The sequence below is a fragment of the Micromonospora sp. NPDC023869 genome (assembly GCF_055559695.1).
In genome coordinates this window covers 663821-718967 of the sequence record NZ_JBVHKD010000001.1, presented here as the reverse complement: position 1 = coordinate 718967, position 55147 = coordinate 663821, and the positions used below count along the sequence as shown (strand labels likewise).

The following is a 55147-nucleotide window of genomic DNA, read 5'->3' as shown; positions in this document are numbered from 1 at the left end:
CTGACCGCCCTGCACGGCAACCTTCGTGACCGCGTGCTGGAGCGCAGCGGCTGCGCCACGCTGACCGAACTCTTCGCGCTCAGCGACGTCCGCGCGCCGGCACCCACTGCCGCGTCCGCGCCGATCGGGTCGGCGTCCGCGCCGGTCGGGCCGCTGCGGGCCCGCGTGGTCAGCGCCTACCATGCGCTCGCCGCCGAGCCCGGTGCCTGGGTGAGCCTGCGCCGGCTGCGCCCGTTCTTCGCCGACGTGCACCGGGACGACCTGGACGACGCGCTGCGCCGGCTCATCCGCGAAGAGGGCGTCACCCTGGTCCCCGAGTCCAACCAGAAGACGCTCACCGAGGCGGACATCGCGGCGGCCCTGCGGGTCGGCGGGCAGGACAACCACCTCTTGGCGATCGGCGTGTAATGCGCGAGGCGGAGCACGCCGCGCTGGCGGCACTGCGGTTCAACTGGGCGCCGGTTCCCGACGACGTGTGGCGGCCGCTGCCCTTCCACGTCGACGGGCTGCACGAACCGGTCCTCCGGGAGGTGCTCGCCGCCGTGGGCGAGGCCGGCAGCGGCACCGGCGGCAGTCCGGTCGGCCTGGTCGTGCAGGGCCAGCGCGGGTCCGGCAAGACCCACCTGCTCGGTTGGGTACGCCAGCAGGTGCAGGACGAGGGCGGTTACTTCTTCCTGGTCAGCCTGCTGGACGCCGGTACGTTCTGGGACAGCGTGCTGGCCGCCATGACAGACGGTCTCGCCCGACCGGTGCCCGGCACTCAGGAGACCCAGCTCAAGCTGCTGCTGCGCCGCCTCTCGACGCGTGTGGGCGCACCCCGTGCGGTCCGCCGAGCTGTGATGGGCGAGACCGAGCTGACCCGGGCGGCGTTGGACGCCTTCCTCAACGGGCTCGGTGCCTTCGACCGGCACGTGGCCCGGACGTGCCAGGAGACCGCCCGAGCGTTGGCGCTGAACGCTTCCGAAGACATTCACCAGCGCGACGTCGCGGAGAACTACTTCAACTGCGGCGAGGAGGTGACGCCCGGTGAACGCGCGGCCTGGGGCATGCGCCGCGCCCCGCGTACCGCCCAGCAGATCGTGCAGGAACTCTCCTGGCTGCTGGCCCTCACCGGCCCGTCGGTGGTGGCGATCGACCAGGTCGACACGCTGATCGCCCAACTCGCGATCCAGAGCGACCCGAGCGTGGTGGGCGCCGTCGCGATGAGTCCCGAGCAGGCGCTGATGCTGGCTCGGATGGCGGACGGACTGATGTCGCTGCGCCAGACCACGCGGCGGACGCTGACGGTCCTGGCCTGCATCCCCAACTCGTGGACGATCATCAAGTCCACCGCCGCCGACACGGTCGCCGACCGGTTCCGGGAGATGCCGACGCTGCGCCGGATCGACGACGCCGACCTCGCCCGGGCGATCATCGAGAAGCGCTTCACGCTCCGCTACCAGGAGGTCGGCTTCGTGCCGCCGTACCCCTCCTGGCCGGTGTCCCCGCGTGCCTTCGCCGAGGCGGGGAACTTCACGCCCCGACAACTCCTCATCGAGATCGACCAGCACATCCGGGCCTGCCTCGCCGACGACGAGGTCCGGGAACTGGTCAGCCTCGGCGAGCCGCCCGCCGCGGAACCCCGCGCGCCCCGGCCCGCCCCGGTCACCGCCTCCCCCGGGGAGACGGACCACTACGACGCCCGGTTCGCCGAACTGAGGGCCGCCGCCGACATCGCCGCCCCGCTGGCGCGTACGTCCGAGGACGCCGCGATGCCGCCGCTGCTCGCCGCCGGGCTGACCGCGTGGATCCTGGAACGGGGTGATGCCGGAGAGGCGTTCAGCGTCGACCCGCCCCCGAGCACCAACCCGCCGCTGCACGCCCGACTCCGGCTGACGCTCGACGAACGCACCGAGGACCAGGTGCACTGGTGCTTCCGGGCGATCAGCGACGAGCACCACGGCAACGCCGCGCTGGCCCGACTCCGCAAGGCGTGCGTCTCTGCCGCTCTCAGCGGCGGCCTGCCCAAACGCAAGCTGTTCCTGCTGCGCAACCGCGGATGGTCGACGAGCGCGGGCACCCGGAAGGCCACCACCGCCCTCACCGAGGCCGGTGGGCAGACCATCGGCATCGACGACGAGGACCTGCGCACCCTCTCGGCGCTACAGGTCATGCTCGGTGAGGCCACCATGGAGCTACAGGGATGGCTGGCCGACCGCCGACCCACCCGGGACCTCAAGTTCCTGCAACACGCGCTCGCCGACGTGGACACCTGGACCACGGACGGCTCCGACGGTTCGGAGGGCTCGGACGGTTCGCCGACCTCGCCGCCCGCCACCAGCGCCCAACCGACGGACAGTGCTCAGCGGGCCGCCGCCGGGTCGTCGGGGGAGCCGGCTTTCACCATCGGGTACGGGTACGACGACGACACGCCCGCGCCGCTGGAGCTCGAAGCACTCCGCAAACACACGACGATCTTCGCCGGCTCGGGCTCGGGCAAGACCGTGCTCATCCGCCGCATCGTCGAGGAGTGCGCCCTCCAGGGCGTCTCCGCCATCGTCCTCGACCCCAACAACGACCTGGCCCGCCTCGGCGAAGGGTGGCCCACCCCACCGGCGCAGTGGCGGCCCGGCGACGAGGCCAAAGCGCAGGACTACCTCGCCCACACCGACGTCGTCGTCTGGACGCCACGGCGTACCTCGGGCCGACCGCTGAGTTTCCAACCGCTGCCCGACTTCACCAGCGTGCGCGACGACCCGGACGAGTTCGGCGAGGCGGTGGAGGCGGCCGTCGCGTCCCTCGCGCCCCGCGCCCTGGTCACCGGCCGGGCCACCAAGGCACACCTGGGCCTGGCCGTGCTGCGTAAGGCCGTCGAACACTACGGCCGACGCGGCGGCTCCCGCCTCAAGGGCCTCATCGACACCCTGACCGACCTGCCGGACGGCCTCATCGACCTCGACGACGCCGACAAGATCGGTCTCGGCCTCGCCCAGACGCTGACCGCCGCCATGGTCAACGATCCGCTCTTCGGCGGCGAGGGCACCCCGATGGACCCCGGCGTCCTGCTCACCCCCGAGCCCGGCAAACGGGCCCGGATCTCCGTGGTCAGCCTCGTCGGCCTGCCCTCCGACGACGTACGCCAGAGCTTCGTCAACCAACTCCAGATGGCGCTCTTCGCCTGGATCAAGCGGAACCCGGCCGGGGACCGGCCACTGCTAGGCCTGCTCATCATGGACGAGGCACAGACGTTCGCACCGTCCGGCGCGATGACCGCCTGCACCCAGAGCACGCTGGCCCTGGTGGCCCAGGCGCGGAAGTACGGACTGGGGCTGATCTTCGCGACCCAGGCACCGAAGGGCCTGCACAACCGCATCCCCGGCAACGCCGCGACGCAACTGTACGGACTGATGAACAGCCCGATCCAGATCGAGGCGGCCCGCGAGATGGCCCGCGCCAAGGGCGGGGACGTACCCGACATCTCCCGGCTCACCGTCGGCGAGTTCTACCTCGCCGCCGAAGGCGCTGCACCGCGCAAGATCAGGACCCCGCTCGCGCTGAGCCACCACCCGCGCAGCCCGCTCACCGTCGAGGAGGTGCTGACCCGCGCACGCGGCACCGACCGCACCCCGCCCGAGCACGACGAGTAGGTCCACCCCGCCACCTCGCCGGTGTCGGTGCTGCTCGCTAGGGTGCCGGCGTGGATGACGATCGTCGTACGTTGCCGGCCGCGTTGGCCGAAGCCCATGCCGGAGAGTTCGACTACCGCGACGGAGCCGGCGTCGACTTCGAGCCGTACCCGCAGTTCCTGGACCGGGACGAGACCGCCGACTGGTGGCGGTCCTGGACCGGCAACAGTGAGCTGGACGGATCCGAGTTCCGCGTCTTCGGGCAGGACGGCACCGGCGGCCTCGCCGCATTCTGGCTGGTACGCGCCGATGAGCCGGTCGAACGTCAGCCGGTGGTGTTCCTCGGCTCCGAGGGCGAGACCGGGGTCGTGGCGCAGGACCTGGGGAGCTACCTGTGGCTGCTGGCGGACGGCTACGGTCCCTGGGAGGCGGCGCAGCACCCGGAGCACGAGCACGAGCCGCAGCCGGACCCGCGTCTCACCGAGATCGCGCAGCGCTTCGCACCTGATCGTCGCCGGTCGGCGAGCGACGTGGTCGCGGCGGCGCGGAAGGAGTTCCCCGACTTCGACACGCAGATCGACGCCCTCTGCCGATAGCGCGTGTGACCAGGCCATCGTCCGCTTGATCATGCGAGTAGCTGGAAAAGTAGAACATGCGGTTCTACACTTGTGTCCATGGAGCGCATCGGCGTGCGGGAACTGAACCAGAACACGAGCCAGGTGCTGGCTCGGGTGAGCGGCGGCGAGACCGTCGAGATCACCGACCGTGGACACCCGATCGCCCGACTTGTTCCTGTGAGTGACGACAGGTCGATGTTGGCCAAGCTGGTGGCAGCGGGACGGGCGGTCGCCCCGACCGGTGGCGGTCCGGTTCCGCTTCCGCCGAGGCTCGGCGACGAGAATGCAGATGTGGCCGCCAGCCTCGCCGCGATGCGAGACGAGGAGCGCTGGTGATCTACCTCGACTCCGCCGCTGTCGTCAAGCTGGTGCGCCAGGAGACATGCAGCTCCGACCTGGTCTCCTGGCTCAACAGCCATGACGATGCGCCGCTGGTCTCATCCGCTCTCGTCGAGGTGGAAGTGCCCAGAGCGCTACGCCGGTCAGCTCCGCAAGCCCTGATCGGAGTGCCAGCGGCCATCGGCCGGCTCTTCCGGTTGGAAATCGACAGCACGATCCGCGCGACTGCGGCCGCATTCACCGAATCGACGCTGCGCAGCCTCGACGCCATCCATCTCGCCACGGCCCAGGTCCTGACCAACGAGTCTGGAACGGCACTCATCGCCTTTGTCACCTACGACCGACGCCTGCTCGAATCCGCCAAGCAGGCGGGACTGCCCGTGGCGAGTCCCGGCCAGGACTGAGCTGCCGGTTCCCGGTATGCATTCGGCGATCCGCTACCGGCCCATTTGACCGGTTCAAGCGAATGTTCGCTCGGCCAGGTAGTGGCACCCCCGGCGACGCCTGCAACCTTGACGTACCATCGAGCGTACGTTCGACTGTACGTTCTGCTCGTGGGGGCCAAGATGAAGGTGCTGACAATCAGCGACGTTCGCAAGAACCTCGCCGCGGTGGTCGATGCGGTGATCGACGATGCCGAGGAGTGCGTCATCCCACGCGGCGGCGGCAAGGCTGTCGTCATCGTGTCGCTCGACGAGTGGAACGCCATGAACGAGACGCTGCATGTTCTTGGTTCCGCCTCGAACGCCCGCCGACTACTGGAGAGCATCGCCCAGGCCGATGCCGGCCTACTCGAGGAGCATTCACTCGACTCGAAGTCCTCATCTCCGAAACCCGGCAAGGAAGCCGCGTGAGCCTGCGCATCGTGTTCACTCCCAACGCGTGGGAGGACTACGACGGCTGGTTGCGCCGGGACGTGAAGATGGCCCGCCGCGTCAGCAAATTGATCCTCGACGTTCAACGTGATCCACACGGCACCGGTCTCGGCAAGCCCGAACTGCTCAAAGGCCCGCTCTCTGGATGGTCGTCCCGCCGTATCAACGACGAACACCGGCTCATCTGCCGCGTCCGTGGCGGCGACCTGGAAATCGCCGCCTGCCACGGCCACTACCTCGACAAGTAGAAGCCGCTCACCCCAGCGTCCGCCGACACGGATCGGTGGGCGCGGCGTTCCGCCTTTCCTGCCCGCGAACGAGCCCCTGTCCGCGAACGAGGGTGAACAGCATGCGAGCCGTCACCCTCATCAGGGCTCGGTGGTTCGCAGCAAAATCGAAGTGGGCCGGAGGTACCACCATGCGAACCAGTCGGTGACCATCGCCGGTGGTCCACTACCGCTGCGAACGGGCAGGCCAGCCCAATGAAGCGCGATTCCAGACGTGGTCCTAGAAGCGGTAGGCGTCGCGTCGGTGGCGGATCGAGTGGATCTCCACGACGCGCTTGGCCTCGTTGATCCGGTAGATGATTCGGTACGTGCCGCGGCGGGCGGAGTGAGGGCCGTCGAAGGGCTCGTCGAGTGGTTTGCCCGCCCGATAGGGGTTGACCGCTACCGCGTGCTGGATGGTCTCCGTCGCCGCGACCGCGACCTCCAGTGGCAGGTCCTCGTGCAGGTTGCGGCGGGCCTGCCGGGAGAACATCACCGTGTACGGGCTGGTCGCCTCGTGCGTGTCGTCCCGTCGCCCGCTTTGCGGGGGCATCAGGCTGCCCTACCGCGACGCCGTTCCAACTCGGCGCGAACCTCGTCCATCGAGAACGTGTCGCTGGCCGCGAAATCCTCCCGCGACTGGCGTAGATCCGCGAGGGCCTCGTCGTCGGAGAGCAGTTCGAGCGTCTCCCTCATCGACTCGTACTCGGCGACCGAGATCAGCATCACGTCGGCACGTCCGTTGCGGGTGATCGTGAAGTGGTCGTGTTCCCGAGCGACCCGGTCGGCAAGCTCGGCGATCCGGGCCTTGGCTTCCGTGATCGGAATGGTCTCCATAGCGACCATTCTAGTGACTGGTCAGAATTCTGGCCACGCTCTTCGCCCCGCCCCCGGAGGCAGCGAGCTGTCCGGGGCTGCGGCGTCGAGCCGCGATACGAGCACACGAGATATCGGCCGTGGCCTGCGGCTTCGCCGCACTGGCCCCTCCGTTTGGGTATCCGTCTGAGGTGGGCCGCCAGGGACTCGAACCCTGAACCTATGGATTAAAAGTCCACAGCTCTGCCATTGAGCTAGCGGCCCGCGCGCTCAGGTTACCGGACACTGCGGGGATCGGGCTCGCGGCTGTCGAGCCGCCGTCGATGGCTGCTCGGTGGCCGGGTGGTGCCGGGTTGGCAGGATCGGCTCGGACGTCGGTTCGACAGGGGGAGGCGAGCGTGCCGGAGGGCGTACGGGTCGTGGTGCTGGCCGGGGGTGTGGCGGCCACGGGGCTGGTGGCGGGGTTGTTCTTCGCGTACGCCTGCTCGGTCATGCCCGGGTTGGCGGCGACCGACGATCGGACGCTGGTCGGCACGATGCAGTCGATCAACCGGAAGATCATCAATGGCTGGTTCATCTCGGTGTTCCTGGGTGGGCCGGTGCTGGTGGCGGTGGCGGTCGTCGGGCATTTCGGTGACGGCGGGGCGGTGCTGTGGTGGTTGGTCGCCGCGCTGGTCCTGCACCTGGTGACGTTCGGTGTAACGGCGCGGTGCAACGTGCCGCTCAATGATCAGTTGGACGCCGCCGGGTCGGTCGACGGGATCACCGACCTGGCGGCGGCCCGGCGTCGGTTCGAGGTGCCGTGGGTGCGCTGGAACCTGGTCCGGACGGGCAGTTCGGTCGGGGCCTTCGCCTGCCTGATCGGAGCGCTGCTGGCGCGGTAGCGACGCCGGGCGCACGGGAGCACCGCCGGTCCGGGTGCCAGGTGGGACGCGTGGAAAGCGACTGACCGGGTACGGACCGGACATGCGGATCGTGGTGGTGGGCGCGAGCGGCAACATGGGTACGGCACTGCTGCGCCGGTTGTGGCGCGAGCGCGGCGTGGAGATCGTCGGAGTGGCGCGGCGGCTGCCGCACGCGGGGGCCGGTGAGCCGTACGCGGGGGTGCGGTGGCACTCGTGCGACATCGGGCGGGCCGGTGCCGCCGACGAGTTGACCGAGGTGTTCGCCGGGGCGGACGCGGTGGTGCACCTGGCCTGGCAGATCCAGCCCAGCCACGACCAGCGGGTGTTGCGGCGTACCAACGTGGGTGGCAGCCGGGCGGTGGTGGACGCGGTGCTGCGGGCGGGCGTGCCGACGCTGGTGTACGCGTCGTCGGTGGGGGCGTACGCGCCGGGGCCGAAGGACCTGCCGATCAGTGAGCGGTGGCCGGCGACCGGGGTGGCCGAGTCGTCGTACAGCCGGGACAAGGCGGCGGTGGAGGAGATGCTCGACGGGATCGAGCGGACCCACCCGGGGCTGCGGGTGGTCCGCCTGCGGCCGGGGCTGATCTTCCAGCGGGAGGCGGGTACGGAGATCAGCCGCTACTTCCTCGGGCCGCTGGTGCCGGTGCGGCTGCTCCGCTTCGGGCGGCTGCCGTTGGTGCCGACCAACCGTCGGCTGCGGATGCAGGCGGTGCACGCCGACGACGTGGCCGACGCGTACGCGCGGGCGATTCTGGGTGACGCTCGCGGCGCTTTCAACGTCGCCGCGGACCCGGTGTTGACGCCGGAGCTGGTGGCCCGGCACTTCCACGGCTGGACGGTGCCGGTGGCCGCCCCGGTGCTGCGGACGGCTGCCGCGCTGACCTGGCGGGCCCGGCTGCAACCGGTCGACGCGGGGTGGGTCGAGCTGGCGCTGAGCGCACCGCTGATGTCCAGCGAGCGGGCCGCGACCGAGCTGGGCTGGCGGCCACGGGTGGACGCGGTCACCGCGCTCAAGGAGCTGGTGGCCGGCATGGCCGAGCGCGCCCACACGGCCAGCCCGCCGCTCTCCGCCACCCCCGACCTGCCCGGCCGCCCCGCCGCCCTACTCAAGGCCCGCCCCGCCGCCCAGGGTAACCCCTACTGACCCCACCCCGCCCCTACCCGCGTCCGCCCCCGCCGCATGCCGCACGCCGCACGCCGCACGGTCGCCTGCCGCGATCATGGAGTTGTGGCCCCCCGCAAAGGCCGTGAAAGTGGGCAAGGTGCGGACCACAACTCCATGATCGACGCGGGGAGGCCACGACGGGCATCGACGCGGGCAGGCTGTCGCGCGGGCGGGCCTCGGCGGGCGTGGTCAGCGGACGGTGGAGGTGGTGATGGTGGGGGCGGAGCCGGCGCCCTGGTAGAAGATGCCGGGGTGGGTCTGGAAGCCGTGGCTGGGGTTGCGGCGCAGGGTCGAGTTCTCGATGCGCAGCGTGCCGGTGCGGTTGTTGCTGACGAAGAAGATCGCCCCGCCGCCCTCCTTGGCGTCGTTCCCCTCGATCATGGTGCCGGCGACGCGTACCGAGAACTCGTTGCCGTCGGTGTAGATCGCGCCGCCGCTGCCGCCGCCGGGGGTGCCGGAGCGGGCCGGGTTGGCGCCGGTGCCGACGGCGGCGTTGTCGCGCAGCACGCTGTTCAGGATGACCCAGGAGACGCCGATGCTGCTCAGTGCGCCGCCGTTGGCGCAGGAGCCGCCGGTGAAGGTGCTGCCCGTCACGTACACGGGTTGGCCGTCGTGCTGGTCGAGGACGCGGATGGCGGCCCCGCCCACGTCGGGGCCGGTGCGGTCGCAGCGGTTGCCGACGAAGTGCGAGTCGACCACCTTGAGGCGGCCACCGCGTACGAAGATCGCGCCACCGCCGCCACCGTCGACGCGCTGGCCGGTGGAGTCGCCGTCGGCGAAGGTCAGGTTCTGCACGGTGAGCTGCGGGTGGTCCTGGTTCTGGCAGCGCGCGGTGGTCCAGCCCTGGAGGACGTCGCAGGTGTTCATGTAGAGGATGCGGCGCTTGCCCTGCCCGCTGAGCGTGATCTTGCCGCCGCCGTCCAGCACCACCTTCGGGCCGTTGGCGTTACGGACTTTCGCGGTCGCCGCCATCGTGATGGTCAGCGGGTCGGGGCCGCAGTCGAAGGTGATGATGCCGCCGGCCGCGACCGCCCGCACCACCGCTGCCGAGGTGCAACTGGCCGGGGTGCCGTCGCCGACGGTGCGGGTCGGGTTCGAGGTGTCGACCGCCTGGGCCACGGCGGGCACGGGTGCCGCGTCGGCCGGGGGCGCGCTGTCGCGTACGCCCGGACTGCCGGCCGCCGTGGTCGGGTCGGCCGCGGCGGCGGGGGTGCTGAGCGCGGCCTGGCCGGACGGGCTCGTCTCGGCGCTCTGGTGCTGTCCGGGCGGTACCTCGGAGGTCGGCTCGGCGGGGTCGCCGCCGGACGCCGGCTGTTGGACGCTTCGCGGGTCGACGCGGGGTACGGACGGGCCGCCGCAGCCGGTCAGACCGACGGCGACACCGAGCGCGACCACGGGAACAAGGGATCTGAGACGCACCAGATGATGCTAGAGCCTGTTCCGGGGTCCGCGACCGGTCGCGGACCCCGGAACGATTTTCAGGCAGCCGGTACGTGGTGCAGGTGCCGGCGGCGGCGCAGTCGGACACTGAACACGCCCGCCACGGTCACGGTCAGCAACAGGGTGACCGCCAGTCCGTGCAGGACGCCCCGGGCGAGGTAGCCGTCGTCGGCGTGGTCCACCGCCCAGGTGGCGATCTCCCGGCTGGACCAGAACGGGGTGAGTTTCGCGCCCTGACTGGCCGGGTCGAGCAGCATCTGCATCGCCACCACGGTGAGCAGCAGCAGGGTGCCCTCCAACTCGCGGGGCAGCAGAGCGCCGATCAGCATGCCGAACGGCGCGGCCACCAGCACGCAGCAGAGCATCGCCACGGCGATCCCGGCGTACCGCAGGTTGGTCGTGTCGAGCACGGTGAGCAGGAAGAACGGCACGGCGACGGTCAGTCCGAGCGCCCACAGGCCGAGCATCCGGCCGAGGTACAGGTGGTGCGGCCGGTAACCGGCGAGCCGGAGCCGGGGTTCCAGCTCGCGGGCGGCGCTGGTGGCGAAGAGCGCGGCGGTGCTGACCGCCCAACTGATGCCGAGGAACAGCGCCCGGATCGACTGCCCGACGTGCGAGTCCCGCCGGATCATCCAGAAGACCAACGGCATCAACAACAGGAGCAGGAGTACGCCCCGACGACGCGCCAGTTCCCGCAACGTCATCTCGGCGACGGTGGCCAGCCGCTTCACGCCCGACCTCCCTGCTCGGCGGAGGTCAGGTCGAGCACGATGTCGACCCGGTCGAGTTGGTTGAGCAGGTGCGTCACCACCACAATGGCCTTCCCCTCGTCGCGCAGCCGGGTCAACTGGTCCCAGAGGTTGACGTAACTGCCCTGGTCGAAGCCCTGGTACGGCTCGTCGAGCAGCAGCACGTCCGGTTGGGCGAGGGTGGACATGGTCAGGTTCAGCTTCTGGCGCGTACCGCCGGACAGGTGGCGGGCGAGCACGGCGCCCTCGGCGTCCCAGCCGAGGTTCCGGGCCGCCGCCCGACCGGCCCGCCGGGCCGGACCACGAGCCACACCCTGACCGGCGCCGACCAGCACGAAGTGCTCGTCGGAGAGCAGGAAGTCGGCGGTGCCGCCCTGCTGGGGGCAGTAGCCGAGCCGGCCGGAGACGGTCACGTCACCGCTGTCCGGCGAGATCAACCCGGCGCAGATCCGCAGGAAGGTGCTCTTGCCGCAGCCGTTCGCACCGACCACGGCGGCGATCTGTCCGGCCCGTACGGTCAGCGAGGCGTCCCGTAGCACCGGACGCCGCCCGTACCGCTTGGTGATGCCCTTGGCGGCCAGACGCACCGGCCCGGGACGCGGGCCGGGTGCGGTGCCGATGCTCTCCACGATCGCGGCGGCGTACGCCTGCGGCGGGCCGAAGACCTGCCACGGGTCGCCGCCGCCCTCGCGCAGGTGTGTGGCGGCCTCGGCGACCACGTGCCGGGCGGCGTCGGTCGCCACCCGGCGCTGGTGCAACTCGGCCGCGAAAGCCCGCAGCCAGTCGTCGGAGTTCACCTCTCGACCCCCTTCGAGACGATGCCGGTCACCGGTGCCACGAACGTCAGCCAGGCGTTACCACCATTGTGTAGCGCCGCCCGCCCGTCGTCGGTGAGCTGGTAGTACTTGCGGGCCGGTCCTGACCCGCCCTCCCGCCACTGCGCGGTGACCAGGCCGGTGCGCTGCAATCGCAGCAGCACCGGATAGAGCGTGCCGCCCTGGATCGGCCCGACGCCCGCGGCGTCGAGCGACTGGGCGAGCTGGTAGCCGTAGGACTCGCCCTCGCGCAGCAGGGCCAGCACGCAGAGGTCGAGCACACCTCGCAGCCACTGCCCACGACGATCGGGATCCACCCGCCGAACCCTAGTGGCGCTACCTAGATGGCACAACTACCTAGTTGGGCACGGAGGTGCCTCGGGACCGTTGCGGTCCCGAGGCGACGGCGGCTCAGCCCGACACGATGTCGGAGATCACCACGGTGACGTTGTCCGGCGCGCCGGCCTGGTGGGCCAGCTTCACCAACTGCTCACCGCACTGGTGCCGGTCGGTGTGCAGGCTCAGCGCGGCGGAGATCGCGTCGTCGGTCACGTAGTCGGAGAGACCGTCACTGCACAGCAGCAATCGGTCACCGGCCGTCACGCTGACCGAACCCATCGTCGGCGGCGCGTCCGCCCCCTGCACGGCGCGTGTCACCAACGACCGCTGCGGATGGTGCCGGGCCTGCTCCGGGGTCAACGTCCCCTGGTCGACTAGCGCCTGCACGAACGTGTCGTCCCGGGTCAACTGCCGCAGCTTGCCCTCCCGCAACAGGTAGCAGCGCGAGTCACCGACCTGCGCCAGCACCAACGTGTCGCCCGCGAGCAGGGCGGCCGTGAGCGTGGTGCCCATGCCGTCCCGGGCCGGCTCGGCGGCGATCGCCGCGTGGATGCGTTGGTTGGCGGTGCTCACCACGGCCCGCAGCGCGTCGGTGGCGGCGTCCGGGGCGGTGGGCGGGATCAGCTCGTCCAGGATCCGGATGACGATCTCGCTGGCGACCTCACCGGCGGGCAGCCCACCCATGCCGTCGGCCACCGCGACGAGGCGCTCACCAGCGAGCGCGGAGTCCTCGTTGTTGGTGCGGACCAGGCCGATGTCGTTGAGGATGGCCGAGCGGAGGATCAGCGTCATGGGTCAAGCTTGCCAAGAACACCCTTCCCGCGTCTCTACGCACTACTGCGTAGGGTTGAGGAATGTTGCCGATGTCCATGGTCGGGCGCGCCGACGAGCTGGCTGAGCTGGGCCGGACGTGGTCCACCGTGGCTGGTCGGAGGCGTCGAACACCGGCCGTCGTGGTCGTCACCGGCGGCGCAGGCGTCGGCAAGAGCCTGTTGGTCGCCGCCGCACTGGACGAACTCACCCCGCGACCGGCGGTGGTGCTCAGCGGCGTCGCCCGGGTGCACAGTCCGGCACCGTACGACTGGCTGGCCGCCGTGCTCAGCGGACGCGACCCGGACCGGCTCGACCTGCCGGCCGACACCGTGCCGCCCGACGCGCTGGCCTGGCTCGCCCAACAACCCACCGCACCCCGTGAGCGCTACGCCCCCGACACGCTGCTGCGTCTCGCCGTACGGGCCGTCCGGGTGCTGGTCGGCACCGGCCCGGCCGTTCTCGTGGTCGAGGATCTGCACGCGCTCGACCCGGCCAGCCTCAACCTGATCGGCGAACTGGCCACCGCCACCGGCCTTCCCGCCCTGCTGGTGGTGGCCACCCGACCCGCCGCGCACGCGGTCACCCCGGAGCTCGCCGGGCGCACCCTGGCGCGCCTCTGTGGCGTACCCGGGGCGGTACGCCAGCACCTCGGGCCGCTGCGCCCGGTCGAGGTGGCCGAGGTGCTGACCCAGGTGTACCCCGGCCACCCGCTGCCCGGCCGACTGGTACGCGGTGTGTGGCGGAGCACCGGCGGTAACCCGTACGCGCTCACCGAGCTGCTCGCCGCATACTCCGGACAGCCGCCCGAGGCGCTGCTCGCCCCGGCCGACGTCCCGCCCGCGTTCGACGTACGGCCCCGGTCTCGCGGTCGAGGTGTCCCGCCGGCCGAGCGTGCGTCCGGCGCGTCGACGGCCACGCCGGTGTCCGACGCGTCGCCGGTCGGCGGTGGTCCGGCGACGTCGGGCCTGTCGGTCGAGTTGACCGGACGGGAGGTCGAGGTGCTCGACTGCCTGGTCGCCGGGATGTCCAACAAGCAGGTGGCCCGCACACTGGGCATCTCGGTGCGGACGGTCACCGTGCACGTGTCCAACCTGCTGCGTAAGACCGGCTCGGCCTCGCGTACCGAGGTGGCGCTCTGGGCGGTACGCCAACGGCTCGCCGAACCCACTCCCGCCGAGATGTAAGGAAGGGACCCTTCCTATACACGAGGCGTTAGTAGGGGACCCCTCCTTACACCCGGGGGTAGCGCAGGAGCAGGCTGGCGGCTACCTCCTCGTCGCCTACGGCCGCATAGAGGTGCGGTACGTCGGACGTCCAGCGCAGGTGACCACCGGCGGCGGCGGTCAGCGGCGCGTCGACCGGGCCGGCGCGTAGCACCCCGGCGAAGACGGTGATGTGCTCGGTCACCCCGGGTTGGTGCGCGGGGGAGAGCTGGCCGGGGCCGGGCGCCACCCGCAACCGGTACAGCTCGTACGTGGCGTCCGAGTCGTCGAAGACTTCCAGCAGCGTCGCGCTGACCGCCGCGCCGCGTACGGTCGGCCCGGCCGACGGCCCGGAGAGCACTGCGGTCAGCGGTACGCCGAGCTGCGCGGTGATCGCGTACAGCGTCTCCAGGGTGGGGTTGCGGACGCCGTTCTCCAGTCCGGAGAGCGTCGCCTTGCCCACCCCGGCCAGCCGGGACAACGCGGAGAGCGAGATCCCGCGTGCCTCGCGGAGGGCGCGGACCCGGCGACCGATCGCGACGGTGTCCGAATCTGGTGGTGGCTGCGACACCCCGCTATGGTGCTACACGCCGCTGTTCCGTAAACGGAACGGTCGGGAGGGGGTGGGGTCATGGCGGGACGGACACAGCCGATCCTCGCGGGAGTGGTGACCGCGCTGGTCGGGTTCGCCAGCTCGTTCACGGTGGTGCTGGCCGGGCTGCGGGCGGCCGGCGCGAGCGAGGCGCAGGCCGCCTCCGGGCTGCTCGTCCTCTGCGTCGCCTCCGGGCTCTGCGCCGCCTGGCTCGGCCTGCGACACCGGATACCGCTGAGCATCGCGTGGTCCACACCCGGTGCGGCGCTGCTCATCGCGACCGGCCCGATCCCCGGCGGTTGGCCGGTCGCCGTCGGCGCGTTCCTCGTCTCGGGCCTGCTCATCGTCGCCGCCGGCCTGTTCCCGGTGCTCGGCCGCGCCGTCGCCGCGATCCCCAAACCCATCGCCGGGGCCATGCTCGCCGGGGTGTTACTGCCGCTCTGCACCGCACCGGTACGCGCCCTCGTCGACGTGCCGCACCTCGCCGCTCCGGTGCTGATCTCCTGGTTGGTGCTGCACCGCTTCGCCCGGCGCTGGGCGGTCCCCGGGGCGCTGGTGGTCGCGGCCGGGGCGATCGCGCTGACCACCTCCGGCGGCGGCACCGGCGGACTGCGCCCGGTGTTCGAGTTGACCGCACCGGCGTGGAGCCTGTCGGCGCTGATCGGTGTGGCGCTCCCGCTGTTCCTGGTGACCATGGCCGCGCAGAACGTGCCCGGCACCGCCGTCCTGGTCGGCTACGGCTACCGGCCCCCGCTCGGCTCGGCGCTTCGGACCACCGGGCTGGCCAGCATGGCCGTGGCACCCGCCGGTGGCCACGCGGTCAACCTGGCGGCGATCACGGCCGCACTGGCCGCCGGACCGGACGCACACCCCGACCCGGACCGCCGCTGGATCGCCTCGGTGACCGCCGGCATCGGGCTGGCGCTGCTCGGCCTGGGTGCCGGGGCGGTCACCACGCTCGTCGGCTGGGCACCCCCCGTACTGATCGAGGCGGTCGCCGGACTGGCCCTGCTCGGCGCGCTGGCCACCGCCCTGACCGCCGCGCTGGCCGACCCCACGGCCCGGGAGGCGGCCGTGGTGACCCTGGTGGTCACCGCCTCCGGGGTGTCGCTGGTCGGCATCGGCGGCGCGTTCTGGGGCCTGGTGGCCGGCTGCCTGATGCTGCTCCTCTTCCGCTCCCGCCGCCCCACGCCGACGCCGTCGACCCCGGCCGCCGAGCCCGTCGCATTAGCTTCCGCCGGGGAGCCCGCCGCGTCTGCTTCGACCGTGATGCCCGGGTCCGTTCCGGCCGGGGAGTTCGCGCCCGGGTCTGATCCGACCGGGGAGCCCGTGCCCGGGTCGGTTGCGGCTGGGGAGTCCGTGCCCGGGTCTACTCCGGCTGGGGAGTTCGCGCCGGCGGCAGAGTCCGGCCCGGCTGCGGAATCCGCGCCGGCCGCTGTTCCCGGCCAGAGTCGGAAGTCGTGAGCGGCGTCGGGGCGTAGGCGGGGGTCAGTCCTCCGGGGGGAGGTCGGCGGCGAGGACGTCGAGCCGGACCTCTCCGTCGACGACGGTGTTGATCTGGTCGGCCAGCACGTAGACGGCACCGGTGGGGGCCAGTTCGGTGGAGACCTTCAGATAGCCGGTACGCAGCAGGCGGGCGGCCAGGTCCGCAGGCACGTCGGGTTCCTCGGTGGCAGCGGACTCGATCAGCTCGTCCAGGCTGCTGCCGGGGTCGGCGGTCGGCGCCTGCACGGTCACGGCGTTCGGGTCACCGCGCTGGACGAGGTCCACCGTGCCGACGTCGAGGCCGGCGGCGTCCACCACCCGCATACCGGTGGTGACCCGCGAGACGGTGGCCTGTTGATCGATGCCCTGCTGCTCCATACCCCGCGCGGTTCCCGCCCCTCACTCCCCCTAAACCACCCTCCCACCCCGCCCCGCTCCCACCCCCCACCCCCGCCCCGCTCCCACCTCCCACCCACCCCCGCCCCGCCCCCACCCCCCACCCCCCAACCCCCGCCCCGCCCCACCCCGTTGATCAAGAAGTTTGGGTCGCGTTCGCGGCGGTAGCAGGGCGAAAACTTCTTGATCAACGCGGGCTGAGGGGGCGGCGGGCTGAGGGGGCGGGGGGCTGAGGGGGGCAGCGGGGCAGCGGGGCGGCGGGGTGGGGGTTAGCGGGGTGGGGGGTGGTGGTCGGTGGGGGCGGTCCAGGGGGATGGGGGGCGGGGGGAGAGTTCGCGCCAGGTGTCGGGGCCCTGGAGCAGCGCGCGGACCGTCTCCTCGGCGTCGTCGACGGTGTCGTACTCGTAGAACCGGGATGCGCCCTCGGCTCCGCCGGCACGCTGTTCCACGTACCAGCGGTCGGCGTCCGCTCGGAGGAAGACGTCCCGTCGGGCCAGCCGCCCCCATTTCCCGTTCCACCAGTGCTTTCGCTGCTCCATGGCGGGACTCTATCGAACATGTGTTCGACATGGAGCGGCCCCTGCGGGATTCCCACAGGGGCCGATGTGCGGGTGCCGGGTTCAGCGCCCGGTGGGCGGTTCCTCCCGGCGGCCGAGCACGTCGTCCAGGGCACCGCGCTGCTGAGCCGGGGTGGTCCGGCCGGAGGCGACCAGGGCGTCCCGGATCTCGGTGAGCAGCTTGACCTCCTCGCTCGGCGCCGAGGGCGGCGGCTCCTCGCCCCGCTTGCGGCGCTCGGCCAGCTTGTTCATCGGGAAGACGACCAGGAAGTACAGCGCCGCCGCGGTGAGCAGGAACGTGATCAGCGCGTTGACGAAGGCGACCCAGTCGAACGGGATGCCCTGGATCTTCGGTGCGGTGCCCTCGATTCCTTTGTCGTTGCCGGTGATCAGCACCACGAAGACGCGGATCAGTGGTTCCAGGAACGACTTGGTGAGCTGCGTGACCACGCCGGTGAACGCGGCACCGATGACGACGCCGACCGCGAGGTCGACGACGTTGCCGCGCATGATGAAGTCTTTGAAGCCCTTGAGCATCCGTACTCCTGAGGTGTCCGGTTTTTCGTCGAGGACAACCTATGCCTTGGGTGCGGACTCCAGGAAAGCGCCGGCCTCCCGGGCCGCCAGCTCCGGGTCACCGGCCCGGATGGCGGCCACCAGGCGGGCGTGGTCGACGTGCCGGTCCGGTGTCAGGGCGTCGCCCATGGCCTGCGTGACGGTGCTGCGCAGGGCGGTGGCGACCGAGGCGTAGAGCTCGGCGAGCATGCCGTTATGCGCCGCCGCGACGACGGCGGTGTGCAGCGCGACGTCGGCCTCCACGAACTCGGCGACCTCGCCGCCGCGCCAGGCCGCCTCGCGGGCCGCCAGCGCGGCGTCGAGGGCGGCCAGGTCCTCGGCGGTACGTCGGCGCGCGGCGAGCCGGGCGGCCTCCACCTCGAAGGCGCGGCGTACCTCGATCACCTCGGTCATCCGGTCGTCGGTGAGGCGGCGGGCCACCACGGGTGCCAGTTCGTCGGTGGAGAGCACGTAGGTCCCGGAGCCCTGCCGGCACTCCAGCACCCCGGCGTGGGCGAGTGCCCGGACCGCCTCGCGGACCGTGTTGCGCCCCACCCCGAGATCCTCGACGAGTCGCGGCTCGGTCGGGATGCGGCTGCCGACCGGCCATTCGCCGGCCATGATCCGTCGACGCAGTCGGGCGATGGTCTCGTTCGTCCGTCGGCCCCGAGGCGGGACGGCGGAATCAATCGCTGGTGGCACTGGTTACAGCCACTCGCCGAAATTCATCCCATGATTGTAGGTTCGAGGTCATGACTCCGCCAACCGCCGGCACCCCCGCCACCACTGCCCCCACCGCCGGCGCCGCACCCGCTGGGACCGGGACCGCTGAGGCCGGAAACCCGGTGGGCGGGGCGGATCGGGCGCGTACCGGATGGCTGCTGCTGGTCGGGATGTTGCTGGTGGCGCTTAACCTGCGGGCCGCGATGACCAGCCTCGGCGCACTGCTCGACGAGGTACGCGTCGGATTGGCGCTCTCCGGCACGATGGCGGGCGTCGTCACCACCCTGCCCGCGGTGGCGTTCGCCGGGCTGGGTGCGACCACGCCGTGGCTGGTCCGGCGACTCTCCGCGCCGCGACTGCTGGTGCTGGCGATGATCGCGCTCACCGTCGGGCAGGTGCTGCGGGTGCTCACCGACTCCGCCGTGGTGTTCCTGGTCACCAGCGCGCTCGCGCTGGCCGGTATCGCGGTGGCGAACATCCTGCTGCCGATGCTGGTCAAGCAGTACTTCCCGCACCGGACCGGCCTGATCACCGGGGTGTACATGATGACGTTGACGGCGGGAGCGACGGCGGCGGCCGCGGCTGCGGTGCCGGTGGCGCACGCCTTCGGCTCGTGGCGCGCCGGGCTCGGTGTCTGGGCGGCGCTCGCGGCGGTGGCCGTACTCCCGTGGTTGCCGGCGGCGCTGCGGACCGGTGGGGCCGCGCGGCGGGTGGGTCGGCACGGCGGCCGGGCCCGCGCCCGGATCAGCCCCGGGCGGACCCGGCTCGGCTGGGCGATGGCGCTGTACTTCGGTGCGCAGTCGCTGAGCGCGTACGCGATCATGGGCTGGTTGGCCGTGCTGTTCCGGGACGCCGGTTTCCGGCCGCAGGACGCCGGCCTGCTACTGGCCGGGGTGACCGCGCTCGGGGTGCCGATCGCATTGCTGATGCCGACGCTGGCCGGCCGCCTGGGCGACCTGCGGCTGCTGGTGCTGGCGTTGACCGCCGCCTCCAGCGTGGCCTATCTGGGGCTGGCGTTCGCGCCGCGTGGCGGGGCGGTGCTGTGGGTGGTGCTGCTGGCGCTGGGGCAGGGCGCGTTCCCGCTCATCCTGGCCACCATCGGGCTGCGTGCCCGGACGGCCGACGGCACGGTCGCGTTGTCGGCCTTCACGCAGAGCGTCGGATACCTCATCGCGGCGCTCGGGCCGCTGCTGGTCGGGATCCTGCACGAGTCCACCGGCGGCTGGACGGCGCCGCTGGGCTTCCTGCTGGTCGCACTCGCGGTGCAGACCGGGGCGGGAATCGTCATCGCTCGCCCTCGATACATCGAGGACGAGCGAGGCCCGGCCGTGGCCGGTGGGTAACGCGGTGGGGTCAGGAGGAGGTGGGGGTGGGTTCCCCCGCGACCGCCTGGTCGACCGTCGGATAGGTGTGCAGGACCTCCACGAGGCCACTCACCTCGAGGATGCGCAGCACGCCTCGTTGCGGCGCGGCCAGCCGGACCACTCCGCCGGCCTCGTCGGAGCTGTTCTTCGCGCGGACGAACACCGACAGACCGGTGGAATCGCAGAACGAGACCTCCGACAGGTCGAACACGAGGCGGCTGCGCCCCTTGTCGAGCAGGTCGGTGATCTGGTCCTGCAGCTGCGGTGCGGTGGCCATGTCCAGTTCGCCTGCGACCGCCACCACGACCACGTCACCGCGTTGCTCCGTGTGCACCGTCAGGGACATATGCCAGACCTCCTGTTTATCGGAGGAACGGTATCCCACACGGGGCCCGGTACGCAGAACGGGAGCACGATGAGGTGTCCACCGTCATTCCCTTGCTTCGCGACAAGTAGTTTGAGGGTCTGCGGTGATAGAGTCCGGCCGGTCCAGGTCCTAGGGGGGTAGTGCGATGGCGTTGAGCGCTGACGAGAGTGGCCGCTTGGCCGACCTGCTCACCAGTCAGGCCGGACAGATCGTCCAGCGGTGGACCGAGGCCCTCGCCGCACAGTTGCGCGGCCGGCTCAGCCAGGCCGAACTGGTCCGGCAGGTGCAGGAACTACACCGGGCACTGGTGGACGCGCTCGGCAAGGGCGTGGGCGACCTCGCCGCCGAGGAGGCCACCGAGCTGCGGGCCGTGCTCGCCGAGGTCTCCCGTGGGCAGGCCCGGCAGGGCTTCAGCGCCACCGAGACCGCCAGCGGCGTGTTCGCCCTCAAGGAGGCCCTGCTGGCGGTCATGGAGACCGATCAGGGCACCGGCACCCTGCGCGACTACGTCGCCTTCTCGGCGCTGGTCGACCAGATGGGCCTGTTCACCTTCGAGACCTTCGTCCGCACCCGCGAGAGCCTGATCGCCGACCAGGCGGAGCAGCTGCTGGAGCTGTCCACCCCGGTGGTCAAGCTCTGGGAGGGTGTGGTGGCGGTGCCGCTGGTCGGCACGCTCGACTCGGCCCGCGCCCAGGTGGTGATGGAGCGGCTGCTGCAAACCCTGGTCGACACCGGCTCGCCGTACGCGATTATCGACATCACCGGCGTACCGGCGGTGGACACCCAGGTCGCGCAGCACATCCTGAAGACCGTGGTGGCGGCCCGCCTGATGGGTGCCGACTGCATCATCTCCGGCATCCGGCCGCAGATCGCCCAGACCATCGTCGCGCTCGGCATCGAGTTCGGCGACATCGCCACCAAGGCGAGCCTCGCCGACGCGCTGCGGCACGTGCTGCGGCTCACCGGCGTCGAGGCGAACCGACGCCAGCCTCGCCGGGAGGCGTGATGGAGCGGGTGCCGATTCTCAAGATCGGCGACATCCTGCTGGTCTCCATCCAGCTCGACATGTCCGATCAGACGGCCGTGGCCCTTCAGGAGGACCTGGCGGAGCGGATCGTCGCCACCGGCTGCCACGGCGTGATCATCGACATCACCGCGCTGGACATCGTCGACTCCTTCGTCGGCCGGATGCTCTCCACCATCGCCTCCATCTCCCGGGTGCTGGACGCCGAGACGGTGGTGGTCGGGATGCGTCCGGCGGTCGCCATCACCCTGGTCGAGCTGGGCCTGTCGCTCAACGGCATCCGGACCGCCCTGAACGTCGAGCGCGGGATGGAGCTCATCGCGGCCGACCGTGCCTACGACGACTACGACGACGACTTGCACGACGGGCCGGATCCCGAGCCGACGGCGTCGTCATGACCAGCGGCGTCGACCTGGGGCGTCCCCAGGCGCAGACGGTCGGCAGCGACGAGGACGTGGTACGCGTCCGGCAACTGGTGCGTACCGTGGCGGTGGCGGTCAAGCTGTCGCTGGTCGACCAGACCAAGGTGGTCACCGCCGCCAGCGAGCTGGCCCGGAACACACTGGTGTACGGCGGTGGCGGCACGGTCGAGGTCTCCGCCGCCGACAACGGCCGCCGGTCCGGCATCACGATCGTCTTCGCGGACGACGGCCCGGGCATCGTCGACCTGGATCTCGCACTGACCGACGGCTACACCACCGGTGGCGGCCTCGGTCTCGGCCTCAGCGGTGCCCGGCGGCTGGTGGACGAGTTCGACATCCAGACCGCGCCGGGACAGGGCACTCGGATCACGATCACCAAGTGGTCCCGGTGACCGCCGCGCCGGTCTCCGACCGGGGCACCTGGTACCGCGTGGAGAACGGCAGCGCCGGCAGTGCGGTGCGGCGGGCGGCCGAGCGCCTGGGGGAGCAACTGGCGCTGCCCGAGGGCAGGGTCGCTGACCTGGCCATCGTCGCCGCCGAGCTGACCAGCAATCTGATCAAGCACGCCGACGACGGCGTACTGCTGCTCCGGCCGGTGCGCCGTGAGCTGGACGCCGGTGTCGAGCTGATCGCCCTGGACTCCGGGCCCGGCATGGCCGACCTGGCGCACTCCGCGCGGGACGGGCACTCCACCACCGGCACCCTCGGCATCGGCCTGGGCGCGATCGTGCGGCAGGCGAGCTGGTTCGACGCGTACTCCTGGCCGGGTCGGGGCACCGTCATCGCGGTGCGCGTGTTCGACGGCGCGGACACCGACCCGTCCTGGGTCGGCGGGCTGACCCGGCCGCTGACCGGCGAGACGGTCAGCGGGGACGGTTACGCCTGGCGGGTCGTCGGCGACCGTCGGCAGGTGCTGGTCACCGACGGTCTCGGGCACGGCCCGCTGGCGGCTGCGGCCACCGACGCCGCGCTCACCGCGTTCCGCAGCGCACCGGCCGCCGCCCCGGCCGAGGTGGTCGCCCACCTGCATCGGTCGCTGTCGCACACCCGTGGCGCCGCGCTCGCGGTGGCCGAGCCGGACCCGGTGGGCGCCGTGCTGCGGTACGCCGGGCTGGGCAACATCTCCGGCGTGCTCATCGACGCGGACGGCCGGCGGCGCGGCCTGGTCTCGCTGCCCGGCATCGCCGGGCACCAGCGACCCGCGATCCGGCAGTACGACTACCCGTTCGGCCCGGACAGCCTGCTGGTGATGCACTCCGACGGAGTGGTGGACCGCTGGCGGATCGAGGACTATCCCGGTCTCGTCGGGCGGTCGCCGCTGGTGACGGCCGCCACCCTGTTGCGCGACGCCGGCACCCGGCGCGACGACGCCGGGGTGTTGGTGGCGAGGTCCTGGTCATGAGCACCGCCTCGCTGATGCAGATGGCGCTCCGGGTCGAACAGGACATCTTCGTGGTCCGCCAGCGTGGCCGTGAGGTGGCCGGCGCACTCGGTCTGGAGCACCAGGACCAGGTCCGGATCGCCACCGCGATCAGCGAGGTCGCCCGGGACCTGCTGCGTGCCGTCGGTGGAGCGGACGTGGTCTTCGCCGTCGCCGACACCGTGGACGGTCGCCACCACCTGCGTATCGACCTCGTTCCGGTGGCGCCTCTGCCCGACGGGCGTTACCAGCCCGAGTCCGGTGCGGTGGCGCGTCTGGTGGACACACTGAGCGTGGTTGCCGAGCAGCAAGTTACGGTCGTGAGGATGTCGCGACGAATCCCGGCCACCGCGCAGGCGCTCACCTCCGAGCGTCTCGTCCAGTTGCGCGCCCGCCTCGCCGAGAGCGCGCCGGGCACTGCGGAGGAGGAACTCGCCACCCAGAACACGCAGCTCATCGCCGCTCTCGACGAGGTACGCACCCAGCGCGACGAGCTGGCCCGGCTCAACGAGGAGCTGGAACAGACCAACCGTGGCGTGATGGCGCTGTACCACCAGCTCACCGACGAGCTGGAGGCGACCAACCGGGGCGTGGTGGCGCTCTACGCGGAGTTGGACGAGAAATCGGCGCAGTTGCGTGCCGCGAGCGAGTCCAAGACACGGTTCCTGGCGAACGTCAGCCACGAGCTGCGGGCCCCGGTCACCGCGATCATCGGGCTGGGCCGGTTGTTGGGGGATTCCGCCTCCGACCCGCTCACCAGCGAGCAGGAGCGCCAGGTCAGCCTGATCCGTGACTCCGCCTCCGATCTGCTGTCCCTGGTCAACGAACTGCTCGACCTGGCCAAGGCGGAGTCCGGCCGGATCGAGCCGGCCATCGCGGACGTGGACCTCAAGGCCCTCTTCGGGCAGTTGCGGGGCACCCTACGGGCGCTGCCCACCGCCGGTGACGTGGCGCTGGTGGTGGAGGAACCGCCGACACCGGCCACGGTGCGGACCGACGAGGTGCTGCTCGCTCAGGTGCTGCGCAACCTGCTGCACAACGGGTTGAAGTTCACCGCCGAGGGCGAGGTGCGGATGCGCGCCGAGCGGCACGACGGTGGCTGGCGACTCTCCGTTTCGGACACCGGGCCGGGGATCCCCGCAGAGCTGCACGAGCGGGTGTTCGAGGAGTTCTACCAGGCACCCGGCCCGACCCGGTTCGGCGGCACCGGCCTCGGCCTGCCGTACGCCCGGCGGCTGGTGGCCCTGCTCGGCGGCACCCTCGACCTGGCCAGCGAGCCCGGCCGGGGCAGCACCTTCACGGTCTCGCTGCCGCCGGACGGAGTCTGACGTGGACGGCGCGGCGACAGTGCTGGTGGTCGACGACAGTCGGACCAAGCGCTACCTGTTGGTGAGCTGGCTGACCCGGGCCGGTTTCACCGTGCTGGAGGCCGAGACGGGCGGCGAGGCGTTGCGCCGCGTCGGGGTGGAACCGGTCGACCTGGTGGTGCTCGACGTCCGGCTGCCGGACATGAGCGGCTTCGAGGTCTGCGAGCAGCTCAAGTCGGCGCACCCGGCGCTACCGGTGATCCACGTGTCCGCGCACGCGATCGACACCGCCGACCGCACCCAGGGGCTGACCCGGGGCGCGGACGCCTATCTGGCGGAGCCGATCGAGCCGGAGGAACTGGTCGCCACCGCCCACGCCGTACTGCGCTACTACCAGGCGCGACAACGGGCCGAACTGCTCGCCGAACGCCTCACCGGGTTGGCCGACACCACCCTGGCGGTGCACTCCGCGCCGAACTTCGCCCGGCTGCTGGAGTCGGCGGCGACGGGTGCCGCCGAGATCTTCAAGAGTCCGGCCGCGGTCATCGCCGAGACCTTCGACGGTGACTGCCTGGCCGGGGTCTCCACCGGTCCCGGTGCCGAGGGCCTCATCGTGCCCTGGGTGGTCGACGACACCGGCGTACCGACCGGCACCGTCGTCACCGTGCAGGATCCCGCCGGCTGGGCGCTCGCCGACTGGCCGACCGACGACACGGTCACGGTGGCCGCCGCCCGGCTGCGCGAGGACCGCGCGCCGATCTACGTCGTGGTTCCCACCAGCACCCAGACCGCCCGTACGCCGGTGCTGGTCCAGCTCGCGCAGGCGGTGGCGTCGGCGGCGGAGGCGCAGCGCTCCTTCGACGAGGAGCACCGCATCGCGGTGACCCTGCAACGCAGCCTGCTGCCGCGCCGCATCCCCGAGATCGCCGGGCTCGACCTGGCCGTCCGATACGAGCCGGCCAGCGCCCGGACCGAGGTGGGCGGCGACTTCTACGAGCTGGTGATGCTCGACGGCCACCTGCTGTTGGCCATCGGCGACGTGGCGGGCCACTCGCTGCACGCGGCGACGGTGATGGCCGAGCTGCGGCACGCGGTGCGGGCGTACGCGGTGGAGGGCCACCAGCCGGGCGAGATCCTGCACCGGGTCAACGAATTGATGCGGACGCTGCTGCCCAACGAGCTGGCGACCATCTGCGTGCTGCTGCTGGATCCGTCCACCGGACACGTCCGGCTGGCCAGTGCCGGGCACCTGCCGCCGCTGATCAGTCAGGACGGCAAGGTCGAGTACGTGCAGCACTCCGCGCCGCTGCTCGGCGTACGCGCGCCCCGCCCGGCGGACCTGGAGTTCGTCCTGCCGGCCGGCGCGACGATGGTCTTCTACACCGACGGGTTGATCGAACGGCGGGACGTCACCATCGACGACGGCTTGGTCGCCCTGTCGGCCAGCGCGTCCCGGGTGGACGACGACCTGGACCGCTTCTGCGAGCGCCTGCTCGTCGAACTCGCCCCGCACGAGATCCAGGACGACGTCGCCGTCGTCGTCCTCCGTCGTCGCTGAACGACGGCGGGCCCACGGCGGTGCACGCCGCAGGCCCTCCAGTCGTGGTCGCGTCGGCGTCAGCGGGTCTTGACCAGGAAGGCGTACCCGACGACCTTCGAGCCGTCCCAGTTGTACATGGGGTAGCACGCCTGCGGCCGGGTCCAGGACGAGGCGTACGTCGGCCGGGCGTCGTTGCACGCATTCAGCGTCGGGTAGATCGGGCTGGTGTAGTCCGCCTGGGCGGGCGTGGCCAGGCCGAGCACCAGACCGCCGCCGACTGCGGCAGCGGCGACGAGGCTGCGTACGCGGGGTCGACGCAGGACCTTCACCATCTGTTCTCTCCCTTGATCGTCGACCGGCCCTTCGCTGGGCCGGGGATGTCCACGACTCCAGGAGGGCGCCGGGCATCCAAGATCAGAGTAGGTGCGGGGCGCCACCGCTACAGAGGAGCCGAGCGTCGAGGTCGGAATGCGCGACGGCACGCCGTGGCCTGTTTGCGGCGTGACCTCGTCCTGCCGAACCCGTCAGAGCCGCCAAGATCCACACAACATCCCTGTTGTTGTTGCTTCGAGTGGGCTGCGAGACAGCAATATCCCTGATGTTGTGGTCTCGCACGTGACTCCGGCTCTCCAGGGACACCCACCGCTGCCGCGCACGAGCTATCTCCGACCGGCCAAGCGAAGGCGCACCACCCACGCCGCGGCCGCCCACACTGTACGTCTACCCCTGCTCGTCGTCGTCCGCTGGCGGGCGCGGCTGCCGGTACTCAGTGATCCAGGCTTCGACCTCGGATTTGAGCCAGACAGAGCCGCCCATGAGGGTCTGAAACGGCTTCGGGAAGGCGGGATGCCAGACGAGTTGGCGGAAGCGCGACCGTCCGACGCCGAGCATCTGCTGGATCTCGCCTGGACCGACCAGCGGGCCGGGCACCTCGTCGCCCATGTCGCCGAAGGTAGACACAGCCAGTTCTACCCCTGCTCGTCGTCGTCCGCCTGGCGCGGCTGTCGGTACTGGCGGATGTACTCCTCGACGTCAGCGCGTAGCCAGATCTTGCCGACCGACAGGACCTGGTACGGCTGCGGGAAGTTCGGATGCGCGGCGATCTGGCGGAAGCGGGATCGCCCCACGCCGAGCATCGCCAGGATCTCGCCAGCGGCCACCAGAGGCCCAGGCCCACGGTCCTTGCCCATGCCAAGGAAGGTAGGCGCACGCCTGCCTGCCAATAGGATCGCGCATGAGTGGGTACGCCTTTAGGGGCGCGCCAACATTGACAGGGGGTGAGGGTTGGGTTGGAATCGGGGTAGGCCCCTCGGCTGCTGGAGGCCGAGCCCGGCGGCCGAGGGCTTGCCACCCGTCGCATCCCCGGGAGGAGCCCCGAATGACGCAACGGCATGCCCCCGTCAAGCCCCTCTGGTTCTGTGCCGCCTGCGCGCACGGCTGGCCGTGTACGCAGGCCCGAGTCGAACTCGCGGCCGACTACGGTCCCGGTCGACTGCTCGCGCTGGACATGGCCGATCTGCTCCGGGAGGCGACCGCCGACCTGACCCGGCTCGGAGCGCCACCCGAACCGATGTACTTCCACGTCCGGTTCCTCGGCTGGATCCGCAAGCCGACCCGATGACCGCTCCGCTCGGCGTGGAGTGCTTGACGGTGCTATTCGCTGAGTGAATAGTGGACTCGTGTCCACGCCACACGTCCTGCTCGGGCTGCTCGCCACCGGCACCATGCACGGGTACGAGCTGAAGCGGGCGTACGACGAGCGGCTGCCGCAGGCCCGCCCGTTGGCGTTCGGGCAGGTCTACGCGACGTTGAACCGGCTGCTCCGGGACGGCCTGGTGGTCCCGGCGGGACAGGAACGTCTCGCCGGGCCGGACCGCACCGCGTACGCGCTGACCGACGAGGGGCGGGTCGCCCTGGACCAGTGGCTGGGCACCGTCGAGCCACCCATGCCGCACGTCAACAGCGCGCTGTTCGCCAAGGTGGTGGTGGCGCTGCTGGACGCCGACGCGGATCGGGCCCGGACGTACCTCGTCGCGCAGCGGCGGGCCCACACCGATCGGCTGCGTGAGCTGACCGCGCTCAAGACGGCACCGGAGGCCACCGTCGACGACGTCGTGGCAGCCGACTACGCCATCGCCCATCTCGACGCCGACCTGCGCTGGCTGCGCACCACCCTGGAGCGGGTCGCCGACTGGCACCGGGAGGTGCACTCGTGACGCAACTTCAGGCACGCGCGCTGGTCAGGTCGTACGGGCCGACACCCGCACTTCGCGGCCTCACCCTCGACGTCGCCGAGGGCGAGATCGTCGCGGTGACCGGGCCGAGCGGCTGCGGCAAGTCCACCCTGCTGCACTGCCTGGCGGGCATCCTGCGGCCCGACGCCGGTGAGGTGACCTGGCGCGGTCACCGGATCGACACCTGGTCCGAGGCGGCCAGGTCCCGACTGCGGCGTACCGAGTTCGGGGTGTTGTTCCAGTTCGGTCAGCTCGTTCCGGAGCTGACGGCGGCGGAGAACGTCGCGCTTCCGCTGCTGCTCGCCGGCACGGGGCGGCGAGCAGCGCGGACGGCGGCGCTCACCTGGCTCGACCGGTTGGGCGTGGCGGACTGCGCCGACGTGCGGCCGGGCGAGATGTCCGGCGGGCAACAGCAGCGCTGCGCCACCGCCCGCGCCCTGGTCACCGAGCCACGGGTGCTCTTCGCCGACGAGCCGACCGGGGCGCTGGACTCGCTCACCGGCGAGCAGGTGCTCACCGCACTGGTCCGGCTCACCCGCGAGCAGGGTACGGCGGTGGTGCTGGTGACCCATGAGCCCCGGATCGCCGCGTACGCCGACCGCGAGATCGTGATGCGTGACGGCGTGATCGACCACACCGGCCTGGGACTGGACGCACCGCTGGCCGGCGGCGCGCGGTGAGACCGGGGACGCTGGCCCGGCTGGCCCTGGCCGGCAACCGCACCGACGCCGCCCGGGTGGTCCTGACCGCGCTGAGCGCCACCCTGGCTGCGCTCGCCGGGCTGGCGGCGATGACGGTGCTGGCCATCGAGAAGCCACCCGGCCACCAGTGGGAGCAGTCCCAGCAGTACGCGAACGCGCTGCTGCGCGAGCCGGGGCTACGCGGCGGCACCGCCTTCGCGCTGCTGCTGCTGGCCGTACCCGTGCTGGCCCTGGCCGGGCAGAGTGCCCGGCTCGGTGCCCCGGCACGGGACCGCCGCCTGGCCGCCCTGCGCCTGGCCGGCGCGACCCCCGGTCAGGTCACCCGGGTCGCGATGCTGGAGACCGGCCTCGCCGCGCTGGCCGGGGCGCTTCTCGGCCTGGCGGTGTACCTCGGCGGGCGGGAGCTGCTGCACCGCCCGGACGCCCAGGGTCAGCTCGCCCTGCCCACCGACGTCCTGCCCTCGGTGCCGGCCATCGCAGCGGTGACACTGGGGCTGCCGCTGCTCGCGGCGGTGGGCACCGCGCTGCTGCTGCGCCGGGTCGCCACCACACCGTTGGGCGTGTTCCGGCGGGCCGGCCGGACCCGGTCACCCCGGCCCTGGCCGGCGCTGCTGATCGGCGGTGGGCTGCTGGCGGCCGCGTTGGCCGAGCCGCTGCGAAAGGCGCTCGAAGGCGTCGGCACGGACTGGGTCGCGATCCTGTTCACCCTCGGTCTCTTCGCCGTCGTGATGGGGGTGGTGCTCGGCACCGGATGGCTGTCGCACGCCGCCGGGCGACTGCTGCACCGCCTCGCCCGAGGACCGGCGACGCTGCTGGCCGCCCGCCGGTTGACCGACGACCCGTGGAGCAGCAGCCGGACCTTCGCGGCGCTGCTGGCCAGCGTCCTCATCGGTGCCGGTGCGGCGGCGTTCCGGGCCTACTTCCAGCTCCGGCTACGGATCGAACAGGAGGAGAGCCGGGCCGCCGGATACCCCGGCGACGACCGGTCCTTCTATCTGAACACCATGGACCTGATCGACCTGGCGGTCCTCGTGGCGGTCACCATCGCCACGGCGGGCCTGCTGGTCACGCTGGTGGAGGGCATCGTCTCCCGCCGCCGGGCGTACGCCGCGCTGGTCGCCACCGGGGTGCCCCGGACCACCATCGGCACCTCGATCCTCATTCAGGTGCTGGCACCGGTGGTGCCCGCCGTGCTGCTCGCGGTCGGCGTCGGGTACTCGATCGGGCGGCTGTTCAGCGGCGACGTGGTCAGCGGCGGCTACAGCCAGGAGGTGTGCCGGGCCGCCGTGGAGCTGTGCCAGGATCCGGCCACCCGCCCGCTGCACGTCGAACTCGTGCCGATGGAGCGCGTGGTCCGCACGCCGGACGTACCGCTCGACCAGCTCGCCCTGGTCGGTGGCGGCGCGTTGCTCGCGGTGCTGGTCACGGTCGGGCTGGGGATGCTGTTCCTGCGGGCCAACACCGCGATGGAGGAACTACGCGCCACCTGAGACGGCGTCCACCATGGCCCAGGGCAGGCGCGCCCTGGGCCATGAGCGTCCGGCGGCCGGGTGGCGGGACGGTCAGGCGCGGCCGAGTCGGTCCAGGGTCCAGGCGTTGACGAACGCCTCCTCGCGCCAGGCGTCGTAGCGTCCGCTGGGCCCGCCGTGGCCCGCCTCCATCTCGGTCTTGAGCAGGTATTCGCCCTGAGGTGCGACGGCCCGCAGTCGGGCGATCCACTTGGCCGGCTCGTGATAGAGCACCCGGGTGTCGTTGAGGCTGGTCATCGCCAGGATCGCCGGATACTCGCGGTCGGCCACGTTCTCGTACGGGGTGTACGACTTCATGTACGCGTACACCTCCGGGTCGGCGAGCGGGTTGCCCCACTCCTCCCACTCGGTGACGGTCAGCGGCAGCGACGGGTCGAGGATCGTGCTGAGCGCGTCGACGAACGGCACCTGCGCGACGATGGCGGTGAACGCGTCCGGCGCGAGGTTGGCCACCGCGCCCATCAGTAGTCCGCCGGCCGAGCCACCCCGGGCGAGCAGCCGGTCCGACGACGTCCAGCCCGCCTTGGCCAGGTGCCGGGCGCAGGCCACGAAATCGGTGAAGGTGTTCTTCTTGGCCAGCAGCTTGCCCTGCTCGTACCAGCTCCGGCCCAGCTCGCCGCCGCCGCGGATGTGGGCCACCGCGAAGATCACTCCACGGTCCAGCAGGGACAGTCGGCCGACCGAGAACCAGGGGTCCATGCTGGCCTCGTACGAGCCGTACCCGTAGATGACGCAGGGCGCGGAGCCGTCGCGCGGGGTGTCCCGGCGGCAGACCAGCGAGATCGGCACCTTGGTGCCGTCGTCGGCCAGCGCCCAGTCCCGGTGCTGCTCGTAGTCTTCCGGCCGGTACTCCCGCCCGTCCGGGCCGGGCAGCACCGGTCGCCGCCGCAGCAGCGTCATCTCGCGGGTCACCAGGTCGTAGTCGTACACCGAGTCCGGGGTGACCAGCGAGGTGTAGCGCAGACGAACCCGCCCGGTGCGGTACTCCGGGTTCGAGTCCAGCCCGACGGTGTGCAGCGGCTCCGGGAACTCGATGTCGTGCCCGTCGCCGCCGCCGACCGGCAGCACCCGCAACCCGGTCAGCCCGTTGGCGCGCAGCGTCACGACCAGGTGGTCGGCGAAGGCGTCGACGGACTCCAGCCGGGTGCCGGGGGAGTGCGCGATCAGCGGCACCCAGTCGCCCGGGGCGTCGGCCGAGGTGTACGCCAGCGCGAAGTCCTCCGCGCCGTCGTTGTGCAGGATCAGGAACCGGTGCCCGTGGTGCTCCACCGAGTACTCGACGCCCTGCCGACGGGGGGCGATCACGGCCGGCTCGCCGGTGGGGTTGCCGGCCGGGATGACGCGTACCTCGCTGGTGATCTTGCTGGCGATGTCGATCAGGATGAAGCGCTCCGAGCGGGTCAGCTCGACCCCGACCCAGAACCGCTCGTCGTCCTCGGAGTGCACCACCACGTCGTCGGCGGCGGCCGTGCCGAGCACGTGCCGCCAGACCCGGTGCGGACGCCAGGCGTCGTCCACGGTCACGTAGAACAGCACCGAGGCGTCGGCGGCCCAGGCGGTGCCGTAGAAGGTGTCCGGGATCTCGTCGGGCAGCAGCTCACCGGTGGCGAGGTCCTTGATCCGGAGGGTGAAGCGTTCCTTGCCGGAGAAGTCGGTCGAGTAGGCCAGGAAGCGGCCGTCCGGGCTGACGTCGAAGGCGCCCAGCGAGAAGAAGTCGTGCCCCTCGGCGAGCAGGTTGCCGTCGAGCAGCACCTCCTCGCCGTCCAACGGGGCGCCGTCGGGGCTGATCGGCGGCGTGGTCTCGCCGCCGCGGACCGCACGGCGGCAGTGCACGCCGTACTGCTTGCCCTCGACCGTCCGGGAGTAGTACCAGTGCCCGCCCTTGCGGGTCGGCACCGACAGGTCGGTCTCCTGGGTACGCCGGCGGATCTCCTCGAACAGCTCCGTGCGCAGCTCGGCGAGGTGCGCCGTACGCGTCTCGGTCCAGGCGTTCTCGGCCTTGAGGTAGTGGATCGTCTCAGGGTCGTCCTTGGTGGCCAGCCAGGCGTACTCGTCGACGACGACGTCGCCGTGGTGGACGCGTTCGCTCGGCACCTGCCTGGCTACGGGTACGGGGGTCTCGGTGGTCACGGGCGCCACGTTACCGGCAGGCCGGGCGTCTCGGGCGGCGCAAATCCCCACTCGGTCGTTCGAACACATGTACGATCGCTGCCATGGTGCCAGCGCGTTCCACCGGCGGGTCCGGTGCCCTCGACATCGCCCGTCGCCTCACCGACATCTGCGGCTCACGCTTCGCCCGGTTCGCCGGCCCGGCCGACGAGGTGGCCGGACGACCGGCCCGCTGGGTCGCGGTGCCCGGCGGCGCCCACGCGGCGGCCGAGGTGCTGCGGCTCGCCGCACGGCACGACCTGACGGTGGTGGCGCGCGGCGCCGGCACCAAGATCGACTGGGGTGCCGTGCCGGCACGGGTCGACATCATGCTCGACACCGGTCGGCTCGCCGGCATCGGTCACCAGTCCTCCGATCGGGGCACCGCCGAGGTCGGCGCCGGCACGCCACTGCGCGCGGTGCAGGCCAGCCTGGAACGCACCGGTCAACGGCTCGCGCTGGACGCGCCCTCGCCCGGCGCCACGGTCGGCGGCGTGCTTGCCGCAGACGAGGCCGGTCCGTTGCGACACCGGCACGGCACCGCCTGCGACCAGCTCGTCGGCCTGCGTTACCTGGCCGCCGACGGCGAGCTGGCCGAGGCGGGTGGCGGGGCGGCCGGGCTGGCCCAGGCCCGGCTGCTGTGCGGGTCGGAGGGCGCGCTCGGCGTGCTGGTCAGCGCCACCCTGCGGGTGCAGCCCCTGCCGGCCAGCCGGGTCTGGGTGACCCGCCCGGTGTGGACGCCACTGGAGGTGCACGACCTGGTCCGGGCGGTGCTCGCCGCCCGGCTCGACCCGGCTGCCATCGAGGTGGACCTGCCGGCCGGTGCGGGACCCCGGCCGAGGGACCCCCGGGCCGAGTCGATGGCGCGCCACCCGTCCATGACGGGACGCCCGTCGACCGGCCCGGCGGGGGCCGGCTCGCTGGTGGTGCTGCTCGAAGGCGGGCCGTCCGACGTGGCGGAGCGCGCCGACCGGCTCCGGTCGATGCTCGGCTCCCGGGCCACCGTCGCCCGATCCGCACCGTCCTGGTGGCGCAGCTACCCGTTCGCCCCCGGTGACACCGCGCTCCGGCTGGAGGTGCCGATCAGCGACCTGCACGCCGCCGTCTACGCGTTGCGGGACGCGGCCGGCTCGCCGGTGCCGGTCCGTGGCTCCGCCGGCCTCGGCGTGGTGCACGCCGCGCTGCCCGGCACGATGGCCCCCGACCGGGTGGCGTCGATCCTGGTCGCGGTGCGCAGCGTGCTGCTCGCCCGACGGGGTCGCTGCCTGGTGCTCTCCGCGCCGCCCGCCGTCCGGCGGGCCGTCGACCTGTGGGGCGAGCTGACCGGCGTGGCCCGGTTGCGCGCCGTCAAGCAGCACCTCGACCCGGGTCACCGGCTGGCCCCCGGCCGCCTCCCCGGCGGCCTCTGAGCCCCGGCGGTTCTTGAGTCGGGCGGCCTCTGAGGTCCGGCGGCCTCGTCGTCGCGGCCCAGGTGGTGCCGAAGGTCCCGCTTCGAGCCGCTCCGGCGGTCAGACCGCGTCGTTGCGCAGGACCAGGATGGCGATATCGTCCCGGGGCGCCTCGACCGAGAAATTGATCGCGGTGGCGCGCAGCCGGGCCGCCACCACGTCCGCCGAGTAGCCGGCGAGCGGCGCGGCGGCGTCCCGGAGCCGACCGGTGCCGAACAGCTCCCGGCCCCGGCGTCGCTCGGTCACCCCGTCCGTATAGAAGACCAGGCAGTCGCCCGGGTCGAGGGCGATGTCCAGGGTCGGCGAGGTGATCGCGTCGAGCAGGCCGAGTGCGGTGCCGCCGGTGCCGACGAACCTGGCCGGGCCGCCCGCCGCGCGTACCAGCACCGGCCGGTCGTGGCCGGCGAGGTGCAGCCCCACATCGAGCTGCCCGTTCTCGCCCGGTCCGACCGCCGCCAGCGCCAGCGTGCAATACCGCCCGGCGCCTCGCTCGACAAGCGTCTCGTTGAGCCGGGACAGCACCTCGGGCAGGGGCTTGCCGTCTCCGGCCAGCACCCGGATCACGTCCCGGACCAGCCCGGTGACCGCCGCGGCCTGCACTCCCTTGCCGGAGACGTCGCCGATCACCACCAGCCAACGGCCGTCCGGCATCGGCACCACGTCGTAGAAGTCGCCGCCGACCTCGGCGTCGTCGCCGGTCGGCACGTACTCGGCGGCGAAGCCGATGCCCTCCACCACCGGCAGCACCGGCGGCAGCAGCGACTGCTGCAACGTCTGCGCCACCCGGCGACGCTCGGCGTGGATGCGGGCGTTCTCGATCGCCAGGGCGGCGCGGCGGGCCACGTCCTCCAGCACCGCGATCTCGTCCGGATCGTGCCGGTGCCGCTGGTGCCGCCCGACGGCCAGCGTGCCGAGGCGCTGACCCCGGGCGATCAGCGGCACGGCGAAGCCCTCCATCGGCGCGCCGAGCGGGGTCTGGGTGCCGTTGCGGCTCGCCTCGCGTAGCCGGGCCTGGACCGAGTCCGGTCCCGCCTCGCGCAGCGTGGCGTGCAACTGCGGCAGCATCGACTCGTCGGCGTGACTCGCCGCGGCCAGCTTGAGTCGACCCCACTCGTCGGTGGTGTGCACGGCACACCACTGGCCGAGCCGGGGCACCACGAGCTGCGGGACGAGCGCCATGGTCAGCTCCACGTCCAGGGACTGGGCGAGCAGCTCACTGGCCTCGGCGAGGAAGGTCAGCCACGCCTGCCGCCGGACGTCGGCGCGGCGCAGCCGGTCGTTCTCCAGGTGCAGCGACAACCGCTCGGCGGTCAGCAGGGCCAACGGCCGGGCGTACGCGGTGGGCGCCGCGTCGAGTTCCAGCTCACCGGCGTACGGGCGGTGCACCGCCAGCGGCACCCGGAGCAGGTCGTTGCCGGGGCGGGGCTGCCGACCGTACCGGGCGATCACCTGTGGGCCGTGCCCGTCGCCCCGGTCGAGGCGCACGACTCCACCGGCAGCGCCGACCATCTCCGCCACCCGGGTCAGCAGGCTGGTGGCGAAGTCCGGCAGCGGATCGTCCGCGTACGGGTCGGGGGTGGGCTGCATCAGCGCGCTCATCGCCCCAGCGCTCGGCACGGAGGTGTGCGCGCCGTCCGAGCGGCCGGTCGGTGGGGCGAAGTCGTCCGGCTGGGCGAGCTGCGACCCGTCGCGCTGTGGCCCGTCGCGCTCCAACCGGAACCACACGCCCTTGCCGCTGGGCAGATAGGTGGTGCCCCAACGGCTCGCGAAGTGGTCGACCAGCAGCAGGCCCCGCCCGCGCTCGGCGACCTCGGTGATGTCGGTCGCCACGTTCCGGACGCCGACGGTCAGCTCGTCGACCGGCCCGGAGGCGAAATCCGACACGGTCACGGTCAATCCGGACGAGTCCGCGCTGACCTCGATGTCGAGTTCGGTGCGGGCGTGCTCGACCGCGTTGGTGGACAGCTCCGTGGTGAGCAGGAGCGCCTCGTTGAGAAGTTCGTCCAGGTTCGCCTCGGCCAGTACGGACCGGACGACGGCCCGCGCGGCGGCCGGGGTGCGCCGGTCGGCGGGCAGCCGGACCCGGCGGACGTGCTCCTCCGGGCCCCCGTCCGTCATTGGCCCTACCGCCGCTGACACCCTCGTATCCTGCCCCGGCACCCGCCTCGTGCCAAGCCGATCACCGGTCGGGTCCGGAATACGGACGGCGGTGCGCCGTGGCGGTTTCGAGGTCACGGGGACAATGATGGGGTGGCCGGCGCGAGCCGGTGTACCCCGATGCGAGTGCGAGGAATGATGACCACGGCGAAACAGTCGGCGATCGCGGACACCTCCGCCGCCGACCACGAGGCGGTCCTCACCGAGCTGGCCGAGGCGCTGCGACGGGTCCGCGGTGGCGATCTCAAGGTCAGGCTGCCCCGACGTTCGGGAGCGGCCGGCGAGGTGGCCGACGCCTTCAACGACGTGGTGTCGCTCCAGGAGCGGCAGCATCTGGACCTGCGCCGGATCAGCCGGGTCGTGGGCCGCGACGGTCGGCTGACCGAACGCCTGGACGAGGAGGGGCTGGACGGCTCCTGGGCGGAGGGGCAGCGCGCGGTCAACTCGTTGATCGACGACCTGGGTCGACCCACCACCGAGATCGCCCGGGTCATCGTGGCGGTCGCCGACGGTGACCTCTCCCAGCACATGGCGCTGGAGATCGACGGTCGCCCACTGCGCGGTGAATACCTGCGCATCGGCCGCACGGTCAACACCATGGTCGACCAGCTCTCGTCCTTCTCCAACGAGGTGACCCGGGTCGCCCGGGAGGTGGGCACCGAGGGCAAGCTCGGTGGCCAGGCCGACGTACGCGGGGTGGCCGGCACCTGGAAGGACCTCACCGACTCGGTGAACACCATGGCCTCGAACCTGACCGGCCAGGTGCGGTCGATCTCCCAGGTCGCGACGGCGGTGGCGAAGGGCGACCTGTCGCAGAAGATCACGGTCAGCGCACGCGGCGAGGTGGCGGCGCTGGCCGACACGATGAACTCGCTCACCGACACGCTGCGCCTCTTCGCCGAGCAGGTGACCCGGGTGGCCCGCGAGGTGGGCACCGAGGGCAAGCTCGGCGGTCAGGCGGAGGTGCCCGGCGTGGCCGGCACCTGGAAGGACCTGACCGACAGCGTCAACTCGATGGCGTCGAACCTGACCGCCCAGGTCCGCAACATTGCCCAGGTCTCCACGGCGGTGGCCCGGGGCGACCTGTCGCAGAAGATCACGGTGGCCGCCCAGGGCGAGATCCTGGAACTCAAGGACACCGTCAACACGATGGTCGACCAGCTCTCGTCGTTCGCCGACGAGGTCACCCGGGTGGCCCGTGAGGTGGGTACGGAGGGCAAGCTCGGCGGTCAGGCCCAGGTACGCGGTGTCTCCGGCACCTGGCGCGACCTGACCGAGAACGTCAACCAGCTCGCCGGCAACCTGACCAGCCAGGTCCGCAACATCTCGCAGGTGTCCACGGCGGTGGCCAAGGGTGACCTGTCGCAGAAGATCACGGTGGATGCCCGGGGCGAGATCCTGGAGTTGAAGTCGACGGTCAACACGATGGTGGATCAGTTGTCGTCGTTCGCCGACGAGGTCACGCGGGTGGCCCGTGAGGTGGGTACGGAGGGCAAGCTCGGCGGTCAGGCCGAGGTCAAGGGCGTTTCGGGCACCTGGCGGGACCTGACGGACAACGTGAACTCGATGGCGTCGAACCTGACCGGTCAGGTGCGGAACATCGCGTCGGTGACGACGGCGGTGGCCAAGGGTGACCTGTCGCAGAAGATCACGGTGGATGCCCGGGGCGAGATCCTGGAGTTGAAGTCGACCGTGAACACGATGGTGGACCAGCTCTCGTCGTTCGCCGACGAGGTGACCCGGGTGGCCCGCGAGGTGGGCACCGAGGGCAAGCTCGGCGGTCAGGCGCAGGTGAAGGGCGTCGCCGGCACCTGGCGCGACCTGACCGACAACGTCAACTCGATGGCGTCCAACCTGACCGCCCAGGTCCGCAACATCGCCCAGGTCTCCACCGCCGTCGCCAAGGGCGACCTGTCGCAGAAGATCACCGTCGACGCGCAGGGCGAGATCCTGGAGTTGAAGTCGACCGTGAACACGATGGTCGACCAGCTCTCGTCGTTCGCCGACGAGGTGACCCGGGTGGCCCGCGAGGTGGGCACCGAGGGCAAGCTCGGCGGTCAGGCCGAGGTGAAGGGCGTTTCCGGCACCTGGCGGGACCTGACGGACAACGTGAACTCGATGGCGTCGAACCTGACCGGTCAGGTGCGGAACATCGCGTCGGTGACGACGGCGGTGGCCAAGGGTGACCTGTCGCAGAAGATCACCGTCGACGCGCAGGGCGAGATCCTGGAGTTGAAGTCGACGGTCAACACGATGGTCGACCAGCTCTCGTCGTTCGCCGACGAGGTGACCCGGGTGGCCCGCGAGGTCGGCAGCGAGGGCAAACTCGGCGGTCAGGCGCAGGTGAAGGGGGTCTCCGGCACCTGGCGGGACCTGACCGAGAACGTCAACCAGCTCGCCTCGACGCTGACCACCCAGCTCCGCGCCATCGCCCGGGTCTCCACCTCGGTGACCCGTGGCGACCTGACCCAGCGGATCACCGTCGAGGCACAGGGCGAGGTCGCCGAGCTCAAGGACAACATCAACCAGATGATCGTCACCCTGCGGGAGACCACTCACAAGAACGCGGAGCAGGGCTGGCTCGACTCCAACCTGGCCCGCATCGGTGGTTTGTTGCAGGGCCAGCGCGACCTCGGCGAGGTCTGCCGCATGATCATGCAGGAGGTGACCCCGCTGGTCGACGCGCAGCTCGGCGCGTTCTTCCTGGCGGACAACTCCGAAGGGGTGATGCGGCTGCGGCTGACCGCCTCGTACGGCTATGTGTCCCGGGGACATGACGTGACCTTCGGGCCCGGTGAGGGACTCGTCGGCCAGGCAGCGATCTCCCGGCGCACGATCCGGGTCGGCGCGGTGCCGGACGGCCGCATCACGCTCCGCTCCGGTCTGGCCGACACCCCGCCGGCGGACCTGGTAGTGCTGCCCGTCCTCTTCGAGGGCGAACTGCTCGGCGTGATCGAGTTCGCCACCGTCACCCCCTTCTCCGAACTGCACCTGGCGTTCCTGGAGCGGCTGGTCTCCACCATCGGCATCGCGGTCAACACCATCCAGGCGAACCGGCGTACCGAGGAGTTGCTGGCCCAGTCGCAGCGGCTGGCCCACGAGTTGCAGGAGCAGTCGGCGGAGTTGCAGCGCACCAACGCCGAGTTGGAGGAGAAGGCGACGCTGCTCTCCGAGCAGAAGGGCAACATCGAGACCAAGAACCGGGAGATCGAACTTGCCCGGCTCGGTCTGGAGGAGAAGGCGCAGCAGCTCACCCGGGCCTCGGCGTACAAGTCGGAGTTCCTGGCGAACATGAGCCACGAGCTGCGTACGCCGTTGAACTCGCTGCTGCTCCTGGCCCGGCTGCTCGCCGAGAACTCGGAGCAGAACCTCAGCCCGAAGCAGATCGAGTTCGCCCGGACCATCCACGGGGCCGGGTCCGACCTGCTCTCGCTGATCGACGACATCCTCGACCTGTCCAAGATCGAAGCGGGTCGGATGGACGTCGAGCCGACCGAGATCCGGTTCGCGGAGATCCGCAACTACGTGGAGCAGGCGTTCGCGCCGCAGGCCGACGAGAAGGGCCTGGACTTCCAGGTACGCGTCGGCAAGGACCTGCCGGCGGCGGTGGTCACCGACGCCCAGCGGCTCCAGCAGATCCTGCGCAACCTGCTCTCGAACGCGGTCAAGTTCACCGACAACGGCGCGGTGACGCTGCGCATCGCACGTGCCCCGGAGCACGCGGTGTTCGACGTGCCGGCGCTGACCAACGCCCGGCAGGTGCTCGCGTTCACGGTGATCGACACCGGCATCGGCATCTCCGACGACAAGCTGTCGCTGATCTTCGAGGCGTTCCAGCAGGCGGACGGCACCACCAGCCGTCGCTATGGCGGCACCGGCCTGGGGCTGTCGATCAGCCGGGACCTGGCCCGCCTGATCGGCGGCACGATCACCGTCACCTCGGCACCGGGCCAGGGCTCGACGTTCACGCTCTATCTACCCGACGTGCTGGCGCCGGACGCGGTGGTGGCGCCGTCGCCACCCTCGCCACAGCGGGCCGGCCTGCCGTCGTCGCTGCTGATGCCGCCGGTGGAGCTGCTGCCGCAGCGGCCGGAGGCACCCAAGACCCGGCAGCTCGACGGTGCCACCGTGCTGATCGTCGACGACGACGTCCGTAACGTCTTCGCCCTGACCAGCGCGCTCGAACTGCACGGCATGACCGTCCTGTACGCCGACAACGGCACCGACGGGGTGCGCCTGTTGGCGGAGCACCCGGAGGTGGACATCGTCCTGATGGACGCGATGATGCCCGACCAGGACGGGTACGAGACGACCCGGCAGATCCGTCGGAACCACCGCTTCGTGGACCTGCCGATCGTCTTCCTGACCGCCAAGGCGATGCCCGGTGACCGGGAATCGGCGATCGCGGCCGGGGCCAGCGACTACATCACCAAGCCGGTCGACCTGGACGAGTTGATCGAATTGATGACCAGCTGTATCAGTGGCAGCCGCACCGAGGAGGGCTCGTGACGCAGGTGGCGAAGGCGCTGCTGGTCGATGACCGCCGGGAGAACCTGATGGCCCTGGAGGCGATCCTCCAGGGTCTGCCGGTGCAGACGGTCGCGGTGGAGAGCGGCGAGGCGGCGCTGAAGCAGTTGTTGGTGGACGACTTCGCGGTGATCCTGCTGGACGCCCAGATGCCGGACATGGACGGCTTCGAGACGGCCAGTCACATCAAGCGGCGGGAGCGGACCCGGCACGTACCGATCATCTTCCTGACCGCCGCAGACCGCGACGCCCAACTGGCGCTGCGCGGCTACGCGGTCGGCGCGGTGGACTACCTGACCAAGCCCTTCGACCCGTGGGTGCTGCGGGCCAAGGTCTCGGTCTTCGTGGAGCTGTGGACGAAGACCCGGCAGTTGGCCGCGCAGTCCGAGATGGTGCGGGAGCGCGACGCCCAGTGGCGGCTGCTGACCGACGCGGTGGACGAGGCGAGCACCCTGCTGCGGAGCGCGGACAAGGACCCGGACGCGGTGGCCCGCGCCGTCGCCGTCCTGGAACAGGCCCGCTGGGGGACCAGCTCCTGACACCGCCCGATCGTGACGTCGCCGTGGACTGCCGCCCGGTGGTCCACGACAGCGTCACGATCGACCCGGCGGTCCGTGGTCGGGACCGGGTTGAGCGGTGGCTCAGCTGGTAGGGGCGTCGTTACGGATCATCAGGGCGCTGCGCAGGCCCGTGATGTCGAGTACGCGTATCAGGAACTCGCCCACGTTGCTCAGCAGGAGCAGGCTCTGCGCGTGGCTGGCCTTGCGGCTGAGGACCACGAGCGTCCCCAACCCCTGCGAGTCGCAGAAGGTGACCCCGCCGAGATCGAGCACGATCCGAGGCGGGGGTTCGGTGAGCACTTCGTTGACGACGGTCGACAGCTGGGCGGCCGTGAGCATGTCGATCTCACCGGCTAGGCGAAGCACCGCTTCGTCGCCAGTCCGGTGTACGGTGATGGACAGTTCGGCACGATCCACCGGGTCAGCCTATCGCGATCTCGGGCACCCGGCCTGTCGAGGCGAACCGCCTCCACCCAGCGTGCCGCAGGTGAGCCGGATAACCCTGATCCGGGGTGCCTGCCGATCCGCCGTCGGGCGCTGACACAATGGCGGCATCGTGACCGAGGTGTTTCCCGCCGGAACCGACCGTTATCCGGTCGACGCGCCGGCCTCAGAGGCCCTGTTCGACCGCGCCCGCGCCATCGTGCCGGGCGGGGTGAACTCCCCCGTGCGCGCCTTCCGAGCGGTCGGCGGCACACCACGCTTCATGGTCCGTGGCGAGGGACCGTGGCTCCACGACGCGGACGGGCGACGCTACGTCGACCTGGTCTGCTCCTGGGGCCCGCTGATCCTCGGCCACGCCCATCCCGAGGTGGTCGCGGCCGTGCAGGCCGCCGCCGCGCAGGGCACCAGCTTCGGCACCCCCACCCCGGGCGAGGTCGACCTGGCCGCCGAGATCGTCGCGCGGACGCCGGTCGAGCAGGTACGCCTGGTCAACTCGGGCACCGAGGCGACCATGTCGGCGATCCGGCTGGCTCGGGGATACACCGGACGCTCCAAGATCATCAAGTTCGCCGGTTGCTACCACGGGCACGTGGACGCGCTGCTGGCTGCGGCCGGCTCCGGCGTGGCCACCCTCGGGCTGCCCGACTCGCCCGGTGTGACCGGCGCGGCGGCGAGCGAGACGATCGTGCTGCCGTACAACGACCTCGCCGCGGTGCAGGAGGCGTTCGCCGCCGAGGGCGAGCACATCGCCGCCGTGATCACCGAGGCGGCGCCGGGCAACATGGGTGTGGTGGCACCCCGGGACGACTTCAACGGCCAGTTGGCGCGGATCGCGCACGCCAACGGCGCGCTGCTCATCGTCGACGAGGTGATGACCGGGTTCCGGGTCTCCCGCTCCGGCTGGTACGGCCTCGATCCGGTCGACGCGGACCTGTGGACGTACGGCAAGGTCATGGGTGGTGGGCTGCCTGCGGCGGCGTTCGGCGGGCGCGCGGAGATCATGTCGCGACTGGCTCCGGCCGGGCCGGTCTACCAGGCCGGCACCCTCTCCGGTAACCCGCTGGCCTGCGCCGCCGGTCTCACCACGCTGCGGCTGGCCGACGACGCGCTGTACCGCCGGCTGGACGACACCGCCGCCGTGGTGGGCAAGCTCGCCGCCGACGCGCTGGCCGCCGCCGGGGTGCCGCACCGGCTGTCGTACGCCGGCAACATGTTCTCGATCTTCTTCACGGACGCCGACGTGGTGGACTACGACAGCGCCCGCACCCAGCAGGTGCCCGCGTTCAAGGCGTTCTTCCACGCGATGCTCGCGGCCGGGGTCTACCTGCCGCCGAGCGCGTTCGAGTCCTGGTTCGTGTCGGCGGCGATCGACGACGCCGCCCTGGAACAGATCGCCGCCGCCCTGCCGGTGGCGGCCAACGCGGCGGCAGCGACGACAGGGGTGTAAACCAGTGAGTAAGACGGTGGTCCACGTGCTTCGGCACGGCGAGGTGTACAACCCGGACGGCATCCTCTACGGCCGGCTGCCCGGGTTCCGCCTCAGTGAGCTGGGTGTCCAGATGGCCAAGGCCGCCGCGCAGGGGCTCGCCGAACGCGAGGTCGTGCACGTGGTGGCCAGCCCGCTGGAACGGGCCCAGCAGACCGCCGAACCGATCGCCGCCCAGTTCGGGCTCCCCGTCGGAGTCGACGAACGGCTCATCGAGAGCGCCAACTGGTTCGAGGGCAAGAAGGTCTCTCCCGGTGACGGCTCCTTCCGTGACCCGCGCAACTGGTGGGTGCTGCGCGACCCGGTGACCCCCTCCTGGGGAGAGGCGTACCGGGTGATCGCCGAGCGGATGTTCGCCGCGCTGCACGCCGCCCGGGTCGCCGCCGAGGGGCGGGAGGCCGTCCTGGTCTCGCACCAGCTCCCGATCTGGACGCTGCGTCGGCACGTCGAGCGCAAGCGGCTCTGGCACGACCCGCGACGTCGGCAGTGCGGGCTGGCCTCGCTGACCACGTTCCACTTCGACGGTGCCAAGATCGTCGGGATCGGCTACTCCGAGCCGGCCGCGCACCTGGTGGCGATCTCACCGACCGCGCGGACGGCCAAGGGGGCCTGAGATGGGTGCCCGTAGGTGGGCCCTGGGCCTGCTCGCCGCCGTGACCGCCACGGCGGTGTTGAGCGGCTGCACCAGCGGTGGCCGGGAGGCGGCCTGCGACAACACGGGCGGCATCGTGGAATGCGCCCCGGACCAACGTTCCGACGCGCCCCGTCTCGCCGGTGAGCTGCTCGACGGCGGTTCCTACGACGTGACGCAGCAGCGGGGCCAGGTCGTCGTGGTCAACTTCTGGGGCTCCTGGTGCGCGCCGTGCCGGGCCGAGGCCGACGACCTGGAGAACACCTACCAGGCGACCAAGGACTCCGGGGTGACCTTCCTCGGCATCAACGTGCAGGACAGCCGGGACAAGGCGATCGCCTTCGAGGAGGGCTTCGGGATCAGCTACCCGAGCATCTTCGACCCGGGCAGCCGCCTCGCCCTCGACCTGGACATCCCGCCGAACACCATCCCCGCGACCGTGGTCCTGGACCGGGAGGGCCGGATCGCGACCGTGATCCGGGCGGCGGTACGCCAGGAGGGCTTGCAACCCATCGTCGAGCGGATCGCCGCCGAGTCCGCCGCGGCGTCCGGCCCGCGCTGATGGGCGAGACGTTCGGTCAGCTCGCCGTCTCGGGGCCGCTGCTGCTGGCGATCGGCGCGGCGGCACTGGCCGGGCTGGTCAGCTTCCTCTCCCCGTGCGTGCTGCCGCTGATGCCGGGCTACCTGTCGTACGTGACCGGCCTGGCCGGCGCCGACCTGGAGGGCCGAGATGTAAGGAAGGGCCCCGTACTAACGCCTGGTGTAGAGGAGGGGTCCCCTCCTAACACCCCGGGCGGGGGTACGGCGCTGCGGGAGCGCACCCGGGTCAGCCCGGCGGTCAAGGGGCGCGTACTCGCCGGGACCCTGCTCTTCATCGCCGGCTTCACCGTGGTGTTCACCGCCACCGCGATCCTGTTCAGCAGCATCGGCCGGGTCTTCTTCGACTACGAGCGGGCGCTGGAGATCGTCGTCGGCGCGCTGATCGTGGTGCTCGGGCTGGGCTACCTCGGAGCGCTGCCCGGCTTCCAACGCGAGTTCCGGATCAACCGCCTGCCGAACGCCGGCCTGCTCGGCGCACCCGTCCTCGGCGCGGTGTTCGCCCTGAGCTGGGTCCCGTGCACCGGCCCGACGCTGGCCGCGGTGCTCGGCATGGCCACCACCAGCGGGCAGACCGACCGCGCGGTGGTGCTCGCGGTGGCGTACTGCCTCGGACTGGGCATACCGTTCATCGTCTTCGGGCTCGGCTTCAACCGCCTGCTCGGGGTCTTCCGCACGATCCGGCGGCACAGCCGCTGGGTCACCCGGATCGGCGGCGTACTGCTGATCCTGATCGGGCTGGCCCTGCTCACCGGCGGGTGGACCAACGTCGTGATCTGGTTGCAGACCACCGTCGGGGTGGGTGATTTCGAGGTGAGCATCTGATGACCGCGGTGGACGACCGGCCGGCCGCTCCGGCCGAGTCACCCCGGCGCCGCCCCAACGCGCTGCTCGCTCTGCTGCGCAACTCGTGGCGGCAGCTGACCAGCATGCGTACCGCGCTGGTGTTGCTCTTCCTGCTCGCGATCGCCGCCATTCCGGGTTCGGTGCTGCCGCAGCGCGGCGTCAACCCGGAGGACGTCCGGGACTTCTACACCGCGAACCCGCAGCTCGCTCCGGTGCTGGACCGGATCGGCGCGTTCGAGGCGTTCAGCTCGGTCTGGTTCTCGGCGATCTATCTGCTGCTGTTCACCTCGCTGATCGGGTGCATCACGCCCCGGCTGCGCGATCACGTCCGGGCAATGCGGGCCAGGCCGCCGGCCGTACCGAAGCGGTTGGAGCGGTTGCCCCAGCACGCGGTGGTGCCGGCGCCCGCCGGTGGCGCGGCCGCGGTCGCCGAGACCCTGCGCCGCCGCCGGTGGCGGGTGACGGTACGCGGCGACGAGATCTCCGCCGAGAAGGGCTACCTCAAGGAGACCGGCAACCTGATCTTCCACAGCGCGATGGTGCTGCTGCTGATCGGTGTCGCGCTCGGTTCCTGGTACGGCTGGCACGGCAACCGGCTGCTCGTCTCCGGCCCGGACGGTGTCTTCTGCAACACCCGCCAGCAGTACGCCGAGGCGAAACTCGGCCCGCGCGTCGGCGACGACCTGCCCCGGTTCTGCATGCAGCTCGACGAGTTCGAGGCTGAGTTCCTGCCCAGCGGCCAGCCCTCGCACTTCAACGCCAAGGTCACCGTGGACGAGGACGGCGGCGCACCCCGGGCGGCCGAGTTCTCGGTCAACTCGCCGCTGCGCCTGGACGGCGCGAACGTCTACCTGCTGGGCCACGGCTACGCTCCGGTGATCCGCTACACCGACCGGTTCGGCGGCACGCAGACCAGCGTGGTGCCGTTCCTCACCACCGGTGACATGGGTCTGACCGGCGAGGGGCTGGCGGCCTTCCCGGACGCCAACGTCGATCCGGCGACCGGCGAGCGGAACGCGAACCTCCAGATGGCCTTCTCCGGCCTGTACCTGCCGACCGCGCCGCAGGAGCCGCCGTTCACCCGCTCCGAGTACCCGACGGAGCAGAATCCGCTGCTCGGCCTGATCGCCTACCGGGGCAACCTGGGCCTCGACGGCGGCATCCCCGGCTCGGTCTACCAGCTCGACCAGCGGCAGATCCGCAACGGTCGACTCGCCGAGGTCGGCTCCAAGGAGCTGCGCAAGGGCGAGAGCTGGACGCTCGACGACGGCACCACGGTCGAGTTCGTGGGCACCGAGCGTTACATCGTGCTGTCCGTACGGCATGACCCGGGCACGATGCTGCTGCTGGTCAGCTCCGTCGGGCTGGTGCTCGGGCTGATGGGGTCGCTGTTCGTCCGGCGACGCCGGATCTTCGTCCGGGTGCTGCCCGCCGGTGCTGTGCCCACCGGTGTCGGGTCCGCCGCTTCCGGGCCCCCCGACAGTGGATCTCCGACGGACGGTAGTAGCTTGGTCGAGGTGGCTGGCCTGCCCCGGACCGAACATCCGGGGTTCGCCGCCGAGTTCAGCCAACTGGTCGCCGCGATCGGCGACGACCGGCGGACCGGCGAGGCCATCGACCCGGACGAGCGGGCCGGGGCGCGAGAAGGAGCCGAGTGATGTCCGCACTCTCCGACCAGGTGGTGTCGATCGCCACCCTGGTGTACCTGCTGGCCATGATCAGCCACGCGGTCGAGTACGCCCTCGGCAACTCGAGGGTCAAGGTGGCGGCAGCCCCGGCCCGTGAGCTGGTCGGCGCGGCGGTCGGCGGCAGTTCCGGCGCGACGGGCGCGGCGGGCAGCGGCAGCGCGACGGGGGCGGCCGAGGACGGCGGTTCGACGGGTACGGCCGACGGTGTGGCCGGGACCGGCGGCGATACGGCACGTACCCCTGCCGAGCGCACCGCGCGGCGGGCCGCACTCGCCGGGTGGATCGCGGTGGCCCTCACCGCCGTGGGCGCGGCCCTGCACCTGGTCGGGCTGGTCACCCGCGGTATCGCCGCCGAGCGGATGCCCTGGGGCAACATGTACGAGTTCGTGCTCACGGTCTCGTTCATCGGCGTCTCCGCCTGGCTGGTGGTGCTCTGGAAGGTGCCGTCGCTGCGCCGCCTCGGGCTGTTCCTGACCCTGGTCATGGTGCTGCTGGTGGCCACCGCCGAGCTGGTGCTCTACACCCCGATCGTGCCGCTGGTGCCGGCGCTCAACTCGTACTGGTTCATCGTGCACGTGTCGACCGTCGTCTTCGCCTCGGGACTGTTCCTGCTGGGCTCGGTGCCGGCCGCGACGTACCTGATGCGGGCCGGCTACGAACGCGGCAAGCGCAGTTTCCCGTACACGCTGGCGAAGAAGTTGCCGGCGGCGGCCAGTCTGGAGCGGCTTACCTTCGTTCTGCACGCCTTCGCGTTCCCGCTGTTCACCTTCGCGGTGATCGCCGGGGCGATCTGGGCCGAGGCAGCCTGGGGTCGGCCGTGGGGCTGGGATCCGAAGGAGACCTGGTCGTTCATCTCCTGGGTGATCTACGCCGGTTACCTGCACGCCCGCGCGACGCCGAGCGTGAAGCGCAACGTGGCCGCCTGGCTGGCCATCCTCGGCTTCCTGACGGTGATGATGAACCTCTTCGGCGTGAACATCTTCTTCGAGGGCCTGCACTCCTACGGTGGTCTGTGAGGACAGAACCCAGGATGTAGAACTACACTTCTTATAACTGTAGTTCTACATTTCGGGTGGACCGCTCAGATCTCGAACGGCTGCCAGTTCCTAGCGGGGCGGCTCAGGGTCTCGTCGACGCGCAACGTGATCTGGTAGGCGATCTCCGGCACGTCGGCCAGTTCGATGCGCTCGGCACGCATCGCCAACTGCGCGTGCAGCTCCCGGGCGATCGCGTCGCGGAGACTGGTGAGCAGCGGCGACAACCCGTCCGGGTCACCGACGACGTACGCGTCCGACATGCGCCAATCCTGCCGTCCCCGACGCCCGCCGCCCCAGCACCTGCGAAGTATCCCGCCCGTGCTCTGCCTCCGCCGAGGAGATCTTGGACAGTTTCCGTTATCTATGAACGGCAACTGTCCAAGGTCTCAAACGTCGACGCGTCGTGGGCTCAAGGGGCTGAGGTTTCGGGCGGACGGGGTGTGCGCGGGGCGGCCCAGCCGAGGAAGCGTTCGTGTAGCGACGCGGGCTTCGGCACGTTGTGTGGATCGAGTCGATACAGGTCGTCCACGGCGTCGTACAGCATCCCGGCCAGGTAGATCGACAGGGCGACGCGGCTCTCCCGGTAGTCGGCCAGCAGGGTGAGCCGGGCGGTCGCGCAGGGCCACGGCATACCGCAGGCCCGGCACAGCCAGAGCGGCCGGAGCGGTACGTGGACGTGCGGCACCGAACTCATCTGCGTCTCCCTTCACGGGTATCACGTGGAGGCCGGCTGCCGCGTTCCGGCTTGCCGGCGGCGGAAGCGGGGCCGTCCGTAGCAGGGCGGGATCGGGGCCGGTCCGGGTGGACGCGGGACCGGCTCCGTCGAGGACGCGGGTCCGCCGGGTCGCTCTGTGGCTTGCCGGGGCGGACGCGGGCCTCGCTCGCGGGTGGAAGCGGGGCCGTCCGTCGCCGACGTGCCGGACGGCCTCGCCTCGGTTCCGCCCGTCCTTTCGGGTCGGATCCGGACGGTTCCGATGGGGACAGTCTGGTGAGGAGGCGACTACTGTCGGAAGGCATCCGGTCGCCCTGTGCGTCGGGCGGGGTCGCCGGTGAGGGTCGTGAGGATCGCGGAACGCGCTGGTGAGGAGACGTGGGGATGGACGAGCGGTCGCGCGTATTGATCGACGAGCTGCGGCACATGCGGGCGGCGCGGAAGATGACCCAGGAGGACCTGGCCCGGGCGATCAACTATTCGCCGTCGACGGTGGCCATGGTCGAGACGGAGGCGCGCAAACCGCCGCCGGACTTCTGGGAGCTGGCGGACACCGCCCTCGACACCGGCGGCGCGTTCGCCCGAATGCTGGTCCGGCTCGGGTCGCCACAGTGGATGCGGGAGTGGGAGGCCAACGAGCGGCAGGCGACCGTGCTGCGCTCGTTCCAGAACACGGTGGTGCCGGGACTGTTGCAGACCTCGGCGTACGCCCGCGCGTTGTTCCGCAGCGTCGGGCTCTACGACGAGGCGGAGGTGGAGCAGCGGGCATCGGCCCGGCTGGAGCGGCAGGCGGTGCTGACCGGCGAGCGACCGCCGCAGCTCGTCGCGGTGCTCGACGAACACGTGCTGCGTCGCCCGGTCGGCGGCCCGCTGGTGATGCGAGAGCAGTTGCGCCGCCTGGTCAAGCTGGCCACCGAACACCCCCGGGTGCGGCTGCACGTGGTGCCCACCTCGGTCGGCGCGTATCCAGGTGTCGCCGGGGCCTTCGTGCTGGCTACCCTTCCCGGTGGGGAGGACGTCGCCTACCTGGATGACCAACTCAAGGGTCAGGTCATCGACGACACCGAGGACGTGCTGGCGATCCGGGCGTCCTGGGAGGCGATCCAGGGCGAGGCGCTGCCGCCCCGGCAGTCGATCGAGTTGTTGACGGAGGTGGCGGAGTCATGGCGGAGCTGACCGGTGCCCGGTGGCGCACCAGCACCCGGAGCAGCACCAACGGTGGTGATTGCGTCGAGGTGGCCGACAACCTGCCCGGCGTGGTCGCCGTACGCGACAGCAAGGACCGTGACGGCGAGGTGCTGATCTTCGGCCCGGCCGCCTGGCGCGCGTTCGTGGCGCTGGCCTGCCGCCACTGACCTGCCGTCCATCGCCCGTGGGGCGAATCGACCACCGGCCGCCCTCGGACATGCCGGAGAGGTCAGACCGGTTCGTCGCGGTGCCGCAGGTCGTTGCGGACGGTGGGCGGGACGCGTAGCCGCTCATCCGTGCAGAGTCGCCGCAACTCGTCCGCATTCCCGTCGGGATCGAGGGTGAGTCGGGCCAGCTCGTCGAAGAGCGCCATCCGCTCCTCGTCGATCGTCTCCTCCGGCTCCGGCATCGCACCCCACATGTCCCAGGGCAGCAGTTCCACCGTGCCCAGCGCAGCGGCGTCCCGCATCAGGTTGCCGGCGATCCACCACCAGCCGGCCTCGTCGGTCACGCTGAGCCCGAAGGTGTCCGGGTCGGCGCGGCCCGCACGGCACCGTGTCCACGCCTCACCGGCGACCAGGAACCGATCCTGCGGTACGTCCATGACGTCGAAGTCGATGTCGAACAGCTCTCGTTGGAACTCGTCGAGCTGGGCGTCGACCATGATCCAACGACGCTGCTCCGCGTTCCAGTACTCGCCGACCCAGTGGTCCTCGTACCGCCCCTGCGCCAGGTAGTCGCCGAAGCCGCAGCGGGCGCGGGCCGGCACGCCACGAGCCCGCAGCACGGTGACCAGGAGGACGCTGTAGTGCCGGCAGTTGCCCGCCACCCGGTGCTCGGGCTGCCGGGGGACGTCCAGCGGCCGGTCGTCCCGGGTCACGATGCCGGCGAGCAGTTCGGTGGCGGGCCGCACGTGCACGCTGCGCCGGTCGGTGTCGGAGAGGGCGACGCCGTACGCCCCGGCTATGTGCTCGTGGATCACCAGTCCCTGGATCGTCCGGGCGATCGCCGCCGGGTCCGTCGGCACCGCGTCGAGGAGTCCGGCGTACGCCCCGGCGGAGGTCAGCCGCCCCGGCCGCGCGTACCGGGAGAGGGTCGTCGGTTCGTGGTGCATCCGGCCTCCTGGGATGGGTGGGAGACAAGAGTGGCAAGATTCGCCGACTCGCGGTGACCCGTCACGATCCATTTTGCGATCAGCTCGAAAGGGCTCGACCAGGCAGAGGTGACCGGTCCGGGATGGGCGGGACCAGCCCCGGTCACCATCCCGAACCGGCCACGATCAGGACTGAACCTGGACGACGACCGTGACCTCGTCGTTGTCCCGGTCGTCGTCCCACCAGGAGGGGTACGGCCCGGGCATGTTTAGGCTCACCGCGCCGGCCGCACCACCCACGGAGGTGATCCGGACCCCGAAGTCGACCTGATGGGTCTCACCGGCGGCGAACACCGAGCCGGGTACCGCGCAGCGGTACCAGGAGGCACCGGGTTGCGGATCGCCGCTGTACCAGCCGTCCTCCGACTCGTAGAGCGCGACACAACGGTCGGGCACGGACTCCACGGTCACCCCGGACGGCACCCGGACGTAGAACGGTGCCACCTCGCCCGCGCCGCTGCGGAAGTCGTCGAGGTCTCCCGCGCCGTTGTTCCGGACCCCGGCGCGCAGGATGGTCGAGCCGCCGACCGGACCGACGACCGGCTCCGCCAGGGCGGCCAGGTCCAGGCTGTTCGGCACGTTGTCGACGTAGAAGGAGGCCCAGTTGTCGCTCGGATCGATCTCCTTCGTCAGGGTGCGGGCCGCTGCGGACGTGGTCCGGCTGGGCCGCAGCCTCAGCTCGGTGCCGCCCTCCCGGCGTTGGTAGCCGAGTTGCGTCGGCAGCGCCGCAGCACCGGCCAGCGGCTCGACGAACTGGTCGAGGCTCTCCCCGGCGTACGCCGAGCCGCCGATCTCGAACCCGAAGCCGCCGGACACCTCCATCGTCGCTCCCGGGCGGACCCGTGCGTTCAGGTCGCAGACGACCGAGGTGCGGTGACCGGCGAGCGGGGCGTACCAGCAGTTGGACCAGGTTGACGGCGTCAACCCCGAGGAGAGGGTGAAGGTGATCCGGACTCCTCTGCTGGTCCGGTTGCCGACGTTCGTGAGCCGGATCGGCGCGGACAACAGATCACCGACCGCAGCCGTGTCGACCCGCCCGTCGCCCAGGTTGACCAGGTCCGCGCCGTCACCGACGGACACCGTCGCCGTGGCGACGAAGGGATCGGCGTTGTCGGCCACCGCTCGGTACGACACGGTGGCGCTGTCGCCCAAGGAGGCACCGGCCAGGGGCCGGAACAACACCGGGATGCTGCCGATTTGGAGGCTTGCGTCCGGGTCGACGTCCGGTGGCAGCGGGCAGGTGACCTGGGATCCCGAAGTGGCGCACCAGGCGGGAAACTCGGCGGAAGCCACGCCGAGCAGGCCGGTCAGGTCGACGACGACCCGTGGATTCACCGCGTCCTGGGCGTACACGTAGAGCGGCTTGGCCTTGCCGGGGGCGCCGGCCGCACCGATCACGACATCGTCGAGCTGGGCCTGGAACCAACCGGACCCGGTCTCGGCCTGGGCCGGAGCACCGAGCGCCACGAGTGAGGCGGTGACCGCCAACACCACGGCGGCTCGTCCCGCACGGGCGTGCGGGCGTCGCGCAGATCGCATGTGACTCCTTGCGTGGAGGGACCCAAAAGCACACCAACGCCACCGTGGGCGGGGCCGTTCGGGAACCATGAGCTTAGATGCGCGGTACGACACACGACGCCCCGTGCGACGTGATCTCCGCCCGAGAGCCGACCTGTCCGGACCGGCCGAGGGTGGGACGTGCCACAGCACGGGCGGGTACCCGGCGTGGGCACGACGACGGCGCGTAGGACAGACTTGCTGCATGGCGGCTCGTGGGTTCCCGTACACCGATCTGAAGGACTTCCTGGCGGCGCTGGAGCGCGCGGGCGAGCTACGGCGCGTCGGCGTACCCATCGACCCGACGCTGGAGATCAGCGAGGTCGTCACGCGGACCGTGCGGGCGGACGGGCCGGCGTTGCTCTTCGAGCGGCCCACCCGGGGCGAGATGCCGGTGGCGATCAACCTCTTCGGCACCGAGAAGCGCACCGCGATGGCGCTCGGCGTCGAGTCGCTGGACGAGATCGGCAACCGGATCGGCGAGATGCTCAAGCCGGAACTGCCGATGGGCTTCTCCGGCATGATGGGCGGCCTGGGCAAGGTGATGCAGCTCAAGTCGATGCCGCCCAAAAAGGTCAAGACCGCCCCGTGTCAGCAGGTGGTCTACCGCGGTGACGACGTCGACCTGAACCGGCTGCCGGGGCTCCAGGTGTGGCCGGGCGACGGCGGGATCTTCCACAACTTCGGGCTGACCCACACCAAGCACCCGGAGACCGGCAAGCGCAACCTCGGCCTCTACCGGCTCCAGCAGCACAGCCACAACACGGTGGGCATGCACTGGCAGATCCACAAGAACTCCACCGCGCACCACGCCGTCGCCGAGCGACTCGGCCAGCGGCTGCCGGTCGCCATCGCCATCGGCTGTGACCCGGTGGTCAGCTACGCGTCCAGCGCGCCGCTCCCCGCCGACATCGACGAATACCTGTTCGCCGGGTTCCTGCGCGGCGAGCGGGTGGAGATGGTCGACTGCCTGACCGTGCCGTTGCAGGTGCCGGCGCACGCCCAGGTGGTGCTGGAGGGCTACCTGGAGCCGGGCGAGCGCCTGCCGGAGGGGCCGTTCGGCGACCACACCGGCTTCTACACCCCGGTCGAGCCGTTCCCGGTGCTGCACGTCGAGGCGATGACCATGCAGCGTGACCCGGTCTACCACACGATCGTCACCTCGAAGCCGCCGCAGGAGGACCACGGTCTCGGCAAGGCCACCGAGCGGATCTTCGCGCCGCTGTTGCGCTTCCTCATCCCGGACATCGTCGACTACGACCTGCCGGCCGCCGGGGTCTTCCACAACTGCGCGATCGTGTCGATCCGCAAGCGGTACCCGAAGCACGCCCAGAAGGTGATGAACGCGATCTGGGGCGCGCACATGATGTCGCTGACCAAGCTGATCGTGATCGTGGACGAGGACTGCGACGTGCACGACTACCGCGAGGTCGCCTTCCGCGCCTTCGGCAACGTCGACTACGCCCGCGACCTGCTGCTCACCGAGGGGCCGGTGGACCACCTGGACCACTCCTCGTACCAGCAGTTCTGGGGCGGCAAGGCGGGCATCGACGCCACCCGCAAGCTGCCCACCGAGGGCTACACCCGGGGTTGGCCGGAGGAGATGACCATGTCGCCCGAGGTCGTCTCGCTGGTCGACAAGCGTTGGAAGGAGTACGGCATCTGATGGCGACCACCGCCGTGGAGCCGGCCGAACGCCCGGGGCGCGTGAAGTCCTTCCTCAAGCTCGTGGCGATCGAGCACTCGGTGTTCGCGTTGCCGTTCGCGTACCTGTCGGCGTTGACCGCGATGCAGGTCAACGGTGGTCGGGTGCGGTGGCTCGACCTGCTGCTGATCACCGTGGCGATGGTCGGGGCACGGACGTTCGCGATGGCCGCGAACCGCATCCTGGACCGCCGGATCGACGCGCGGAACCCGCGTACCGCCAACCGGGAACTGGTCACCGGGGCGGTGAGTCTGCGGACGGCCTGGACCGGCGCGGGCGTCGCCCTGGTGGTCTTCCTGGCTGCCGCCGCCCTGCTCAACCCGCTCTGTCTGGTGCTCGCGCCGCTGGCCGTGGTGCCGTTGGTGGTCTACCCGTACGGCAAGCGGTTCACCAACTGGCCGCACGCCATCCTGGCGCTCGCCCAGGCGGTCGGCCCGATCGGCGCCTGGCTGGCGGTCACCGGCACCTTCGCCGGCTCCGGGCCGGCCTGGCTGCTCGGCGCGGCCGTCGGCCTGTGGATCGGCGGCTTCGACCTGATCTACGCCTGCCAGGACGCCGAGGTGGACCGCGAGATCGGCGTGCACAGCGTGCCGGCCCGGTACGGCCTGCGCTTCGCGCTGCACGCCTCCACGGTCTCGCACGTGGTGACGTTCGCGCTTTTCGGATGGTTCGGCGTGCTGGTCGGCTTCGGCTGGCTCTGGTGGATCGGTCTGCTGATGACCGCGGTCGCCTTCGGCTACCAGCACCTGGTGGTCACGCCGACCGACCTGAGCCGGGTCAACCGGGCCTTCTTCACCGCCAACGGTTTCGTCGGCATCGCCCTGTTCGCCTTCGCCGTGCTCGACCTGGTCGTCCGGCTCGGCCTGCGTCCCTGACCCCGGCCGCGCGCCCCGTCGCACTGCCGTGCGTGGGTGCCGGCTGGGCTCGGGTGGGGGTTCGGGGTGTTAGGAAGGGACCCTTCATCTACCGGAGGCGTTAGTAAGGGGCCCTTCCTTACCCGCGTAGCGGGTGCTCTCCAGCGTCCAGTCGATGGTGCCGCGCACGGCCCGCGACACCCCGTCGAGATGGGCGGTGACGGCCTCGTCCAGCGCCGGACCGAAC

Annotated in this window: 59 protein-coding genes and 1 tRNA gene (2 of these 60 cut by a window edge); 35 read left to right on the top strand and 25 right to left on the bottom strand. The window is 71.3% G+C overall.

The window, feature by feature from the left end:
* The 7 genes from ACZ31C_RS03010 to ACZ31C_RS02980 all read left to right on the top strand — a co-directional run.
* Positions 1-408: the 3' portion of a hypothetical protein gene (locus tag ACZ31C_RS03010; protein ID WP_465793945.1), read on the top strand. Its footprint begins 267 nt before the window's first position; only the last 408 of its 675 coding nucleotides appear in the window; the start codon falls outside the window, past its left edge; its stop codon occupies positions 406-408.
* Positions 408-3626, top strand: a complete 3219-nt coding sequence (locus ACZ31C_RS03005; RefSeq protein WP_465793944.1) for a helicase HerA domain-containing protein — start codon at positions 408-410, stop codon at positions 3624-3626. The genes ACZ31C_RS03010 and ACZ31C_RS03005 overlap by 1 nt, the downstream gene beginning before the upstream one ends.
* A gap of 50 nt (positions 3627-3676) precedes the next feature.
* Complete coding sequence (locus ACZ31C_RS03000) at positions 3677-4201, top strand: SMI1/KNR4 family protein (protein ID WP_465793943.1); 525 nt, start codon at positions 3677-3679, stop codon at positions 4199-4201.
* A 78-nt stretch (positions 4202-4279) separates the two neighbouring features.
* A complete protein-coding gene (locus tag ACZ31C_RS02995) occupies positions 4280-4558 on the top strand; it encodes a type II toxin-antitoxin system Phd/YefM family antitoxin (protein WP_350697513.1) in 279 nt (92 codons plus the stop codon).
* Positions 4555-4965 (top strand): type II toxin-antitoxin system VapC family toxin, encoded by a 411-nt coding sequence (locus ACZ31C_RS02990; RefSeq protein ID WP_465793942.1) that lies wholly within the window; start codon positions 4555-4557, stop codon positions 4963-4965. The genes ACZ31C_RS02995 and ACZ31C_RS02990 overlap by 4 nt, the downstream gene beginning before the upstream one ends.
* A 150-nt stretch (positions 4966-5115) precedes the next feature.
* Positions 5116-5415, top strand: coding sequence for a type II toxin-antitoxin system Phd/YefM family antitoxin (locus tag ACZ31C_RS02985; protein WP_350697511.1), 300 nt, complete (start codon positions 5116-5118; stop codon positions 5413-5415).
* Complete coding sequence (locus ACZ31C_RS02980; protein WP_465793941.1) at positions 5412-5684, top strand: Txe/YoeB family addiction module toxin; 273 nt, start codon at positions 5412-5414, stop codon at positions 5682-5684. The genes ACZ31C_RS02985 and ACZ31C_RS02980 overlap by 4 nt, the downstream gene beginning before the upstream one ends.
* A gap of 259 nt (positions 5685-5943) precedes the next feature.
* Here ACZ31C_RS02980 and ACZ31C_RS02975 read toward each other — a convergent pair whose 3' ends face one another.
* The 3 genes from ACZ31C_RS02975 to ACZ31C_RS02965 all read right to left on the bottom strand — a co-directional run bounded on the left by ACZ31C_RS02975 (position 5944) and on the right by ACZ31C_RS02965 (position 6782).
* A complete protein-coding gene (locus ACZ31C_RS02975) occupies positions 5944-6255 on the bottom strand; it encodes a type II toxin-antitoxin system RelE family toxin (RefSeq protein WP_465793940.1) in 312 nt (103 codons plus the stop codon).
* Positions 6255-6539, bottom strand: a complete 285-nt coding sequence (locus ACZ31C_RS02970) for a type II toxin-antitoxin system Phd/YefM family antitoxin (RefSeq protein WP_465793939.1) — start codon at positions 6537-6539, stop codon at positions 6255-6257. Before ACZ31C_RS02970 ends, ACZ31C_RS02975 begins: the two co-directional genes overlap by 1 nt.
* A gap of 171 nt (positions 6540-6710) precedes the next feature.
* Positions 6711-6782: transfer RNA gene (locus tag ACZ31C_RS02965), tRNA-Lys, on the bottom strand.
* 134 nt (positions 6783-6916) lie between these two features.
* On the opposite strand from ACZ31C_RS02965, the gene ACZ31C_RS02960 reads away from it, so the two are divergent.
* Both ACZ31C_RS02960 and ACZ31C_RS02955 read left to right on the top strand, forming a co-directional pair.
* A complete protein-coding gene (locus ACZ31C_RS02960) occupies positions 6917-7402 on the top strand; it encodes an anthrone oxygenase family protein (RefSeq protein WP_465793938.1) in 486 nt (161 codons plus the stop codon).
* An 82-nt stretch (positions 7403-7484) separates the two neighbouring features.
* Positions 7485-8567 (top strand): NAD-dependent epimerase/dehydratase family protein, encoded by a 1083-nt coding sequence (locus ACZ31C_RS02955; protein WP_465793937.1) that lies wholly within the window; start codon positions 7485-7487, stop codon positions 8565-8567.
* 210 nt (positions 8568-8777) lie between these two features.
* On the opposite strand, the gene ACZ31C_RS02950 is transcribed toward ACZ31C_RS02955, so the two are convergent.
* The 5 genes from ACZ31C_RS02950 to ACZ31C_RS02930 all read right to left on the bottom strand — a co-directional run bounded on the left by ACZ31C_RS02950 (position 8778) and on the right by ACZ31C_RS02930 (position 12723).
* Positions 8778-10007, bottom strand: coding sequence for a hypothetical protein (locus tag ACZ31C_RS02950; RefSeq protein WP_465793936.1), 1230 nt, complete (start codon positions 10005-10007; stop codon positions 8778-8780).
* A gap of 59 nt (positions 10008-10066) precedes the next feature.
* Positions 10067-10759: an ABC transporter permease gene (locus ACZ31C_RS02945; protein ID WP_465793935.1), complete on the bottom strand. Its 693-nt coding sequence runs from the start codon at positions 10757-10759 to the stop codon at positions 10067-10069.
* Positions 10756-11574, bottom strand: coding sequence for an ATP-binding cassette domain-containing protein (locus ACZ31C_RS02940; RefSeq protein ID WP_465793934.1), 819 nt, complete (start codon positions 11572-11574; stop codon positions 10756-10758). The genes ACZ31C_RS02945 and ACZ31C_RS02940 overlap by 4 nt, the downstream gene beginning before the upstream one ends.
* Entirely contained in the window at positions 11571-11909 is a 339-nt protein-coding gene (locus ACZ31C_RS02935; protein WP_117229357.1) for a PadR family transcriptional regulator, read from the bottom strand. Before ACZ31C_RS02935 ends, ACZ31C_RS02940 begins: the two co-directional genes overlap by 4 nt.
* 94 nt (positions 11910-12003) lie before the next feature.
* On the bottom strand, positions 12004-12723 hold the full coding sequence (locus ACZ31C_RS02930; protein WP_465793933.1) for a PP2C family protein-serine/threonine phosphatase: 720 nt from the start codon (positions 12721-12723) through the stop codon (positions 12004-12006).
* 62 nt (positions 12724-12785) lie between these two features.
* On the opposite strand from ACZ31C_RS02930, the gene ACZ31C_RS02925 reads away from it, so the two are divergent.
* Positions 12786-13928, top strand: a complete 1143-nt coding sequence (locus ACZ31C_RS02925; protein ID WP_465793932.1) for a response regulator transcription factor — start codon at positions 12786-12788, stop codon at positions 13926-13928.
* Between the two features lie 46 nt (positions 13929-13974).
* On the opposite strand, the gene ACZ31C_RS02920 is transcribed toward ACZ31C_RS02925, so the two are convergent.
* A complete protein-coding gene (locus ACZ31C_RS02920) occupies positions 13975-14517 on the bottom strand; it encodes a helix-turn-helix domain-containing protein (RefSeq protein WP_465793931.1) in 543 nt (180 codons plus the stop codon).
* A 60-nt stretch (positions 14518-14577) separates the two neighbouring features.
* Here ACZ31C_RS02920 and ACZ31C_RS02915 point away from each other — a divergent pair, with 60 nt between their 5' ends.
* Positions 14578-16002, top strand: a complete 1425-nt coding sequence (locus tag ACZ31C_RS02915) for a benzoate/H(+) symporter BenE family transporter (protein ID WP_465793930.1) — start codon at positions 14578-14580, stop codon at positions 16000-16002.
* A gap of 24 nt (positions 16003-16026) precedes the next feature.
* Here the strand turns inward: ACZ31C_RS02915 and ACZ31C_RS02910 are convergent, their stop codons facing one another.
* The 4 genes from ACZ31C_RS02910 to ACZ31C_RS02895 all read right to left on the bottom strand — a co-directional run bounded on the left by ACZ31C_RS02910 (position 16027) and on the right by ACZ31C_RS02895 (position 18233).
* The gene (locus ACZ31C_RS02910) at positions 16027-16401 is read right to left on the bottom strand and encodes a hypothetical protein (protein ID WP_465793929.1); all 375 of its coding nucleotides are present in this window, start codon (positions 16399-16401) and stop codon (positions 16027-16029) included.
* 287 nt (positions 16402-16688) lie between these two features.
* A complete protein-coding gene (locus ACZ31C_RS02905; protein ID WP_465793928.1) occupies positions 16689-16958 on the bottom strand; it encodes a hypothetical protein in 270 nt (89 codons plus the stop codon).
* An 81-nt stretch (positions 16959-17039) separates the two neighbouring features.
* Complete coding sequence (gene mscL, locus ACZ31C_RS02900; protein WP_357211037.1) at positions 17040-17513, bottom strand: large conductance mechanosensitive channel protein MscL; 474 nt, start codon at positions 17511-17513, stop codon at positions 17040-17042.
* Positions 17514-17552: 39 nt separating this feature from the next.
* Positions 17553-18233 (bottom strand): FadR/GntR family transcriptional regulator, encoded by a 681-nt coding sequence (locus tag ACZ31C_RS02895; protein ID WP_465793927.1) that lies wholly within the window; start codon positions 18231-18233, stop codon positions 17553-17555.
* A 50-nt stretch (positions 18234-18283) separates the two neighbouring features.
* On the opposite strand from ACZ31C_RS02895, the gene ACZ31C_RS02890 reads away from it, so the two are divergent.
* The gene (locus tag ACZ31C_RS02890; protein WP_465793926.1) at positions 18284-19597 is read left to right on the top strand and encodes an MFS transporter; all 1314 of its coding nucleotides are present in this window, start codon (positions 18284-18286) and stop codon (positions 19595-19597) included.
* A gap of 10 nt (positions 19598-19607) precedes the next feature.
* On the opposite strand, the gene ACZ31C_RS02885 is transcribed toward ACZ31C_RS02890, so the two are convergent.
* Positions 19608-19964: an STAS domain-containing protein gene (locus ACZ31C_RS02885; protein ID WP_396741258.1), complete on the bottom strand. Its 357-nt coding sequence runs from the start codon at positions 19962-19964 to the stop codon at positions 19608-19610.
* A gap of 166 nt (positions 19965-20130) precedes the next feature.
* On the opposite strand from ACZ31C_RS02885, the gene ACZ31C_RS02880 reads away from it, so the two are divergent.
* Genes ACZ31C_RS02880 through ACZ31C_RS02855 form a run of 6 tightly spaced genes read left to right on the top strand, consistent with a single transcriptional unit; the run spans position 20131 to position 25716 of the window.
* Positions 20131-20991, top strand: coding sequence for an STAS domain-containing protein (locus ACZ31C_RS02880; RefSeq protein WP_465793925.1), 861 nt, complete (start codon positions 20131-20133; stop codon positions 20989-20991).
* Positions 20991-21407 (top strand): STAS domain-containing protein, encoded by a 417-nt coding sequence (locus ACZ31C_RS02875; protein WP_465793924.1) that lies wholly within the window; start codon positions 20991-20993, stop codon positions 21405-21407. The genes ACZ31C_RS02880 and ACZ31C_RS02875 overlap by 1 nt, the downstream gene beginning before the upstream one ends.
* A complete protein-coding gene (locus ACZ31C_RS02870) occupies positions 21404-21823 on the top strand; it encodes an ATP-binding protein (protein ID WP_396741252.1) in 420 nt (139 codons plus the stop codon). The genes ACZ31C_RS02875 and ACZ31C_RS02870 overlap by 4 nt, the downstream gene beginning before the upstream one ends.
* Positions 21811-22833, top strand: a complete 1023-nt coding sequence (locus tag ACZ31C_RS02865; protein ID WP_465793923.1) for an ATP-binding SpoIIE family protein phosphatase — start codon at positions 21811-21813, stop codon at positions 22831-22833. Before ACZ31C_RS02870 ends, ACZ31C_RS02865 begins: the two co-directional genes overlap by 13 nt.
* Positions 22830-24179 carry an ATP-binding protein gene (locus ACZ31C_RS02860; RefSeq protein ID WP_465793922.1) on the top strand — a complete coding sequence of 450 codons (1350 nt, stop codon included), beginning with the start codon at positions 22830-22832 and terminating at the stop codon, positions 24177-24179. Before ACZ31C_RS02865 ends, ACZ31C_RS02860 begins: the two co-directional genes overlap by 4 nt.
* Position 24180: 1 nt before the next feature.
* Entirely contained in the window at positions 24181-25716 is a 1536-nt protein-coding gene (locus ACZ31C_RS02855) for a SpoIIE family protein phosphatase (RefSeq protein WP_465793921.1), read from the top strand.
* Positions 25717-25775: 59 nt separating this feature from the next.
* On the opposite strand, the gene ACZ31C_RS02850 is transcribed toward ACZ31C_RS02855, so the two are convergent.
* The 3 genes from ACZ31C_RS02850 to ACZ31C_RS02840 all read right to left on the bottom strand — a co-directional run bounded on the left by ACZ31C_RS02850 (position 25776) and on the right by ACZ31C_RS02840 (position 26888).
* A complete protein-coding gene (locus tag ACZ31C_RS02850; RefSeq protein ID WP_465793920.1) occupies positions 25776-26030 on the bottom strand; it encodes a hypothetical protein in 255 nt (84 codons plus the stop codon).
* Between the two features lie 388 nt (positions 26031-26418).
* Positions 26419-26640: a helix-turn-helix transcriptional regulator gene (locus ACZ31C_RS02845; RefSeq protein WP_465793919.1), complete on the bottom strand. Its 222-nt coding sequence runs from the start codon at positions 26638-26640 to the stop codon at positions 26419-26421.
* A 26-nt stretch (positions 26641-26666) separates the two neighbouring features.
* Positions 26667-26888 carry a helix-turn-helix transcriptional regulator gene (locus ACZ31C_RS02840; protein ID WP_387258395.1) on the bottom strand — a complete coding sequence of 74 codons (222 nt, stop codon included), beginning with the start codon at positions 26886-26888 and terminating at the stop codon, positions 26667-26669.
* Positions 26889-27076: 188 nt separating this feature from the next.
* On the opposite strand from ACZ31C_RS02840, the gene ACZ31C_RS02835 reads away from it, so the two are divergent.
* The 4 genes from ACZ31C_RS02835 to ACZ31C_RS02820 are packed head-to-tail and all read left to right on the top strand — an operon-like array spanning position 27077 to position 30123.
* Positions 27077-27319 (top strand): flavin reductase, encoded by a 243-nt coding sequence (locus ACZ31C_RS02835; RefSeq protein ID WP_465793918.1) that lies wholly within the window; start codon positions 27077-27079, stop codon positions 27317-27319.
* 58 nt (positions 27320-27377) lie between these two features.
* Complete coding sequence (locus tag ACZ31C_RS02830) at positions 27378-27914, top strand: PadR family transcriptional regulator (RefSeq protein ID WP_465793917.1); 537 nt, start codon at positions 27378-27380, stop codon at positions 27912-27914.
* Positions 27911-28612 carry an ABC transporter ATP-binding protein gene (locus ACZ31C_RS02825; protein ID WP_465793916.1) on the top strand — a complete coding sequence of 234 codons (702 nt, stop codon included), beginning with the start codon at positions 27911-27913 and terminating at the stop codon, positions 28610-28612. The genes ACZ31C_RS02830 and ACZ31C_RS02825 overlap by 4 nt, the downstream gene beginning before the upstream one ends.
* Complete coding sequence (locus tag ACZ31C_RS02820) at positions 28609-30123, top strand: FtsX-like permease family protein (protein ID WP_465793915.1); 1515 nt, start codon at positions 28609-28611, stop codon at positions 30121-30123. The genes ACZ31C_RS02825 and ACZ31C_RS02820 overlap by 4 nt, the downstream gene beginning before the upstream one ends.
* A 72-nt stretch (positions 30124-30195) precedes the next feature.
* Here the strand turns inward: ACZ31C_RS02820 and ACZ31C_RS02815 are convergent, their stop codons facing one another.
* The gene (locus tag ACZ31C_RS02815) at positions 30196-32292 is read right to left on the bottom strand and encodes a S9 family peptidase (RefSeq protein WP_465793914.1); all 2097 of its coding nucleotides are present in this window, start codon (positions 32290-32292) and stop codon (positions 30196-30198) included.
* Positions 32293-32375: 83 nt separating this feature from the next.
* On the opposite strand from ACZ31C_RS02815, the gene ACZ31C_RS02810 reads away from it, so the two are divergent.
* Positions 32376-33719 carry an FAD-binding oxidoreductase gene (locus ACZ31C_RS02810; RefSeq protein WP_465793913.1) on the top strand — a complete coding sequence of 448 codons (1344 nt, stop codon included), beginning with the start codon at positions 32376-32378 and terminating at the stop codon, positions 33717-33719.
* A gap of 99 nt (positions 33720-33818) precedes the next feature.
* Here ACZ31C_RS02810 and ACZ31C_RS02805 read toward each other — a convergent pair whose 3' ends face one another.
* The gene (locus ACZ31C_RS02805; RefSeq protein ID WP_465793912.1) at positions 33819-35876 is read right to left on the bottom strand and encodes a SpoIIE family protein phosphatase; all 2058 of its coding nucleotides are present in this window, start codon (positions 35874-35876) and stop codon (positions 33819-33821) included.
* A gap of 177 nt (positions 35877-36053) precedes the next feature.
* Here ACZ31C_RS02805 and ACZ31C_RS02800 point away from each other — a divergent pair, with 177 nt between their 5' ends.
* Together ACZ31C_RS02800 and ACZ31C_RS02795 are read left to right on the top strand one after the other, a co-directional pair.
* Positions 36054-40424, top strand: a complete 4371-nt coding sequence (locus tag ACZ31C_RS02800) for a hybrid sensor histidine kinase/response regulator (protein ID WP_396741516.1) — start codon at positions 36054-36056, stop codon at positions 40422-40424.
* Positions 40421-40981, top strand: a complete 561-nt coding sequence (locus ACZ31C_RS02795; RefSeq protein ID WP_396741228.1) for a two-component system response regulator — start codon at positions 40421-40423, stop codon at positions 40979-40981. Before ACZ31C_RS02800 ends, ACZ31C_RS02795 begins: the two co-directional genes overlap by 4 nt.
* Positions 40982-41083: 102 nt before the next feature.
* Here the strand turns inward: ACZ31C_RS02795 and ACZ31C_RS02790 are convergent, their stop codons facing one another.
* A complete protein-coding gene (locus tag ACZ31C_RS02790; protein WP_396741226.1) occupies positions 41084-41419 on the bottom strand; it encodes an STAS domain-containing protein in 336 nt (111 codons plus the stop codon).
* Between the two features lie 139 nt (positions 41420-41558).
* On the opposite strand from ACZ31C_RS02790, the gene hemL reads away from it, so the two are divergent.
* Genes hemL through ccsB form a run of 6 tightly spaced genes read left to right on the top strand, consistent with a single transcriptional unit; the run spans position 41559 to position 47710 of the window.
* Positions 41559-42893: a glutamate-1-semialdehyde 2,1-aminomutase gene (gene hemL / locus ACZ31C_RS02785; protein WP_396741224.1), complete on the top strand. Its 1335-nt coding sequence runs from the start codon at positions 41559-41561 to the stop codon at positions 42891-42893.
* A 4-nt stretch (positions 42894-42897) separates the two neighbouring features.
* Positions 42898-43545: a histidine phosphatase family protein gene (locus ACZ31C_RS02780; RefSeq protein ID WP_131053678.1), complete on the top strand. Its 648-nt coding sequence runs from the start codon at positions 42898-42900 to the stop codon at positions 43543-43545.
* A gap of 1 nt (position 43546) precedes the next feature.
* On the top strand, positions 43547-44125 hold the full coding sequence (locus tag ACZ31C_RS02775) for a TlpA family protein disulfide reductase (RefSeq protein ID WP_465793911.1): 579 nt from the start codon (positions 43547-43549) through the stop codon (positions 44123-44125).
* Complete coding sequence (locus ACZ31C_RS02770; RefSeq protein WP_465793910.1) at positions 44125-44985, top strand: cytochrome c biogenesis CcdA family protein; 861 nt, start codon at positions 44125-44127, stop codon at positions 44983-44985. Before ACZ31C_RS02775 ends, ACZ31C_RS02770 begins: the two co-directional genes overlap by 1 nt.
* The gene (resB, locus tag ACZ31C_RS02765; protein WP_465793909.1) at positions 44985-46664 is read left to right on the top strand and encodes a cytochrome c biogenesis protein ResB; all 1680 of its coding nucleotides are present in this window, start codon (positions 44985-44987) and stop codon (positions 46662-46664) included. Before ACZ31C_RS02770 ends, resB begins: the two co-directional genes overlap by 1 nt.
* Complete coding sequence (gene ccsB / locus ACZ31C_RS02760; protein ID WP_465793908.1) at positions 46664-47710, top strand: c-type cytochrome biogenesis protein CcsB; 1047 nt, start codon at positions 46664-46666, stop codon at positions 47708-47710. The genes resB and ccsB overlap by 1 nt, the downstream gene beginning before the upstream one ends.
* A 65-nt stretch (positions 47711-47775) precedes the next feature.
* On the opposite strand, the gene ACZ31C_RS02755 is transcribed toward ccsB, so the two are convergent.
* On the bottom strand, positions 47776-47991 hold the full coding sequence (locus ACZ31C_RS02755) for a hypothetical protein (RefSeq protein WP_396741215.1): 216 nt from the start codon (positions 47989-47991) through the stop codon (positions 47776-47778).
* A gap of 149 nt (positions 47992-48140) precedes the next feature.
* A complete protein-coding gene (locus tag ACZ31C_RS02750; RefSeq protein WP_465793907.1) occupies positions 48141-48425 on the bottom strand; it encodes a hypothetical protein in 285 nt (94 codons plus the stop codon).
* Between the two features lie 402 nt (positions 48426-48827).
* Here ACZ31C_RS02750 and ACZ31C_RS02745 point away from each other — a divergent pair, with 402 nt between their 5' ends.
* Together ACZ31C_RS02745 and ACZ31C_RS02740 are read left to right on the top strand one after the other, a co-directional pair.
* The gene (locus ACZ31C_RS02745; protein WP_465793906.1) at positions 48828-49619 is read left to right on the top strand and encodes a helix-turn-helix domain-containing protein; all 792 of its coding nucleotides are present in this window, start codon (positions 48828-48830) and stop codon (positions 49617-49619) included.
* A complete protein-coding gene (locus ACZ31C_RS02740) occupies positions 49607-49798 on the top strand; it encodes a DUF397 domain-containing protein (protein WP_465793905.1) in 192 nt (63 codons plus the stop codon). The genes ACZ31C_RS02745 and ACZ31C_RS02740 overlap by 13 nt, the downstream gene beginning before the upstream one ends.
* A gap of 62 nt (positions 49799-49860) precedes the next feature.
* Here ACZ31C_RS02740 and ACZ31C_RS02735 read toward each other — a convergent pair whose 3' ends face one another.
* Both ACZ31C_RS02735 and ACZ31C_RS02730 read right to left on the bottom strand, forming a co-directional pair.
* Positions 49861-50745: a transglutaminase-like domain-containing protein gene (locus ACZ31C_RS02735; protein WP_465793904.1), complete on the bottom strand. Its 885-nt coding sequence runs from the start codon at positions 50743-50745 to the stop codon at positions 49861-49863.
* A 165-nt stretch (positions 50746-50910) separates the two neighbouring features.
* The gene (locus tag ACZ31C_RS02730; protein WP_465793903.1) at positions 50911-52323 is read right to left on the bottom strand and encodes a COG1361 family protein; all 1413 of its coding nucleotides are present in this window, start codon (positions 52321-52323) and stop codon (positions 50911-50913) included.
* 223 nt (positions 52324-52546) lie between these two features.
* On the opposite strand from ACZ31C_RS02730, the gene ACZ31C_RS02725 reads away from it, so the two are divergent.
* Together ACZ31C_RS02725 and mqnP are read left to right on the top strand one after the other, a co-directional pair.
* On the top strand, positions 52547-54007 hold the full coding sequence (locus tag ACZ31C_RS02725; RefSeq protein WP_396741206.1) for a menaquinone biosynthesis decarboxylase: 1461 nt from the start codon (positions 52547-52549) through the stop codon (positions 54005-54007).
* Positions 54007-54921 (top strand): menaquinone biosynthesis prenyltransferase MqnP, encoded by a 915-nt coding sequence (gene mqnP, locus ACZ31C_RS02720; protein ID WP_465793902.1) that lies wholly within the window; start codon positions 54007-54009, stop codon positions 54919-54921. Before ACZ31C_RS02725 ends, mqnP begins: the two co-directional genes overlap by 1 nt.
* Before the next feature lie 84 nt (positions 54922-55005).
* On the opposite strand, the gene ACZ31C_RS02715 is transcribed toward mqnP, so the two are convergent.
* Positions 55006-55147: the 3' end of a terpene synthase family protein gene (locus ACZ31C_RS02715; protein ID WP_465793901.1), read on the bottom strand. Its footprint extends 845 nt past the window's final position; 142 of the gene's 987 nt are visible here — the last part of the coding sequence; its start codon lies off the right edge, out of view; the stop codon is at positions 55006-55008.

Coding starts and splice junctions, on each gene's coding strand:
- ACZ31C_RS03005 (WP_465793944.1), top strand. CDS start 408: ATGCGCGAGGCGGAGCACGCCGCGCTGGCGGCACTGCGGTTCAACTGG.
- ACZ31C_RS02995 (WP_350697513.1), top strand. CDS start 4,280: ATGGAGCGCATCGGCGTGCGGGAACTGAACCAGAACACGAGCCAGGTG.
- ACZ31C_RS02975 (WP_465793940.1), bottom strand. CDS start 6,255: ATGCCCCCGCAAAGCGGGCGACGGGACGACACGCACGAGGCGACCAGC.
- ACZ31C_RS02970 (WP_465793939.1), bottom strand. CDS start 6,539: ATGGAGACCATTCCGATCACGGAAGCCAAGGCCCGGATCGCCGAGCTT.
- ACZ31C_RS02955 (WP_465793937.1), top strand. CDS start 7,485: ATGCGGATCGTGGTGGTGGGCGCGAGCGGCAACATGGGTACGGCACTG.
- ACZ31C_RS02930 (WP_465793933.1), bottom strand. CDS start 12,723: ATGACGCTGATCCTCCGCTCGGCCATCCTCAACGACATCGGCCTGGTC.
- ACZ31C_RS02925 (WP_465793932.1), top strand. CDS start 12,786: ATGTTGCCGATGTCCATGGTCGGGCGCGCCGACGAGCTGGCTGAGCTG.
- ACZ31C_RS02915 (WP_465793930.1), top strand. CDS start 14,578: ATGGCGGGACGGACACAGCCGATCCTCGCGGGAGTGGTGACCGCGCTG.
- ACZ31C_RS02910 (WP_465793929.1), bottom strand. CDS start 16,401: ATGGAGCAGCAGGGCATCGATCAACAGGCCACCGTCTCGCGGGTCACC.
- ACZ31C_RS02905 (WP_465793928.1), bottom strand. CDS start 16,958: ATGGAGCAGCGAAAGCACTGGTGGAACGGGAAATGGGGGCGGCTGGCC.
- mscL (WP_357211037.1), bottom strand. CDS start 17,513: ATGCTCAAGGGCTTCAAAGACTTCATCATGCGCGGCAACGTCGTCGAC.
- ACZ31C_RS02890 (WP_465793926.1), top strand. CDS start 18,284: ATGACTCCGCCAACCGCCGGCACCCCCGCCACCACTGCCCCCACCGCC.
- ACZ31C_RS02885 (WP_396741258.1), bottom strand. CDS start 19,964: ATGTCCCTGACGGTGCACACGGAGCAACGCGGTGACGTGGTCGTGGTG.
- ACZ31C_RS02880 (WP_465793925.1), top strand. CDS start 20,131: ATGGCGTTGAGCGCTGACGAGAGTGGCCGCTTGGCCGACCTGCTCACC.
- ACZ31C_RS02875 (WP_465793924.1), top strand. CDS start 20,991: ATGGAGCGGGTGCCGATTCTCAAGATCGGCGACATCCTGCTGGTCTCC.
- ACZ31C_RS02870 (WP_396741252.1), top strand. CDS start 21,404: ATGACCAGCGGCGTCGACCTGGGGCGTCCCCAGGCGCAGACGGTCGGC.
- ACZ31C_RS02860 (WP_465793922.1), top strand. CDS start 22,830: ATGAGCACCGCCTCGCTGATGCAGATGGCGCTCCGGGTCGAACAGGAC.
- ACZ31C_RS02850 (WP_465793920.1), bottom strand. CDS start 26,030: ATGGTGAAGGTCCTGCGTCGACCCCGCGTACGCAGCCTCGTCGCCGCT.
- ACZ31C_RS02845 (WP_465793919.1), bottom strand. CDS start 26,640: ATGGGCGACGAGGTGCCCGGCCCGCTGGTCGGTCCAGGCGAGATCCAG.
- ACZ31C_RS02840 (WP_387258395.1), bottom strand. CDS start 26,888: ATGGGCAAGGACCGTGGGCCTGGGCCTCTGGTGGCCGCTGGCGAGATC.
- ACZ31C_RS02835 (WP_465793918.1), top strand. CDS start 27,077: ATGACGCAACGGCATGCCCCCGTCAAGCCCCTCTGGTTCTGTGCCGCC.
- ACZ31C_RS02810 (WP_465793913.1), top strand. CDS start 32,376: ATGGTGCCAGCGCGTTCCACCGGCGGGTCCGGTGCCCTCGACATCGCC.
- ACZ31C_RS02805 (WP_465793912.1), bottom strand. CDS start 35,876: ATGACGGACGGGGGCCCGGAGGAGCACGTCCGCCGGGTCCGGCTGCCC.
- ACZ31C_RS02800 (WP_396741516.1), top strand. CDS start 36,054: ATGACCACGGCGAAACAGTCGGCGATCGCGGACACCTCCGCCGCCGAC.
- ACZ31C_RS02775 (WP_465793911.1), top strand. CDS start 43,547: ATGGGTGCCCGTAGGTGGGCCCTGGGCCTGCTCGCCGCCGTGACCGCC.
- ACZ31C_RS02770 (WP_465793910.1), top strand. CDS start 44,125: ATGGGCGAGACGTTCGGTCAGCTCGCCGTCTCGGGGCCGCTGCTGCTG.
- resB (WP_465793909.1), top strand. CDS start 44,985: ATGACCGCGGTGGACGACCGGCCGGCCGCTCCGGCCGAGTCACCCCGG.
- ccsB (WP_465793908.1), top strand. CDS start 46,664: ATGTCCGCACTCTCCGACCAGGTGGTGTCGATCGCCACCCTGGTGTAC.
- ACZ31C_RS02755 (WP_396741215.1), bottom strand. CDS start 47,991: ATGTCGGACGCGTACGTCGTCGGTGACCCGGACGGGTTGTCGCCGCTG.
- ACZ31C_RS02750 (WP_465793907.1), bottom strand. CDS start 48,425: ATGAGTTCGGTGCCGCACGTCCACGTACCGCTCCGGCCGCTCTGGCTG.
- ACZ31C_RS02745 (WP_465793906.1), top strand. CDS start 48,828: ATGGACGAGCGGTCGCGCGTATTGATCGACGAGCTGCGGCACATGCGG.
- ACZ31C_RS02740 (WP_465793905.1), top strand. CDS start 49,607: ATGGCGGAGCTGACCGGTGCCCGGTGGCGCACCAGCACCCGGAGCAGC.
- ACZ31C_RS02735 (WP_465793904.1), bottom strand. CDS start 50,745: ATGCACCACGAACCGACGACCCTCTCCCGGTACGCGCGGCCGGGGCGG.
- ACZ31C_RS02730 (WP_465793903.1), bottom strand. CDS start 52,323: ATGCGATCTGCGCGACGCCCGCACGCCCGTGCGGGACGAGCCGCCGTG.
- ACZ31C_RS02725 (WP_396741206.1), top strand. CDS start 52,547: ATGGCGGCTCGTGGGTTCCCGTACACCGATCTGAAGGACTTCCTGGCG.
- mqnP (WP_465793902.1), top strand. CDS start 54,007: ATGGCGACCACCGCCGTGGAGCCGGCCGAACGCCCGGGGCGCGTGAAG.